48 protein-coding genes and 2 pseudogenes are annotated in these 56,046 nt (G+C 72.0%); 27 read left to right on the top strand and 23 right to left on the bottom strand.

Translation table 11 applies throughout. The features are described 5' to 3' along the window. Positions 1-261 precede the first annotated feature (261 nt). The 3 genes from ACIHAR_RS27645 to ACIHAR_RS27635 all read left to right on the top strand — a co-directional run bounded on the left by ACIHAR_RS27645 (position 262) and on the right by ACIHAR_RS27635 (position 6,891). The gene (locus ACIHAR_RS27645; RefSeq protein ID WP_400022408.1) at positions 262-2,043 is read left to right on the top strand and encodes an N-acetylglutaminylglutamine amidotransferase; all 1,782 of its coding nucleotides are present in this window, start codon (positions 262-264) and stop codon (positions 2,041-2,043) included. Then, positions 2,019-4,409 (top strand): S9 family peptidase, encoded by a 2,391-nt coding sequence (locus ACIHAR_RS27640; protein WP_400022407.1) that lies wholly within the window; start codon positions 2,019-2,021, stop codon positions 4,407-4,409. The genes ACIHAR_RS27645 and ACIHAR_RS27640 overlap by 25 nt, the downstream gene beginning before the upstream one ends. A gap of 769 nt (positions 4,410-5,178) precedes the next feature. Further along, on the top strand, positions 5,179-6,891 hold the full coding sequence (locus tag ACIHAR_RS27635) for a RecQ family ATP-dependent DNA helicase (RefSeq protein ID WP_400022406.1): 1,713 nt from the start codon (positions 5,179-5,181) through the stop codon (positions 6,889-6,891). Between the two features lie 30 nt (positions 6,892-6,921). Here the strand turns inward: ACIHAR_RS27635 and ACIHAR_RS27630 are convergent, their stop codons facing one another. Beyond that, positions 6,922-7,683, bottom strand: a complete 762-nt coding sequence (locus tag ACIHAR_RS27630; RefSeq protein ID WP_400022405.1) for a ZIP family metal transporter — start codon at positions 7,681-7,683, stop codon at positions 6,922-6,924. Positions 7,684-7,977: 294 nt separating this feature from the next. Between ACIHAR_RS27630 and ACIHAR_RS27625 the strand changes: the two genes are divergently transcribed. The 3 genes from ACIHAR_RS27625 (at position 7,978) to ACIHAR_RS27615 (ending at position 10,481) form a co-directional block, all read left to right on the top strand. Further along, positions 7,978-9,177 carry a hypothetical protein gene (locus ACIHAR_RS27625; protein ID WP_400022404.1) on the top strand — a complete coding sequence of 400 codons (1,200 nt, stop codon included), beginning with the start codon at positions 7,978-7,980 and terminating at the stop codon, positions 9,175-9,177. An 11-nt stretch (positions 9,178-9,188) separates the two neighbouring features. Continuing rightward, positions 9,189-9,779 carry a hemerythrin domain-containing protein gene (locus tag ACIHAR_RS27620; protein WP_400022403.1) on the top strand — a complete coding sequence of 197 codons (591 nt, stop codon included), beginning with the start codon at positions 9,189-9,191 and terminating at the stop codon, positions 9,777-9,779. Between the two features lie 222 nt (positions 9,780-10,001). Continuing rightward, positions 10,002-10,481 (top strand): flavin reductase family protein, encoded by a 480-nt coding sequence (locus ACIHAR_RS27615; RefSeq protein WP_400022402.1) that lies wholly within the window; start codon positions 10,002-10,004, stop codon positions 10,479-10,481. A gap of 9 nt (positions 10,482-10,490) precedes the next feature. On the opposite strand, the gene ACIHAR_RS27610 is transcribed toward ACIHAR_RS27615, so the two are convergent. Continuing rightward, positions 10,491-10,844 (bottom strand): cytochrome C oxidase subunit I, encoded by a 354-nt coding sequence (locus tag ACIHAR_RS27610; protein WP_400022401.1) that lies wholly within the window; start codon positions 10,842-10,844, stop codon positions 10,491-10,493. A gap of 19 nt (positions 10,845-10,863) precedes the next feature. Then, entirely contained in the window at positions 10,864-12,561 is a 1,698-nt protein-coding gene (ctaD, locus tag ACIHAR_RS27605) for a cytochrome c oxidase subunit I (protein WP_400022400.1), read from the bottom strand. A 544-nt stretch (positions 12,562-13,105) separates the two neighbouring features. Between ctaD and ACIHAR_RS27600 the strand changes: the two genes are divergently transcribed. The 4 genes from ACIHAR_RS27600 to ACIHAR_RS27585 all read left to right on the top strand — a co-directional run bounded on the left by ACIHAR_RS27600 (position 13,106) and on the right by ACIHAR_RS27585 (position 17,172). Further along, positions 13,106-13,597 (top strand): sortase, encoded by a 492-nt coding sequence (locus tag ACIHAR_RS27600; protein ID WP_400022399.1) that lies wholly within the window; start codon positions 13,106-13,108, stop codon positions 13,595-13,597. 97 nt (positions 13,598-13,694) lie between these two features. Further along, complete coding sequence (locus ACIHAR_RS27595) at positions 13,695-14,369, top strand: class F sortase (RefSeq protein ID WP_400022398.1); 675 nt, start codon at positions 13,695-13,697, stop codon at positions 14,367-14,369. A 254-nt stretch (positions 14,370-14,623) separates the two neighbouring features. After that, a complete protein-coding gene (locus tag ACIHAR_RS27590) occupies positions 14,624-16,330 on the top strand; it encodes a VanW family protein (RefSeq protein WP_400022397.1) in 1,707 nt (568 codons plus the stop codon). Between the two features lie 41 nt (positions 16,331-16,371). Beyond that, positions 16,372-17,172, top strand: coding sequence for a DUF427 domain-containing protein (locus ACIHAR_RS27585; RefSeq protein WP_400022396.1), 801 nt, complete (start codon positions 16,372-16,374; stop codon positions 17,170-17,172). Here ACIHAR_RS27585 and ACIHAR_RS27580 read toward each other — a convergent pair. Together ACIHAR_RS27580 and ACIHAR_RS27575 are read right to left on the bottom strand one after the other, a co-directional pair. Further along, complete coding sequence (locus ACIHAR_RS27580) at positions 17,153-17,584, bottom strand: alpha-L-rhamnosidase C-terminal domain-containing protein (protein WP_400022466.1); 432 nt, start codon at positions 17,582-17,584, stop codon at positions 17,153-17,155. The two genes, ACIHAR_RS27585 and ACIHAR_RS27580, sit on opposite strands and share 20 nt — an antisense overlap. After that, positions 17,509-17,691, bottom strand: a pseudogene (locus tag ACIHAR_RS27575) (hypothetical protein); the annotation flags it as partial. The gene ACIHAR_RS27580 and the pseudogene ACIHAR_RS27575, both read right to left, overlap by 76 nt. Here ACIHAR_RS27575 and ACIHAR_RS27570 point away from each other — a divergent pair. Next, positions 17,625-17,921, top strand: a pseudogene (locus ACIHAR_RS27570) (TetR family transcriptional regulator C-terminal domain-containing protein); the annotation flags it as partial. The pseudogenes ACIHAR_RS27575 and ACIHAR_RS27570 sit on opposite strands and share 67 nt — an antisense overlap. Before the next feature lie 323 nt (positions 17,922-18,244). On the opposite strand, the gene ACIHAR_RS27565 reads toward ACIHAR_RS27570, so the two are convergent. Beyond that, positions 18,245-19,573 carry a multidrug effflux MFS transporter gene (locus ACIHAR_RS27565; RefSeq protein ID WP_400022395.1) on the bottom strand — a complete coding sequence of 443 codons (1,329 nt, stop codon included), beginning with the start codon at positions 19,571-19,573 and terminating at the stop codon, positions 18,245-18,247. Between the two features lie 52 nt (positions 19,574-19,625). Between ACIHAR_RS27565 and ACIHAR_RS27560 the strand changes: the two genes are divergently transcribed. Next, a complete protein-coding gene (locus tag ACIHAR_RS27560; RefSeq protein ID WP_365453925.1) occupies positions 19,626-20,120 on the top strand; it encodes a MarR family transcriptional regulator in 495 nt (164 codons plus the stop codon). Positions 20,121-20,465: 345 nt separating this feature from the next. After that, positions 20,466-20,936 (top strand): iron chaperone, encoded by a 471-nt coding sequence (locus ACIHAR_RS27555; RefSeq protein WP_400022394.1) that lies wholly within the window; start codon positions 20,466-20,468, stop codon positions 20,934-20,936. Between the two features lie 189 nt (positions 20,937-21,125). Here ACIHAR_RS27555 and ACIHAR_RS27550 read toward each other — a convergent pair whose 3' ends face one another. The 4 genes from ACIHAR_RS27550 to ACIHAR_RS27535 form a co-directional block, all read right to left on the bottom strand. Then, entirely contained in the window at positions 21,126-21,929 is an 804-nt protein-coding gene (locus tag ACIHAR_RS27550) for a phosphatidate cytidylyltransferase (protein WP_365453931.1), read from the bottom strand. Further along, positions 21,926-23,704: a histidinol-phosphate transaminase gene (locus ACIHAR_RS27545; RefSeq protein WP_365453934.1), complete on the bottom strand. Its 1,779-nt coding sequence runs from the start codon at positions 23,702-23,704 to the stop codon at positions 21,926-21,928. Before ACIHAR_RS27545 ends, ACIHAR_RS27550 begins: the two co-directional genes overlap by 4 nt. Positions 23,705-24,021: 317 nt before the next feature. Then, a complete protein-coding gene (locus tag ACIHAR_RS27540; protein ID WP_400022393.1) occupies positions 24,022-26,682 on the bottom strand; it encodes an FAD/NAD(P)-binding protein in 2,661 nt (886 codons plus the stop codon). Between the two features lie 334 nt (positions 26,683-27,016). After that, positions 27,017-28,051: a helix-turn-helix domain-containing protein gene (locus ACIHAR_RS27535; protein WP_400022392.1), complete on the bottom strand. Its 1,035-nt coding sequence runs from the start codon at positions 28,049-28,051 to the stop codon at positions 27,017-27,019. A gap of 107 nt (positions 28,052-28,158) precedes the next feature. Between ACIHAR_RS27535 and ACIHAR_RS27530 the strand changes: the two genes are divergently transcribed. Beyond that, positions 28,159-29,058 (top strand): alpha/beta hydrolase, encoded by a 900-nt coding sequence (locus ACIHAR_RS27530; protein WP_400022391.1) that lies wholly within the window; start codon positions 28,159-28,161, stop codon positions 29,056-29,058. 84 nt (positions 29,059-29,142) lie between these two features. Then, positions 29,143-29,532, top strand: coding sequence for a cupin (locus tag ACIHAR_RS27525; RefSeq protein WP_400022390.1), 390 nt, complete (start codon positions 29,143-29,145; stop codon positions 29,530-29,532). A 206-nt stretch (positions 29,533-29,738) separates the two neighbouring features. On the opposite strand, the gene ACIHAR_RS27520 is transcribed toward ACIHAR_RS27525, so the two are convergent. Next, entirely contained in the window at positions 29,739-30,140 is a 402-nt protein-coding gene (locus tag ACIHAR_RS27520; protein WP_400022389.1) for a hypothetical protein, read from the bottom strand. A 237-nt stretch (positions 30,141-30,377) separates the two neighbouring features. Here ACIHAR_RS27520 and ACIHAR_RS27515 point away from each other — a divergent pair, with 237 nt between their 5' ends. Beyond that, entirely contained in the window at positions 30,378-30,791 is a 414-nt protein-coding gene (locus ACIHAR_RS27515; protein ID WP_400022388.1) for an SH3 domain-containing protein, read from the top strand. 370 nt (positions 30,792-31,161) lie between these two features. Here the strand turns inward: ACIHAR_RS27515 and ACIHAR_RS27510 are convergent, their stop codons facing one another. Beyond that, positions 31,162-32,028 (bottom strand): GyrI-like domain-containing protein, encoded by an 867-nt coding sequence (locus ACIHAR_RS27510; RefSeq protein ID WP_400022387.1) that lies wholly within the window; start codon positions 32,026-32,028, stop codon positions 31,162-31,164. Between the two features lie 207 nt (positions 32,029-32,235). Here ACIHAR_RS27510 and ACIHAR_RS27505 point away from each other — a divergent pair, with 207 nt between their 5' ends. Beyond that, positions 32,236-32,739 (top strand): DUF2254 family protein, encoded by a 504-nt coding sequence (locus tag ACIHAR_RS27505; RefSeq protein WP_400022386.1) that lies wholly within the window; start codon positions 32,236-32,238, stop codon positions 32,737-32,739. A gap of 146 nt (positions 32,740-32,885) precedes the next feature. Here the strand turns inward: ACIHAR_RS27505 and ACIHAR_RS27500 are convergent, their stop codons facing one another. Together ACIHAR_RS27500 and ACIHAR_RS27495 are read right to left on the bottom strand one after the other, a co-directional pair. Beyond that, positions 32,886-33,521, bottom strand: a complete 636-nt coding sequence (locus ACIHAR_RS27500; RefSeq protein WP_400022385.1) for a ribonuclease BN — start codon at positions 33,519-33,521, stop codon at positions 32,886-32,888. Positions 33,522-33,539: 18 nt separating this feature from the next. Beyond that, complete coding sequence (locus ACIHAR_RS27495) at positions 33,540-33,764, bottom strand: hypothetical protein (RefSeq protein WP_400022384.1); 225 nt, start codon at positions 33,762-33,764, stop codon at positions 33,540-33,542. A gap of 249 nt (positions 33,765-34,013) precedes the next feature. Between ACIHAR_RS27495 and ACIHAR_RS27490 the strand changes: the two genes are divergently transcribed. The 3 genes from ACIHAR_RS27490 to ACIHAR_RS27480 all read left to right on the top strand — a co-directional run bounded on the left by ACIHAR_RS27490 (position 34,014) and on the right by ACIHAR_RS27480 (position 37,146). Further along, positions 34,014-34,175, top strand: coding sequence for a hypothetical protein (locus ACIHAR_RS27490; protein WP_400022383.1), 162 nt, complete (start codon positions 34,014-34,016; stop codon positions 34,173-34,175). Positions 34,176-34,668: 493 nt separating this feature from the next. Next, positions 34,669-35,157: a gluconokinase gene (locus ACIHAR_RS27485; RefSeq protein ID WP_365454072.1), complete on the top strand. Its 489-nt coding sequence runs from the start codon at positions 34,669-34,671 to the stop codon at positions 35,155-35,157. Positions 35,158-35,307: 150 nt separating this feature from the next. After that, the gene (locus ACIHAR_RS27480; RefSeq protein WP_400022382.1) at positions 35,308-37,146 is read left to right on the top strand and encodes a glycoside hydrolase family 15 protein; all 1,839 of its coding nucleotides are present in this window, start codon (positions 35,308-35,310) and stop codon (positions 37,144-37,146) included. A gap of 585 nt (positions 37,147-37,731) precedes the next feature. Here ACIHAR_RS27480 and ACIHAR_RS27475 read toward each other — a convergent pair. The 4 genes from ACIHAR_RS27475 to ACIHAR_RS27460 all read right to left on the bottom strand — a co-directional run bounded on the left by ACIHAR_RS27475 (position 37,732) and on the right by ACIHAR_RS27460 (position 41,514). Beyond that, positions 37,732-38,550, bottom strand: coding sequence for a class I SAM-dependent methyltransferase (locus ACIHAR_RS27475; RefSeq protein WP_400022381.1), 819 nt, complete (start codon positions 38,548-38,550; stop codon positions 37,732-37,734). Beyond that, the gene (locus tag ACIHAR_RS27470; protein WP_400022380.1) at positions 38,547-39,749 is read right to left on the bottom strand and encodes an MFS transporter; all 1,203 of its coding nucleotides are present in this window, start codon (positions 39,747-39,749) and stop codon (positions 38,547-38,549) included. The genes ACIHAR_RS27475 and ACIHAR_RS27470 overlap by 4 nt, the downstream gene beginning before the upstream one ends. Before the next feature lie 134 nt (positions 39,750-39,883). Continuing rightward, complete coding sequence (locus tag ACIHAR_RS27465) at positions 39,884-40,990, bottom strand: AI-2E family transporter (protein ID WP_400022465.1); 1,107 nt, start codon at positions 40,988-40,990, stop codon at positions 39,884-39,886. A 215-nt stretch (positions 40,991-41,205) separates the two neighbouring features. After that, positions 41,206-41,514 carry a hypothetical protein gene (locus tag ACIHAR_RS27460; RefSeq protein WP_365453976.1) on the bottom strand — a complete coding sequence of 103 codons (309 nt, stop codon included), beginning with the start codon at positions 41,512-41,514 and terminating at the stop codon, positions 41,206-41,208. Positions 41,515-41,803: 289 nt separating this feature from the next. Between ACIHAR_RS27460 and ACIHAR_RS27455 the strand changes: the two genes are divergently transcribed. After that, positions 41,804-42,229, top strand: a complete 426-nt coding sequence (locus ACIHAR_RS27455; protein WP_400022379.1) for a VOC family protein — start codon at positions 41,804-41,806, stop codon at positions 42,227-42,229. A 202-nt stretch (positions 42,230-42,431) separates the two neighbouring features. Here ACIHAR_RS27455 and ACIHAR_RS27450 read toward each other — a convergent pair whose 3' ends face one another. Then, positions 42,432-43,634 (bottom strand): hypothetical protein, encoded by a 1,203-nt coding sequence (locus ACIHAR_RS27450; protein ID WP_400022378.1) that lies wholly within the window; start codon positions 43,632-43,634, stop codon positions 42,432-42,434. A 135-nt stretch (positions 43,635-43,769) separates the two neighbouring features. Then, positions 43,770-44,351 (bottom strand): TetR family transcriptional regulator, encoded by a 582-nt coding sequence (locus ACIHAR_RS27445; RefSeq protein WP_365453985.1) that lies wholly within the window; start codon positions 44,349-44,351, stop codon positions 43,770-43,772. A gap of 153 nt (positions 44,352-44,504) precedes the next feature. On the opposite strand from ACIHAR_RS27445, the gene ACIHAR_RS27440 reads away from it, so the two are divergent. After that, a complete protein-coding gene (locus tag ACIHAR_RS27440; RefSeq protein ID WP_400022377.1) occupies positions 44,505-45,635 on the top strand; it encodes an FAD-dependent oxidoreductase in 1,131 nt (376 codons plus the stop codon). Positions 45,636-45,743: 108 nt separating this feature from the next. On the opposite strand, the gene ACIHAR_RS27435 is transcribed toward ACIHAR_RS27440, so the two are convergent. Continuing rightward, entirely contained in the window at positions 45,744-46,850 is a 1,107-nt protein-coding gene (locus ACIHAR_RS27435) for a hypothetical protein (RefSeq protein WP_400022376.1), read from the bottom strand. A gap of 193 nt (positions 46,851-47,043) precedes the next feature. Here ACIHAR_RS27435 and ACIHAR_RS27430 point away from each other — a divergent pair, with 193 nt between their 5' ends. The 5 genes from ACIHAR_RS27430 to ACIHAR_RS27410 all read left to right on the top strand — a co-directional run bounded on the left by ACIHAR_RS27430 (position 47,044) and on the right by ACIHAR_RS27410 (position 52,887). Further along, complete coding sequence (locus tag ACIHAR_RS27430) at positions 47,044-47,529, top strand: DUF6083 domain-containing protein (protein WP_365453994.1); 486 nt, start codon at positions 47,044-47,046, stop codon at positions 47,527-47,529. A 343-nt stretch (positions 47,530-47,872) separates the two neighbouring features. Beyond that, complete coding sequence (locus ACIHAR_RS27425; protein ID WP_365453997.1) at positions 47,873-48,541, top strand: hypothetical protein; 669 nt, start codon at positions 47,873-47,875, stop codon at positions 48,539-48,541. A 194-nt stretch (positions 48,542-48,735) separates the two neighbouring features. After that, entirely contained in the window at positions 48,736-51,135 is a 2,400-nt protein-coding gene (locus ACIHAR_RS27420; protein WP_400022375.1) for a glycosyltransferase, read from the top strand. Between the two features lie 157 nt (positions 51,136-51,292). Next, entirely contained in the window at positions 51,293-51,778 is a 486-nt protein-coding gene (locus ACIHAR_RS27415) for a hypothetical protein (RefSeq protein WP_400022374.1), read from the top strand. A gap of 140 nt (positions 51,779-51,918) precedes the next feature. Further along, on the top strand, positions 51,919-52,887 hold the full coding sequence (locus tag ACIHAR_RS27410; RefSeq protein WP_400022373.1) for a glycosyltransferase family 2 protein: 969 nt from the start codon (positions 51,919-51,921) through the stop codon (positions 52,885-52,887). Positions 52,888-52,930: 43 nt separating this feature from the next. On the opposite strand, the gene ACIHAR_RS27405 is transcribed toward ACIHAR_RS27410, so the two are convergent. Next, entirely contained in the window at positions 52,931-53,779 is an 849-nt protein-coding gene (locus ACIHAR_RS27405; protein WP_400022372.1) for an endo alpha-1,4 polygalactosaminidase, read from the bottom strand. Positions 53,780-53,948: 169 nt separating this feature from the next. Continuing rightward, positions 53,949-55,505, bottom strand: coding sequence for a polysaccharide lyase family 1 protein (locus tag ACIHAR_RS27400; protein WP_400022371.1), 1,557 nt, complete (start codon positions 55,503-55,505; stop codon positions 53,949-53,951). Positions 55,506-56,046: the final 541 nt, after the last annotated feature.

Genomic DNA, 56,046 nt, shown 5'->3' with positions numbered 1-56,046 from the left:
TCCGTCCGGACGTCCCCGCCCCGCGTTCCCGCTCCCCGAGCGGGACCCGACCCCCACGCACCCCGCGGTCGGCAGCCCCCGGCGCCGCTCCCGACCCCTCGGCGCGCCGCTGTCCGACCCGACCTCGTCCTCGAAAGACGTCCTCGTTCCCGAAGGAGAAGTACCGACCATGTCAGCCAGCTCCACCCAGGCTCCGACGGGCAGGTCCGCGCCCACCTCGACGGTGCGGGCCGCCGACGCGCACCGGGGAGGTGGTGCGTGATGTGCGGCCTGAGCGGGGAGATGCGCTTCGACGGCGGCCGGCCCGACCTGGCGGCCGTACGGCGGATGAGTGACCGGCTCGCCGACCGGGGCCCCGACGGCCAGGGGCTGTGGTCGCAGGGTGCCGTGGCCCTGGCGCACCGACGACTGAAGATCATCGATCTTTCGGAGCAGGGCGCCCAACCGATGACCGATGCCCAGCACGAGATCACGGGCGTGTTCAACGGCTGCGTCTACAACTACAAGGAGCTGCGCGAGGAGCTCCGGGGCCTCGGCCACCACTTCGAGTCGACCTCCGACACCGAGGTCATCCTGAAGGCGTACCGCCAGTGGGGCACCGCGTGCGTCGAACACTTCTACGGCATGTTCGCCTTCGCCCTGGTCGAGCACCGGACCGGCCGTCTGGTGCTGGGGCGCGACCGGCTCGGCATCAAGCCGCTGTACCTGGCGCAGACCCCAGGCCGCCTGCGGTTCGCGTCCACGCTCCCGGCGCTGCTCGCGGGCGGCGACGTCGACACCTCGCTCGATCCGGTGGCCGTTCACCAGTACCTCAGCTGGCACGCGACCGTGGCGGCGCCGCGCACCGTGCTGACCGGGGTGCGCAAGCTCCCGCCGGCCACCGTGCGGGTCGTCGAACCGGACGGCACCTACCGCGAGCACTGCTACTGGCAGCCGTCGTACACGCGCCGCCCCGAACACGCGGACATGAGTCCGAGCGAGTGGCGGGACGCGGTGCTCGATGCGCTGCGCACCGCCGTACGCCGGCGGATGGTGGCCGACGTGCCGGTCGGCGTCCTGCTCTCGGGCGGTCTGGATTCCAGCCTGATCGTGGCGCTGCTGGCCGACGAGGGCCAGCGGGACCTGGCGACCTTCAGCGTGGGCTTCGAGTCGGAGGGCGGCGACGAGGGAGACGAGTTCGTCTACTCCGACCTGGTGGCGAAGGAGTTCGCCACCGACCACCACCAGCTGATGGTCCCCTCCGAGCGGGTGTCGACGGCGCTGGACGGTGCGGTCGCGGCGATGAGCGAGCCGATGATCAGCCACGACGTGGTCGCCTTCCACCTGCTGGCCGAGCAGGTGGCGAAGGAGGTGAAGGTCGTCCAGAGCGGGCAGGGCGCCGACGAGGTGTTCGCCGGCTACGGCTGGTACCCACGCCTGGCCTCGGTCGCCCGCGAGGAGGAACCCGACAGGTACGCCGAGACGTACTTCGACCGGCCGCACGCCGACCTCGCCAGGATGCTGCAGCCGCACATGCTGCCGCGGGACGACGTGTCCGGCCGCTTCGTGCGGGAGCACATGGCGGTGCCGGGGGCCGAGACCGCTCTCGACGCGGCTCTGCGGCTCGACACCCACGTCATGCTCGTGGACGATCCGGTGAAACGGGTCGACAACATGACCATGGACTGTGGCCTCGAAGCCCGTGTGCCCTTCCTGGACCATGAGCTGGTGGAGCTGGCGGCCGCCTGCCCGCCGCACCTGAAACTGGCCGACGGAGGCAAGGGAATCCTGAAGGAGGCGGGCCGCAAACTGCTGCCCGAGGCGGTGGTCGACCGTCCGAAGGGCTACTTCCCGGTCCCGGCGATCACCCATATGGCCGGGCCCGTCCTGGAACGGGTGCGCGAGGCGCTCAACGCCCCCGAGGCGAAGGGACGCGGGCTCTTCAAGGACGCGTACATCGCCGAGCTCCTGGCCGCCCCCGACCGACACCGCACCAAGCGCGGGGCCAACGCGCTGTGGCAAGTGGCTTTGCTGGAGATATGGCTTCAGACACACGGAATCTGACCGACGGACGCGCCGCGGACGGCGCGGAGGAGACGTACGGGCCGGGCGGCACGGAGGACACGCCCGGGCAAGGCGGCACGGTGAGCACGTACGGCCCGGACGGCGCGTACGCCCCGGGCGGTGCGGACGGCACGTTCGGCCCGGGCGGTGCGGACGGCACGTTCGGCCCGGGCGTGGCGCCCGTCGAGCGGCCCGCCGCCGCCCACCCGGCCCGGAACACGAGCGCGGCTCCGCCGGGCGCGGACGACCGTACCCCTGCCCTGGCCGCCCCCGCGCCGGTCCCGCTGCCGGACGCCTCCGGTCCGCGCGACCCCACGACCCGGCTCACCGCCCACGGGTGCTGGTATCCCTCGGCCGATCCCGCCGGAGCGCAGGTGGCCTTCATCTGCGACCGGGGCGGAGTCCCCCAGCTGTGGGCGGGGCCCGTGGACGGGGGCGAGGTGCGTCTGCTCGACTCCGGACCGGACCCCGTCCGCGAGGTGGCCTGGTCGCCCGACGGCCGCTGGATCGCCTACACGACGGCCCCGGGCGGCGGCGAGCACTTGCGGGTGCTGTGCGTACGTCCCGACGGCACCGACCGTCACATCCTGGCCGGAGTCGAGCCGGGCAGCTCGGCCTACCTGGGCTGCTGGGCGCACGACGGATCGGCCGTCGCGGTCACCGTCGCCGTCCCGACGGCCGTACCGACCCTCCAGGAAGCCCTGGCGGAACCCGGCACCACCGAACCCGGCGGCCACGTCGGCCGCGTGTCCGCCGGCTGGTCCGGCCGTGACCGTGACGCCGTCCTCCTCGGCGCGGCACCGCTCACCGGGACGGGGGCCGGGACGCCGTTCGCCTCCGTGACCGCCGACGCGACGATCTCCGGTGCCCCCCGGGACGGCCGGACCGCCCCGGCGTCGGGCTCCGGCGACGGGTTGTCCGCGTACCTGATCGACCCCGACGGTGTGGCGGCCCCGGTTCTGCTCGCCACCGAGACGGACGCGGCGACGCTGCGGGTGTGCGACATCAGCCGCGACGGCGGACTGGCGCTGCTGCGCCGGGGACCCCGGGGACGGCGTGAGGCGGTGGTGCTCCGCACGACCGACCTCACCACGACCTGCGTCATGCCGGTCGCCGACGGTGACCCGTGGATCGGCCGGTTCTCGCCCCGGGCCGACACCCTCTGGCTGCGCAGCAACGCCTACCGGGAGTTCGCGGTCCTGCTCGCCGCCGAGCTCGACTCCGAAGGCCGACCGCGCGGGTGGTCCGTCGCCTCCGAACGCGAGGGCAGCGACCTGGAACTGCTCGGATTCTCCCAGGGCGGCCGGGCCGCGGTCCTGGCCTGGAACGTCCGGGGTGCGAGCGAGGTGGAAGTCGTCGACACGTTCCCGCCCGGGACGGCCGACGCGGTCGTCGGGCCGCCACGGCCCGTGCCCCTCCCCCACGAAGTCGTCACCCGCGTCACGGCGGCGGGCTCGGGGCGGCTGGCGCTGGCCCTGTCCGGATCACAGCGCCGCCCCGGCGTGTGGTGGCTCTCCCAGGGTGTGTCCCTGCTGCGGACCCCTTGGTCGTCCCGGGACGAGGACGCCGTTCCCCCGGGCCGCCCTCCCGTTCGGCCGGTTCCGCTGCACGTGACCGCACGGGACGGCCTGAGCCTGCACGGCTGGTACTACCGCGCGCCGGGGCGCGGACCGGAGGAGCCGGCGCCCTGCGTCATCCATCTGCACGGTGGGCCCGAGGAGCAGGAACGTCCGGTGTTCAACCCGCTCTACCACGAGATCCTGGGGCGAGGACTGGACATCTTCGCCCCGGACGTGCGCGGATCCTCCGGCCACGGCCGGTCCTTCGTGGACGCGGACCTGGGCACGGGCCGGTTCGCCGCGATCGACGACGTGGCCGACTGCGCGGCCCAGGCGGTGCTGGCCGGCCCCGCCGATCCGGCACGGCTGGCCGTCATGGGCCGCTCGTACGGCGGCTATCTCACGTTCGCCTCGCTGGTCTGGCACCCGGATCTGTTCCGCACCGGGGTCGCGGTCTGCGGCATGTCGGACTTCGCGACGTTCTTCGAGGGCACCGAACCGTGGATCGCGCAGTCGGCGGCCCACAAGTACGGCCATCCGCAGCGCGACCGGGAGCTGCTGCACTCGCTGTCGCCGATGAGCCGTATCGACGCGCTGCGCGCGCCGGTGCTCGCCGTCCACGGGGAACACGACACCAATGTGCCGCCGCGGGAGTCGGAGCAGTTCCTCCGGGCGGCACGCGAGCGCGGTCATGCCGCCGAGCTGCTCACGCTGCACAACGAGGGTCACGACTTCCTGCGCGCGGACAACCGGCGCCTGTTCCGCAGGGCCGCCGCGGACTGGCTGGAGCGCCACCTGGCCGGCTGACGGCTCGTCGGCGCGGGCCTCACCCGAGACCGCGGCCGAGGACACATCCGGCGCGCAGCCGGGCTCGCCCCGGAACGGCGCCCACACCGGGCCTCGGGAGCCGGCCGACGTCAGCGCACGCGTCACCCGAGACCGCGGCCGAGGACACATCCGGCGCGCAGCCGGGCTCGCCCCGGAACGGCGCCCACACCGGGCCTCGGGAGCCGGCCGACGTCAGGGCAGGCGTCGCCCGAGACCGCGGCCGAGGACGCATTTCGGAACACGACCGGGCCCGCCCCGGAACGGCGCCCACACCCGGCCTCGGGAGCCGGCCGACGTCAGCGCAGGCGTCACCCGAGACCTCGGCCGAGGACACATCCGGCGCACAGCCGGGCTCGCCCCGGAACGGCGCCCACACCGGGCCTCGGGGGGCGGCGAGGCTCCCTTCCCCCACAGCGGCCGACTGCGGCCGGCCCCGCGACGATCACGGACAGGGCTTCCGGCGCACGATCAGGCGGGCAAACGGCCGTGCACCCTCGGCCAGGGGTCGACGCCCGTCCGACAGGGTTCGCACCCCAACAGGAAGGGGTGAGGCCCATCAGGCAGGGATCGGGATCGGCGCCCGTCGGGCAGGGTGCGGGCGGGCGGCCTTCGCCGCGACCCTGCGCCGTACCACGGGTGCCCCGACGGCCTCGGCCGACGGGTACGCGTCGGCCCGGCGGGTACCCAGGGGTGCACGCCGCGGACGCGGCTCTCCCGAGCGTCCGCACCGAGGAACGAGGAGCGGGCCATGGGTGGCAAGGAGCCGCGGACGGAGCGGGACCGGGCCGAGCACCTGCGCGAGATCGCCGCCGACGTGTTCGGCTGGGAGGCCCTGTTCCCCGAGCAGCTCACCGCCATGGAGTGGGTCCTCGAGGGCGAGGACACCCTCGTCGTGATGCCGACCGGGTCCGGCAAGTCCGCCGTCTACCAGGTCCCCGGGATGATGCTGTCCGGACCGGTCGTGGTCGTGTCGCCGCTGCTGGCCCTCCAGCGGGACCAGATCGCCGGCCTGCCGGACGGCGACCGCGCCCCCGGGGCCGTCGCGGTCAACTCCGACCTCGGCGCCGCGCAGACGGAGGCGGCGTGGGATGCGGTGCGCAGGGGAGAGGCCCGGTTCGTGTACCTGGCGCCGGAGCAGCTGGCCAAGGACGAGGTGCTGGAACGGCTGGCCGAGGTGGAACCCGCCCTGTTCGTGGTCGACGAGGCGCAGTGCGTGTCCTCCTGGGGGCACGACTTCCGACCCGACTACCTGCGCCTGGAGCAGGCCGTACGCCGCGTGGGCGGGCCACCGCTGCTCGCGCTGACCGCGACCGCCGCTCCACCGGTGCGCAGGGAGATCGCGCACCGGCTGGGCATGCGCCGGCCGCGGCTGATGGTGACCGGCTTCGACCGGCCGAACATCAGGCTGGAGGTCCGCCGCTTCCAGGACGAGGACGACCGGCGTCGGGCCGTCGTCGAGCGGGCCGCCGCCGAGCCGAAGCCGGGGATCGTCTACGCCGCGACCCGCAAGGACAGCGAGTACTACGCCCGCGAACTGGCCTCCCTGGGACTGGCGGCCGAGGCGTACCACGCCGGACTGCGTGCCGCCGAACGCGCCCGGATCCACGACGCCTTCCTCTCCGGCGCGGCGGATGTCGTGGTGGCGACCTCGGCGTTCGGCATGGGCATCGACAAGGACGACGTACGGTTCGTGCTGCACGCGTCGCTGCCGGGGTCCCTGGACGCCTACTACCAGGAGATCGGACGCTGTGGGAGGGACGGACGCCCGGCCCTCGCCGTCCTGCACCAGCGGCCGCAGGACACGGGGATGCAGACCTATTTCGCCGGCCGGGCCCCGAGCCGCGACACCGTGTCCGACGTGGTCGACGCCGTCCACGAGCGCGGCACGGACCCCGTCGGCATCGAGGAGCTGCGGCAGGACACGGGCCTGTCCAGGAACCGGGTCACCGCCGCGGTGAATCTGCTGGAGGAGGCCGATGCGGCCGCCACCGGGGAGGAGGGAGAAGTGCGTCCGGCTCCCGGGGTGTCGCCCGGCCGGGCGGTGGAGCAGGCCGTGGAGACGGCCGAGGCGCACCGCCGGACCGAGCGGTCACGGGTCGAGATGGCACGAGCCTATGCCGAGACGACCGGCTGCCGACGGCGCTTCCTGCTCGGCTACTTCGGTGAGGACTACGAGGCGCCGTGCGAGAACTGCGACACCTGCGACAGCCGTGAGGAGGACGGCGCCGTGGGCGGGCACGAGGAGCGGCCCTCCCACCCCGCGGCGGCCTCCTTTCCCGTCGGAACCGAGGTCCGGCACGAGCAGTGGGGCGAGGGCACGGTGCTGAGCGAGGACGGGGACCGGATCACCGTGCTGTTCGACCGGTCGGGGTACCGCACGCTGGCGCTGGAGGCGGTGGCCGGGCGGGACGATCTCCTCACGGTGCTGCGCAGACCGGGCGACGAGCGGTCGGCCACCTGACGCGGCGGCGGTCGGCGGGCCGGACCGCTGTCAGGTGTGGGAGAGGGCGAAGGAGACCAGGAAACCGCAGACGGTGATCAGGCCGATGGTCAGCTGGGCGTCGTGGAAGGCCTCGGGGATCATCGTGTCGGCGATCATGGCGAGGATCGCACCGGCGGCCACCGCCGTGACCGCCGCGATCACGGCCGGGGAGAACGCCCCGATGACGGTGTAGCCGAGGACGGCGGAGACGGTGCTCGCCGCCGCGATCGACGTCCACACCCCGAAGACGTACGCCTTGCCGCGCCCGGCCCGTTTCATCCCCGCCGAACTGGACAGCCCCTCGGGGACGTTGCTGATGAACACCGCTGCCACGGTCACCAGGCTGACCGTCCCGCCGTCGAGCAGGCTGACCCCGATGACCGCCGACTCCGGGATGCCGTCCAGCAGGGCTCCGAGCGCCAGCGCCATCCCGGATCCGCCCTGCTGGACCTCCGACGGCTGGGACTGCGCCGGCTGGTGGCCGGAGCGCTTGCGGTGCCGGGCGCCGCGGCCGGCCAGCCAGACGTTGCCCGCGGTGTAGGCGAGCGCGCCGACGAGCGTGCCGATCGCCGCAGGGGCCAGCCCGGCCTGGTCGTACGCCTCACCGACCAGTTCGAAGGAGACCGCCGACAGCAGCACCCCGGCGCCGAAGGCCATCACCGTGGCGATCGCCTTCTGCGGCACGCGCAGCCCGTAGCCGAGCGCGGCACCGACGAGCAGCGCGGAGCCCGCCAGTGACCCCCAGAGTCCCGCCTGCACCACTTCGGCCATGCCGCTACCGGTACCCGTGGCCTTCCCGGCATCACTCACGTCGGCGATCGGTGAGCCCATCGGGTCTCCCGCTCGTCGGCGGTCGGCCCCCTGTGCACCGATCCGGTCATGTCATATGTCGGTCGGAATGTCATCTCGGCTGACCCGGCAGGGGGAACCATGCCGCCTCCAGCCACCAGCGGTGGCCGGAACGCGCCGATGGTGGACAGACTCGATGCGAGATCTGTGCGCGTAGGCCGCGGCGGGGAACCCGTCGGCCCACGAGCTGCCCCCTGCACCGAGGAGAAGCCCCCCATGACCTTCAACCCACTGGAGCAGCGGGGCATCCCGCTGGACCGCCAGCTGCGCAGCTGGCGTGAGCTGAACGTGCAGCCCATCGACCCCGACCGCTGCGACCCGTACACCCGGTGCCGGATCATCACGATGAACGGCATCGAGGTCGAGGCGATCTTCTTCAGCCACCAGCTCGCCCGCAACACCATGGACCCGGAGGTGAAGCGGCAGCTCGCGCGGACCCGCTACATCGAGGCGCAGCAGCAGAAGGTCGTGAACTGGCTGCTGCCCGGGGTGTCTTCCGTGCTGGAGACGACGATCGCCTATGAGCAGGTGGCGGTGGACCTGACGGCGTGGGTGGCGCGGATGGAGCCCGACCCGTACCTGAAGCAGGCGTACCAGTTCGGTGTGCTGGAGGACTTCGACCATCTGTACCGGTACGCGAACCTGTACGAGATGATCGAGCACCGCAAGGCGGAGTCGATCGTCGACAACCTCACCGAGGTCATGCCGGGCCGGCCCACGAAGTTCCACCACCGCGACCCGGCCGACAACGTCCGCGATCCGTACGCCAAGGACGAGACGAACCCGCTGTCCAAGCTGCACGCGCTGACGATCATGTCGGCGGAGCAGCAGACGATGAACTTCTACATGAACACCGGTCCCACCTACATGGAGCCGATCGCCCGTCAGCTCTACCAGGAGATCGGGCTCATCGAGGAGGAGCACGTCACCCACTACGAGTCGCTCGTCGACCCGGGTGAGACGTGGTGGGAGCAGCTGGTCAACCACGAGTACAACGAGTGTTACCTGTACTACTCCTTCATGGAGCAGGAGAGCGACCCGAAGGTCAAGGCGATCTGGGAGCTGCACCTGAACATGGAGCTGGAGCACCTGCACAGCGCGTGCGACCTGATGCGCCGTCACGATGGCCGCGAGCCGCAGGAGGTCCTGGCGCCGGAGCTGCCGAACGTGCTCACCTTCGAGCCGAACAAGCAGTACGTGCGCGAGCTGCTGGACACGCAGATGGACTTGACCACGCTGGGCGCGGGATACGTGCGCGAGGCCCACGAGCGGTTCGAGAAGATGCAGGAGCAGATCCACGGCGGCGAGCAGCCGCCGAGCGAGCGGGTCATCGCCGAGCACGACGACATGTTCGGCCGCGAGTACCGGGTGCAGTCCGAGGGCGAGCACCCCGACCCCGCGATGCGCGAGAAGTGAGGCGGCACGTCATGTCGGAACTGCACACTCCCCAGGCCGGGGACGACCGGGCGGCGGACATCGACGTCGTCGCGCTGCTGATGCGTCAGCACGGCGACATCCGCAACCTCTTCGACGAGGTCGAGCAGAGCGAGGGCGAGGAACGCCGCGACGCCTTCCACCGCCTGGTCCGGCTGCTCGCCGTGCACGAGACGGCCGAGGAGGAGGTCGTCCACCCCTTCGCCCGGCGGGCGCTGCCGGGCGGTGAGCAGGTCGTCGAGGACCGCCTCGCCGAGGAACGGGCGGCCAAGGAGACCCTCGCCGCCCTGGACGAGATGGACACCGACGACCCAGAGTTCCTGCCGCGGCTGCGGGCCCTGCGCACGGACGTGCAGGAGCACGCCCGCGCCGAGGAACGCTACGAGTTCACCCACATCCGCCGCAGCACCGACGTCACCGACCTCGCCTCCATGGCGAAGGCGGTCAAGGCCGCCGAGGCCATCGCCCCCACCCGTCCCCACCCCGGAGTCGAGTCCGGCGCGGCCAACGTGGCCCTCGGCCCGGTCGCCGCTCTCATGGACCGGACCAAGGACGCCGTCCGCAAGGCCATGGGCAACGGCTGACGGGACGGGGTACGAAGCACGTCGAACCACGGCGGTCCATGCTCGTGTGCACCCTCCTGGGCGCCGCGGTCATGGACCGCCGTGCATCACTTCCACGAACCGCTCCACCTCCGTTGCCGGGCTGGCGTCGGACGGCCTCGCGGCCTGCTGCACTGGTGAGGCCGTGGGAAAGAGGGGCACTCGAGCGGGGATCCGGTGCGGTGCGGTGGGAGAGTGAGGGACGTGACCGACGTCGACGCGTTCATGGACCGGCTGAATCCCGAGATGTGCGTGGTCACCGCCGTGGCGGGCGCCGAACGGTCGGGGTGTCTGGTCGGGTTCTCCTCGCAGTGCTCCATCCGGCCCGTGCGGTTCGCGGTGTGGCTCTCCAAGGCCAACCACACCTACCGGGTGGCCCAAGCCGCGACCTGCCTGACCGTCCATCTGCTGGACCGTGACCAGCACGGGCTGGCGGCCCTGTTCGGCGGGCAGACCGGCGACCGGGTCGACAAGTTCGCGCAGGTGCGGTGGACGCGGGGGCACGGCGGCTCGGTCGTGCTGGAGGACGCGGCGGCCTGGTTCGTCGGCACCGTCGAACAGCGCGTCGACGCGGGCGACCACGTCGGCTTCGTCCTCGCGCCCGTGCAGTGGGGCGGCCGGGCCGACGGCTCCCCGCTACGGCTCGACGACGCGCTCGACATCAGCCCCGGCCACCCGGCGTGACGCCGGCCCTCATCGCCACAGGAGGACGAAGGATGCGGCGACGGCGACGAAACCGGCGTTCGTGGCCAGTGTCCAGGCCACGCAGCGCAGCCGCAGTGTCCGGTAGCGGCGCTCGTACTCACCGCGCAGGGACACACAACGGGCCGCCACCTTCTCCAGGTCGCCGCGAGCCCGGGTGAGGCTGTCCGCCACATAGCGCTGTTCGATCTCTTCGCGCTGGGCGGTGGTGGTCCATTCCATGGGTGCGACGAACTCACGCGCGCGTCTCTCCGCCTCCATGATCTTGGCCTGCCACAGCAGGTACCCCTCCACCTCGTTGCCGAGGTCGACGTTCGTGGCTTCTCGGTGCGACGGATCACTCATCAGCATCCCCTGTCACTCGCTAGCGGACGCCGTGCGCTGCGGCCTCGGCCATCGCCACGTCGGGGTGGTGCAGGTCGAACGCCGGGGATTCGCTGCGGATCCGCGGCAGGGTGATGAAGTTGTGCCGCGGCGGCGGGCAGGAGGTCGCCCACTCCATGGAGCGGCCGTAGCCCCACGGGTCGTCGACGCCGACCGGCTTGCCGTACTTGGCCGTCCACCACACGTTGTACAGGAACGGGAGCATCGACAGGCCCAGCAGGAAGGAGGCGATCGTCGAGACCACGTTGAGGGCGGTGAAGCCGTCGGCGGCCAGGTAGTCCACGTAGCGGCGCGGCATGCCCTCGGCGCCCAGCCAGTGCTGGACCAGGAAGGTGCCGTGGAAGCCGACGAACAGCGTCCAGAAGGTGATCTTGCCGAGGCGCTCGTCGAGCATCTTGCCGGTCCACTTCGGCCACCAGAAGTGGAAGCCGGAGAACATCGCGAAGACGACGGTGCCGAAGACGACGTAGTGGAAGTGCGCCACCACGAAGTACGAGTCGGACACGTGGAAGTCCATCGGCGGCGAGGCCAGGATGACACCGGTCAGGCCACCGAAGAGGAACGTCACGAGGAATCCCGCGGCCCACAGCATCGGCGTCTCGAAGGAGACTGATCCCTTCCACATGGTGCCGATCCAGTTGAAGAACTTCACGCCGGTCGGGACGGCGATGAGGAACGTCATGAAGGAGAAGAACGGCAGCAGGACACCGCCGGTGACATACATGTGGTGCGCCCACACGGTCAGGGAGAGACCCGCGATCGAGATCGTCGCCGCGACCAGGCCCATGTAGCCGAAGATGGGCTTGCGGGAGAAGACGGGGATGACTTCGGTGATGATCCCGAAGAACGGCAGGGCGATGATGTACACCTCCGGGTGCCCGAAGAACCAGAAGAGGTGCTGCCACAGCAGCGGACCGCCGTTGGCCGCGTCGTAGACGTGGGCGCCGAACTTGCGGTCCGCCTCCAGGGCGAACAGCGCGGCCGCCAGGACCGGGAAGGCCAGCAGGACCAGGACGCTGGTCAGCAGGACGTTCCAGGTGAAGATCGGCATGCGGAACATCGTCATGCCCGGTGCGCGCATGCAGATGATCGTGGTGATGAAGTTGACCGCTCCGAGGATGGTGCCGAAGCCGGAGAACGCCAGGCCCATGACCCACAGGTCACCGCCGAGGCCGGGAGTACGGGTGGCGTCCGAGAGCGGGGTGTAGGCGAACCAGCCGAAGTCGGCCGCCCCGTTCGGGGTGAGGAAGCCGCTGACGGCGATGAGCGAGCCGAACAGGTACAGCCAGTAGGCGAACATGTTCAGCCGCGGGAAGGCCACGTCGGGCGCGCCGATCTGGAGCGGCATGATCCAGTTCGTGAAGCCGGCGAACAGCGGCGTCGCGAACATCAGCAGCATGATCGTGCCGTGCATCGTGAACGCCTGGTTGTACTGCTCGTTGGAGATCAGCTGCAGGCCGGGACGGCCCAGCTCGGCGCGCATGACGAGCGCCAACGCGCCTCCGATGAGGAAGAACGCGAAGGACGTCGTCAGGTACAGCGTGCCGATCGTCTTGTGGTCCGTGGTGGTCAGCCACTTGATGACGATCTCCCCGCGGCGCTGGCGCCGGATCGGCAGCTCGTCCTCGTAGTGGGTTCCTGCTTCCGCGGCACCCTGCGGTTCGTCGACGATGCTCAAAGCGTGCTTCTCCCCATACTCGTGGCGCACCCGTGCGATCGCGTGCGTCAGCCGACATCCTGGCCGTCGCGGCATGCGAGGGGGCCATGGGAAGGAGCGGCACGCCGCCACTCGCGTGATTGCTGCACCCGGTTGGAGCAGTGGAGTCCGCGCGGCGGCGGCCGAACCTCATGCCGCACCGGGCCGGACACGCCGTCGCAGCGTTCCTGTACGCGGGCACCGGCCGGGCCGCCACGCCCCCGTCGCGGCGACGGCGCCTCGCGGCGGGCGCCCGGTCAGGGCAGGTGCGCCGCTCCGGGCGTGCCACCACCGATCGGGCGCGCTCGTTAGCCTGTTCGCCGACTCTGACGAATCGTCAACCGTCTTGGTTCGCGCTCCAGCGACCTGCGCGTTCGCTCCCCTCGCGGTGATCAGTGCGCCTACCCGGGTGACGCATGTGCCCAACCGTCGTATTGCGGCGGTGACTGCGGGCCGATTGCCTCGTCAGTGGCGTACAAAAGAGGCGCCGCACAGACCCCGTACGCTGCTTCACCGGAGGCTTGTCTTGCGAAACACACGTGTTGGCGTTGGCATCGGCCTGGTCGTCGGTGCCCTGTTCCTGCAGATTCCGGCCGCTGCCGCCGCCGATGAGTCAGGTCTCGACATCCGCTCGGGGAACGGTTCCCCCGGTTCCACCGTCACCGTCAGCACCGAGGCCTGCGGCGCGGACGTCACGTACGGGAAGGGCGAGTCGGAGGTGGCGGGGTCCTTCCACCTCTTCGAGGGCGAGAGCAAGGGTGTGCTCACCGGCCGGTTCACGGTGCCGGAAGGGGCCTCGCCCGGCACCGACACCGTCACCGTCAAGTGCCCGCCGCGGACCCGGGTCACGGACACCTACGAGCTCACCGCCGCCCGGCCCGACGGCGCCGTCGAGGCGGGCTTCGGAGACAGCAAGGACACCACTCCGCAGCTCGCCCTCGGCGGCGCTCTGATCGCCGCGGCTGCCGCCGGGTGGATGGTGAGACTGCGTCAGCGCGCGCAGCGAGACCGCACCTGACCACCCACGTCCGCCGCGCCGGCCCCCGGCGCCCACCTCGCGCCGGGGGCCGAAAGGCACGCATCCCACGCCACTGCAAGCACGAGGCACGATCGCGATGGCACCCGGGCCCGACAGCAGCTCCTCCCCGCCCCCCTTCACCCCGTCGGTCAAACTGCTGACCTGGACGCTGGTGGCCGGCGCCGTGCTGGTGACCGGCGCGATGAACGGCGTGGAGCCACCGCAGCCCTCGGTGGGCCAGGCCTTCTCCGCCACGGCGGTCCCCACGCCCGGCCGCACTGCGCCGGAAGCACACTCGGCCGTCGAGCCGCTGCCGCCCGCGGAGCCGCTCCGGCTCCGGATTCCCGCCATCGGCGTGCACGCCCCGCTGACGGCGCTGGGCCTCGACGCATCGGGGGCGCTACGGCCCCCGCCCGCCGACGACCCCAACCTCGCCGGCTGGTACGCCGAGGGCACGGCGCCCGGCTCCGTCGGGACGGCCATCACCGCCGGACACGTGGACCTGCGCACCGGCGCCCCCGGCGTCTTCTACGGCCTCGGCGCCCTGGCCAGGGGCAACACGATCGAGATCGACAGGGTGGACCGGCGCACGGCCGTGTTCACCGTCGACGCCGTCGAGGTCTACGACAAGGATCACTTCCCGAGCGAGAAGGTGTACGGCAGCTCCGACCAGCCCGAACTGCGAGTGATCACCTGCGGCGGCGGTTACGCCGAGTCCACCGGGTACCAGGGCAACGTCGTGGTCTACGCCACACTTACCGCCGTGAGATAGGGACGCTCACCGCCCTGCCCGGTGGAGGGGCGCCGGCGAGCGCACCCTCTCCGATGGCCGGTATTCCGGGCCGAGGCCGACCGGCATGCCTCGGTTCGCGCGACGGCGACAGGCGCACGGCACTCAGTGACGTGGAACATACGTGTTTTCGGACATACGCGTTTGCCGACCGATTGTGGATAGTTTTATGGGCTTGTCCCGCACTCGGTGCCGCATCACCGGGTGCACTGTCCTGTCGATCGTCCCGGAGATCCATGCGCCCCCGAATACCTTCCGTTCCGCCCCTCGCCCTGGCGGGCGGTGCGCTGACCGTCGGCATAGGTGGTGTCTATCTCGCCGGGCTGCTGCTCACGGGCGGTGAGATCCACGCGGGTACGATCGTGCGGGGTGTGGACATCGGGGGGCTGAGCCGTGCGGAGGCCACCCGCGAGCTGGAGCAGCACCTGGGCGCGGCCGCCGCGCGGCCGCTGGCGGTGAAGGTGGGCGACCGCACGGGAACGGTCGATCCGCGGCAGGCCGGTCTCGGCTTCGACGTCCGGCGGACCGTCGACCGGGCGGCGGTCACCGGGGCCGATCCGTTCAGCGTGATCGGCGGGTTCTTCCGCACGGGCGGGGACATCGAGCCGACGGTACGCGTCGACCGGGAGCAGGCCCGTGCCGCTCTCGGGAAGGCCGCGACGGCGCTCGGCCAGACCGTCCGTGAGGGAGCCGTCACCTTCGAAGGCGGGCGCGTCGAGGACGTCGCCCCGCGCAGCGGGTACGCGCTGGACGTGGACGCGGCGGTCGACACCCTGCGTGCCGCCTTCCTGCGCGGCGAAGCCAGGTCGGTCACGCCCCTGCCCGCGCGCGAGACCAAGCCGAAGGTCACCGCGGAAGAGGTGCGGCGGTCGGTGCGCGAGTTCGCGCGGCCCGCCATGTCGGCGCCCGTCACGCTGACCGTGGCCGGCAAGCGGATCACGATAGACCAGGCCACCCTGGGCGAACACCTGACGCTGCGGCCGGACAAGGCGGGACGGCTGATACCGGAACTGGACGTCAAGGGCTTGCGCGCCGCGCCCGCGGTGGCGCGCCCCCTGGCCGGCATACCCGCCAGGCCCGAGAACGCCAGGCTGCGGCTCAACGGCGACAAGGTCGTGGTGGCCGCTGACGGCAGGGTCGGCACGGAGGTCACCGACAAGGCACTGGGCAAGGCCGTGCTGCCCCTGCTCACCCGGTCCGGCGCCGCCCGTACCGGCGAGGTGGCCGCGCGCCGGATCCAGCCGGAGGTGACCCGCGACAACGCCGCGCGGCTCGGGCTGACGGAGAAGATGTCCTCCTTCACGGTCAACTTCGAACCGGCGCCGTACCGCACGAAGAACATCGGCCGGGCCGTCGAACTCATCAACGGCTCCGTCGTCATGCCGAACGAGACCTGGAGCTTCAACCGGACCGTCGGCGCGCGCACCGAGGCCAACGGCTTCGTGGACGGCGTCATGATCTACGACGACCAGTTCACGAAGGCGCCCGGCGGCGGTGTCTCCGCCGTGGCCACCACGGTCTTCAACGCGATGTTCTTCGCCGGAGTCCGCCCCGTGGAGCACGGCGCCCACTCCTTCTACATCGAGCGCTACCCGGAAGGCCGTGAGGCGACGGTCGCCTGGGGCAGCCTCGACCTCAGGTTCACCAACGACTCCGGCAAGGCCCTCTACATTCAGGCCGAGTCCACGGACACCTCGCTGACCGTCAGCTTCCTCGGCACCCGGAAGTACGACGAGGTCGAGTCGGTCACCGGACCGCGCACCCACGTGGTGCAACCCGCGCACAAGGTGAACACTGACAAGGAGTGCGTGCCGCAGACCCCGCTGGAGGGCTTCGACGTCACCGTGGAGCGCGTCTTCCTCGACGACGGCAGGGAAGTGAGGCGGGAACCGTTCCGCACGCACTACACCCCGCGCGACGAGATCACCTGCCGACGCCCCTGATCACGCCTGGGCACGGTGGTCGGGCGGAAGGAGAACCCGACATGACCGAACTCAACACCGCCGAGTCCGTGCGGACCACCCCCGAAGGCCTCCTGTGGGAGCCGAGCCCGCGCTGGGTCCGCGGCCGCACGGGCGACGTCACCGTCGTCGACAGCCGTCACCCTGTGCTGGTGTGGGAGCCGGGAGTGCCCGTGCCGTTGTACGCCTTCCCGCGCGAGGAGGTGCGCGAGGACCTGCTCCGCCCGGCGAAGAACCCGCCGGCCGGCGCACACACCGGCTCCCAGGTCTTCTACGACCTGGAAGTGGACGGCGAGCTGAGGGAGAACGCGGCCTGGTCGTTCCCCGCCGACGAACTGGCCGGCCACATCGCCTTCGAGTGGTTCCAGCGAACCGGCAAGGGTCTCGACCACTGGTACGAGGAAGAGGAGGAGATCTTCGTCCACCCCCGCGACCCGCACAAGCGCGTCGACGCCCTGCCCAGCAGCCGGCACGTCCGGGTGGAGATCGACGGCACGGTCGTCGCCGACACCCGTCGCCCGGTCCTCCTCTTCGAGACCGGCCTGCCCACCCGCTACTACATCCCCCGCGAGGACGTCCGCCTGGACCTGCTGGTCCCCACGGATCACCGCACCGGCTGCCCCTACAAGGGCACCGCCGAGTACTGGTCCTGGCGCGGCCGGGCGGACGTCCCGTCCGACGTGGTGTGGAGTTACCCCGACCCGCTGCCCGCCGTGGCCGCCGTCCGGGGGATGCTCGCCTTCTACAACGAGGCGGTCGACATCACCGTGGACGGCGAACGATCGGAACGTCCGGTCACCCCTTTCACAAAAGCTCTGTTCTGACGCCCGGCGCGGGCCGGGCCGTCCCCACGTCCCCTCCGAACGCCCGGTCATCCTCGGCCCACGTGTACACGTGGGTGCCGGGCAGCGCGCGTACCGGCTCCTCGGCTCCGGGAAGGTGGACCTGCGCCTCGGTACCGGGCGGGACCCGCACATGCAGCGTGTATCCGCCGTCGTGGCGCTCCCACCGGCTCTCGATGGTGCCGCGCGGCGAGTCGTGGCGGGCCGCGACCGAGGTGAGGCCGCCGCCCGGCCGGGGGCGATGACGAAGCGCCGGTGACCGGCGCTCGTCGCGTCCGGTGTCCTCGGCAGCCGTATGCCGACGGCGTACTGGTGCAGGAAGGAGATCACCGCGCCCTTGCTGTAGTGGTGGTACGACATGGTGGGGCGGCCCTGTTCGTCGACGCCGTGCCAGTCTTCCCAGATGGTCGTCGCGCCCCTGTCGATCGTGGCGAGCCAGGAGTGCGCGGTGGGCTGCCGCAGCAGGGCGCAGGCGAGGTCGAGGTGGCCGTGGTCGGCCAGGAGAGGTCGCAGTCGAACAGCTCGCGGGACAGCTGCGCAGGGCGCGGGACAACGGTTCACTGCGCGAGGACACCGACTGCCACGCGGTCGCCCTAGAGTGCATCGCCGTCAGCGACGGCCTCCAGCTGCAGTGGGTGATCTCCGGTGGGGCGACGGACCTCTCCGACGCCGTCCGCACCCACGCCGACCGGATCGCACGCACTGTGACTCCGGAGGGGGGCGGGCTGTAGCAGGGGTGCGGTCGTCGATGGGGAGCAGGTGATCCCCCGGAGATCGATACGCGCGTCCTCGCCGTCCTGGCCGTCTTCCCCGTCCTCGCCGTCCTCGCCGTCCTTGCCGCCTCGGCAGGCTGACCTTCGCGCCCCTGCGCTCCGCCGCCCGGGGGTCGCCGGCGAGGGGCCGGCACCCCCCGGGCAGCCGCGGCTGACGCGTACGCGGGTGTCGGTGCGGCGGCCGGGACGGCGCGCACATCGCCGCGGGCGGGCACGTCAGGACGTCGGCCGCGTGGTTCGGGCGCCGCCGGCCGGGGCGGACGGGTATGCGGGATGCGCCGTCAGCCGGCGTCCGCGTCACGCCCGCCGCGGAACGCGGGGCGCCGAGTGGTCACCTCCGGTTCGCCGTTCCCCTGCCAGGGCCGCGCGAGTGCGAACAGGGCGACCGCCGCCGCCGTCACGGCGACGAGCATGATCAGGGCCATCGGCAGGGAGCTGTCCTCCCCGAAGAGACCGACCAGCGGCGAGGTCAGTGCCCCGAAGAGGAACTGCAGTCCGCCCAGGAGGGCCGAGGCCGCACCCGGGGCCGACCGGCCCACCGCCTGTCCGACGCTCATCCCCGCCGGAAAGACCAGGCCGATGCCCGCGGCCGTCACGAACAGACTGATCCAGGTGCCGGCAAGGGTCTCCCCGACCGTCACCACCAGCACCACCTGGGCCAGCGCGCCCAGCAGGCAGACCCCGACACCGGCCGTGAGAAGCGTGTTGAGCCTCCGCCTTCCGGCCAGGCGGGAGAAGACGGCTCCGGCGAGCAGCATGCCGACCGCGTTGGTGGCGAAGATGAGGGAGTACATCGTCGCCGACACCCCGTGGAGGCTCTCGAAGACGAAACTGGAGCCGCTGATGTAGGCGAACAGCGCCGCCGACACGAGGGCGACGACCAGGACGTATCCCATGAAGGCGCGGCGGCCCAGCAGCGAGCCCATGGCGCGGAAGGTGCTCGTGAAACCGCCGCCGTGGCGACGCTCCGGCGGCAGGGACTCCGGCACGGCGCGTACCACGGCGAACACCAGCAGTCCGCCCAGCACGGCCAGTACGGCGAACACCGCGCGCCAGCCGGAGACGCTGAGGACGACCCCGCCGAGGACCGGCGCGGCGATCGGGGCCACGCCCGTCACCTGGGAGAGCACGGCGAAGTAGCGAGGCAGGTCGGCGCCGTGGAAGCGGTCGGTGAGGACGGCGCGGGCCAGCACCATGCCGGCCGCCCCGGCCACACCCTGCAGGAAGCGCGCGCCGGTGAGCACGGCGACGTTCGGCGCGACGGCGCAGGCGAGGGAGAAGAGAACGAATCCGGCCGAGCCGGTCAGGAGCAGTCGGCGCCGCCCGAGGCCGTCGCTCAACGGCCCGATCACCAGCTGGCCGACGACCAGGCCGGCCAGGAAGGCGGTCATGGTCAGCTGCACCGCCGACGTGCTCGTCCCGAGCGCCTCTCCCATGGCGGGGAAGCCCGGGACGTACATGTCGGTCGCGAGCGGAGCGACCGCGGTCAGGGCTCCCAGAACGGCGACCAGGGCGACGGCGGTGCGCCGGGGAGGAGAGACACGGGCGGTCGGCGGGGCCTCACCGGTGCGAAGCGGGGCCGCGGGGCAGGAGGGGGACGGCGATATCATGACCATAACGGTAACCGATAGTTCACCGGTTTACAGTTAGTAGGATGGCCGTATGCCCTCCTCCCCCGCCGACGTCCGCGCCCAGTGGACCCGGAGCAACCCCGGCCTGGACACCTCCCCGATGGAGCTGGTCGCCCTCCTCAAGCGCGCCACGGGCCTGCTCGACCGCGCCGTCGAACCGCTCTACGAGGGTGCTCCGCTCACCGCACCCGAGGTAGACATGCTCATTCCGCTCCGCCACGCCACCGATCCGGTCATCGCCCGTCGCCTCGCCGCGAACCTGGGCCTGTCCCGGGCAGGCGTCAGCAAGACGCTCGCCAAGCTGGAGAAGCGCGGCTTCATCGCCCGCACCCCGAACCCCGCCGACCGCCGCGCCGCCCTGATCACCATCACGGAGGCCGGCGCCCGGGCCGTCGACGACCTCTTCCCCCGTCAACTGGCCGCGGAGGTGGCCCTGCTGGCCGGGCTCGGGGACGACCGGGAGTGGGTCCTCAAGGCGCTGGCGCGCCTGGTCGAGTCGATGGAGGGCGGACAGTACCGCGACTGACGCCTCCGCCGGAGCCCGACGGGGTGTGGGGGTGAGCACCCGGCTGGCCGTTCGGCTGTCGGTGCGCGCCCGGCACTGAGTGGCTCGCGCGGTACGCCTCCTCCCCCGCTGTCGCTCTCCGCGCCCTCCGCGCTCGTACGAGGTTCGAGCGGCGGGCGTCCGGCGCACAGCCGCCGGCGGCGCCCCCCGGGTGCGCCGACGTGGAGGCGTCGCGTGATCGGTGGTCGGCCCCGCCTCGTCGCCGCTCCCGGCCCGGCGACAACCGATCAGTTTTGAAGAAGCCGCCGTCGTGGCGGATCCCTAGCATGAGATGCGTCCGATCAAGCCTCGGGAAGGGGACCTGCCATGAAGACCACTCAGACGTCCGCCAAGAACACCGGCGCGGCCGAGGAGAAGCACGACGGATTCACGGACGAGGAACGCGGTGCGATGAAGGAGCGCGCGAAGGAGCTGAAGGCCGCGCGCCGCCCGCGCGCAGCCAAGGCCGACGCCGAGAGCGACGTGCTCGCGAAGATCGCCGAGATGCCGGAAGCGGACCGGGTCCTCGCCGAGCGGCTCCACGACATCGTCAAGTCCAGCGCGCCGGACCTCTCGCCGAAGCTCTGGTACGGGATGCCCGCGTATGCCAGGAACGGCAAGGTCGTGTGCTTCTTCCAGAGCGCGCAGAAGTTCAAGACGCGGTACGCCACGCTGGGCTTCAGCGACCAGGCGGCCCTCGACGAGGGCACCATGTGGCCGACCACCTACGCCCTGACGAAGCTGACCGCCGAGGACGAGGCGCGCATCGCTGCGCTCATCAAGAAGGCGGTGGGCTGAGGCCTCCGCGCACCGGCACGGTGCTCGCCGGCCTGACCCGCGGCCGGGCACGACGGACGACCGGCCGGCGACCGGCGTGCCTCTCCCGTGGCGGGGCGCAGCGAACCGGGAACGCGTCGGTCCCGGACGGGCAGCGGGCCTCCCTCGACCGGCGTCGTCCCGGATCACCGTGTCCATGGCTGACGGTCGTCAACGCAGCACCAGCAGGACCGCCAGCGCGATGAGCAGCGAATCGATGCGGTCCAGCAGGCCGCCGGAGCCCGCCAGCCAGCGGCCGGAGTCCTTGGCCCCGGCGCCTCTCTTGATCATGGATTCGAGAAGGTCGCCGACCGGTCCGCCCACCGCCACGGCCATCGCCATCGGCCAGCTCGGTGCCGACAGCACGGCGAGCACGCCGAGGCCGGCCGCGGCCCCGGCCACGGTTCCGCTCCACCGTTTGGCCGGCGACAGGGGTGACAGCCGCGGCCCGCCCAGGCCCTGACCGGCGAAGTACGCCACGATGTCGGCGACCGAGACCGCCACGAACACCACCAGCGCGCTCGCCCCGAGCGGCACCAACGCGGCCAGAACGCTCAGCCAGGCCAGCCCGAGCAGGCCTGCGCCGAGCCGGCGCAGTCCGTGTTCGGCGTCGCCGGACAGCAGCGGCACGGCAGCCACCGCGAGCGCTCCGACGGCAACCACCCGGAGCACCTCTCCGGGCGCCAGCCAGGCGGCCAGCACCACGCCCACCACGGCCGCGGCCAGCACCCCCCGGTCCGCCCACGGCAACTGCATCAGGCCGCCGAACTCCAGCACCGCCACCACTCCGACCGTGACGGCGAGGGCCGCGGCGCCCGGGCGGCCCCACCAGAACGCACCGGTGACCAGCGGCACCCCGACCGCCCAGGCGCACCACCGCATCAGCAGCTCGCGGCGGCGGGACGCCGCCGCCGCGATGCCGCCGAGCAGCAGCGCCCCACCGAGACAGGGCGCCAAGGAGGCGACGGTCGTCATCGGGCGCATCCGGCGGCGGGAACGCCCCCGTGCGCCGGAGCGGGCGGGGCCGCACCCGGACGCAGCACGTCCAGGGCGGCCCGGCACGCCGCCACGATCCGCGCGTTCTCGGCGGTGTCCTTGACCGCGATGCGCACGGTGCGTCCCTGGTACTGCGACGACAGCGGCGACAGGTCGCGCAGGTACACGTCCTGGCGGCGGCACTCCTGGACCAGTTGTGCGGCGCTCGGCCCGCCGGACGGCAGGGTCACCGTGAGGAAGTTGGCCACGGCCTCCTCGACCACCAGGGTCTCGTCCAGCGCGGCCAGATCCGCGGCCAGCCGCCGTCGCAGCGCGTGCGTGCGCTGCCAGTGGTCGCTGTAGTACGCCGGGTCGCGCAGGGCCGCCACCGCGGCCAACTGCGCCGGGAGGCTGACCGGCCACGGCGGTGTCCGTCGGCGTAGCTGCGCCGCGGTGGCCGGCTCGGCCACCAGGTACGCGGCCCGCATGCCGGACAGCGCGTACATCTTGGACAGCGAGGCGCAGACCACGACCCGCGGGTCCGTCGCGGCGAGACCGGCGAGCGACTCGTGCAGTCCCGCATAGCCCAGGTACGCCTCGTCGATCCACCAGCGGGTGCGGGCCGGCGCGGCGGTGATCACCGAGCGCAGTTCCGCGGCCGGCGCGTGGCGTCCGGTCGGGTTGTTCGGGTTGACCACCACCACGAGGTCGTACCGACCGGAGCTGACGGCGGCGGACAGCCGGGCCGGGTCGATGCGCCAGCCGTCCTCGCGGCGCAGCCGGAACCGGTCCACCCGGCAACCGATCACCCTCTCCGTGACGTGGTTGTACTCGCCGTAGACCGGGTCGGTCACGAGCACTGTGCTGTCCGGGGTCAGCCAGTGGCCGAACGCCCTGAAGATCAGGTCGGACGAACCGGCGCCTGCCGCGAGCGTCTCCGCCGGCAGCCCCCGCGCCGTGGCGACCTCCGCCAGCAGGCCCTCGGCTCCGGACGGCGGCGAGGTCCGGGCGGTCCAGCCCGGATCCTCCGCGAGCACCGCCCGCACTCCGGGGGCCGGCGGGAACCAGGCGTCCAGCACGTCGGCGGCGACCACCTGGTGGCGCCGGTGGAGGTTCCGGAAGTCCGTGCCGATGGCGGTGAACGAGGCGCCGCCGTGCTCGCAGCCGTCCGGCCGGGGTGCGAACGCGGCGTCCAGCCGCCAGTCCACCGCGGATTCCAGTCGCTCCAGCGTGGCGCGGTGACGGCCCGTCGTGAGCTTCGTCAGCTCACTCACGCTGCCGGTCAGCACCTCGAACGTCACCGCGCCGCTGCGGACGGTACGGCCGACCGGGCGCAGGCCGACGGCCAGGTACATGGTGAGCAGCTCGGTGCGCCCCATCGCGACCACCCGGCGACCGCCCCGGGCGGCGATCCAGCGCAGCGCCGCGTACATCAGCAGCGGTGCCGCCGCGGTGGTCCGCCAGCGCGGTTCCACGGTGAGGATGCGCACTTCGAACAGATCGTTCTCGGCGAGCAGCGGCAGCTCGTCGCGTGTCAGGTACTTGTCCAGTGCGTACCGCCCCGACCAGGGCGGGGTCAGGCTGACGAAGCCCACGCGGTCCGCTCCCCGCGCGGCGACCAGGTAGACGTTGTCGCCGTCCAGTCCGTCGCGCAACCGCCCGGAGGGATCCGGCGGGTGCTGGCCCAGCTCCTGTGCGTACACCCGGTGGCGCAAGGCGTGGATCCACTCGAAGTCCTCCGGAGTAGCGGCACGCAGTTGCAGTTGACGGCTCATCAGCACCTCTCTCGACGCGGTCGCACCCCATCGTGGGGAACGCGGACCGGCCGCGTGAGAGCCTGGCGACGCAGTCGACGTGAGTACGCGTACTCAGGCGCGGAAGTACGCGGTCGCCTCCGAGGTCCGTCCACGGAGGCGGGTGGCGGTGGGCATCAGCGGCGGTCTCGGCCTGCGGGTCGTCGTCGTTCGGTCCTTTCCCCCCGTCGTCGCTTTCCCCCGTCGTCGCCTTCCTCCGTCGTCGCCTTCCTCCGTCGTCGCTCTCCCCCGTCGTCGCCTTCCCCCGTCGCGCCGGACCCGGAGGGCGGGATGGCGGCTCAGCCGGGCAGCCCCGCCCTCATCCGGCGGTCCCTGGGGGCGTGCGTGCGTTCCAGGCGGGCGTCCAGCAGGCGCCGCGCGGCGTCGCACCGCCCGTCCGCCGTCAGGGCGTACAGCAGGGTCTCCTCGACGACCTCCCGCTGGGCCGCGCTGCCGCCCACCCGGCGCAGCACGGGCAGGAGGGCGTCGAGGCCGCGGGCCGCCTCGCGGAAGCGTTCCTCGACGAGCGCGGCGAACGCCTCGCACAGGGGTGCGATGACCTCGCGCTGGACCTCGTCGGCGCCGGCGGCGTGGTCGCGCAGCCGGCGCAGCGCGGCCACGTCGCCGGCCGCGGTGAGGGCGACGGCGCAGTGCAGGGCGGTGAAGGCGGTCGTGGGCCGTTCCAGGACGTCGGCTTCCACCTGTTCCAGGACGTCCGCGGCGGGCAGGTCGCCCTGCCAGCTGTCGCTGAGCCGGGCCCGCCACAGCAGCGACCCAGAGTCGACCAGGGCCCGTACGCCGGTCACCCGGCCGGGGGCGAGCTGGGTGAACCACCGCTTGCGTACCGCGGCCAGGTCGTCCAGGGCCAGTTCGTGCAGGGCGATGTGCCAGGAGAAGTGTGCCCGGTGCACCGCGCCCCGGCCCCGCCCGGCGACCCACCGCTCCAGCCAGTCCCGGCCCGCCCGGTGGGCGCCCGTCTCGTAGTGGACGTGGGCGAGGGCGTGTACGGCGTGACCGGATCCGGGCTCGGCGGCCAGGGCTCGGTGGGCGAGTTCGCCGGCCTCGTGCAGGCGCCCCTGCTCCTGGCGGAGGAAGGCCAGCAGGGAGGTGTGGAACCAGTGGCCGTCGTAGGCCGGTGAGGTGCGCTCGACCAGCCGCAGGGCGTAGTCGTCGTCCAGGTCGTCGACCCCGGAGAAGGCGATGGTCGGCACGGCCGCGGCGAGCGCGAGCGCGTCGGCGGGGTGGACGTCGAGGTGCCGTACGAGGGCGCTGTCGCCGTTCTCGCCGCGGACGCGGCGGGTGACGACGTCGACGAAGGAGCGCTCGCGCTCGTCGGCCCGTTCCCGGGCGCAGCGCTGTGCCTCCGCCAGAGCGCGTGGTACGTCGACCGCGGCACCGCACTCGTGGCCGAGCAGCGCGAGGGCCGCGTGCCCGAGGGCGAAGCCGGGGTCGAGGGCGATCGCGCGGGCGAGGGCGTCCTCGGCCCCCGAGCGGACCTTCAGAATCCGGTCGAGGCCGGTGCGGTAGGCGGCGGCCGCCTCGGCGTGGGTGGACAGGGCGAGGCCGTGTCCGTCGAGCGGGCGGCGCGTGGTGCGGGGCCCGGGGGCGAGCGGCGCGAGCAACTCCTGGGCGAGGGCGGCCGCCTGGACCCGGATCTCGGGGATCGCGGTGGTCTCCCACAGTTCGCCGCGGCGCGGAGCGCCCAGCGTGTACAGCGGGAGGCCGGTGCGCCCCTCGGCGTCGAGCAGACGTCCGTCGAGGGTGGCGACGCCCATGCCGAGCGGGCCGGGCACCGCCGCGCCGACCGTGAACAGCGAACGCCACAGGGAGTCGTCGGGCCGCCGTCCCGGACCCGTGCAGTCGATGACCCAGCCCACGGGGAGCTCCTGCTCGTCGGAGAGGGCGACGAGCAGCGAGCCGTCGTCGCGGACCACGGCTCCGGTGACCGTGCCGACGTGGACGGTCAGCCGTCGTGCCGTGCGGGCGCGCACGACGGACTCGGCGGTGGCGGGCGCCATGCGGTGGCGGTGGGTGTTCCACAGCGCGCCCTCGCGGGCGAGGAACCGGGCGCGCTCCTCGGGGGTGAGGCTGCGCCACAGGTGCGCGGTGTGGGGGCGCAGACTGTCCAGGGCGGGACGCCAGTCGCCGTGCAGGCGTACGGAGCGGGCGACGTGGCGGTAGACGGTGCGGCGCAGCCGGTCGAGGGAGGTGTCGTACAGCCCTTCCGGCGGGGGCACGGGGCCGGCCGGGGTGAGGGCGTGCGGCTGGGGCAGCAGGCCGCCGCGGGACAGGGCGTGCACCGTGCGGCCGGGGCGCTCGAGGGAGAGGGCGAGGTCGACGGCGGTCAGGCCCGTGCCGACGAGGAGGACGTCGCCGTCGTCGGCCAGCGGTCCGTCCAGCGCGCCGCTCGCCCAGGGTGCGGCGATGAAGCCGGGCGCGGTGCGCAGTTCCTCTGGCGCCCAGGCGGCGTTCGGGCCGGCGGGTCCGGTCGCCAGGACCGCTCCGTCGGCGCAGAGGCCCGTCCCGTCGGCGAGTCGGAGCATCACCCGGCCGTCCGGGGCGCCGGTGCAGTGCTCGGCCCGGGTGCGCAGCCGTCGTACGGACACCACCCCGCGGGCGCGGACGATGGCCTGGGCGAGGGTGTCGGCGAGGTAGGCGCCGTAGCGGTAGCGGGTGGCGAAGTCGGCCGCGGTGACGGTGGGTTCGCCGTGCCGGCACAGCCAGCGGGTGAAGTGACCGGGATCGTCGGGGTAGCAACTCATGCCGCCCGCGGGCACGTTGAGGCGGTGCCGGGGATCACGTGTGGCATAGGCGGTGCCCCGGCCCGCCTCCGGGGCCGGGTCGATCAGGACGAGGTCGAGGGGGGTCCGACGGCGCGCGGCCGTCTCGCAGAGGTGGAGGGCGGTCAGCGTGCCGGCCGCCCCCGCTCCGACGACGGCCACGGTGTACCGCTCACCCATGGGACGCACGTGATCCTCCGGCAGTGCTCGGCGGCGGAGGCGACGGAACGCGACTCCACCTGCGGGTCATTCCACACTTTTCCGACCGGGTCGGTGGGAAAGTCGTGCCGTGACTAGGGATCCCACCGGTCGCTCGAGCATTGCTCGAGCGCCGGTCGTCCCACTCTGATGACGAACCGGCGGGCCGGACAACCGTAGTTTCACGCCTTCTGTCCACGCGCCATCGTAAGAATTCCGGGCATGAGCCCTGGGCTTCGAAGAATCGACACGGGAGGTGGGGCGGGTCACCCGGGCAAGGGGCGGGTGTCGGCCGGGCTGCCGGAGGCTGTTCCTCTCAGTCCTCGAGCAGCCGCCACGTGGTGAGGGCGAGCCTGGCCCGTATCAGTCCGGTGGGATCGGTGAGGTCGATGCCCAGGGTCGAGCCGATGTGGTCGAGCCGCCGGGACACGCTGCTGTGGTGCAGGTGGAGGAGGTCGGCGGCCCGGCGCAGGGAGCCGGTGGCGCAGTAGGCGTCCAGGGTCTCCAGGTCCGCCTGGCAGCCGGCGATGCGGGCGATCGCGGTCACGTCGGCGTTCTCCCGCGCGGCCTCCCGGGGCACCTGGGCGAGCAGTGCCAGCGCCCCCAGAGCGTCGTAGTGGACGACCGGCCGGCGCGGGGTGGTGAAGCGGAGGGCGGTGCGGGCTTCCCGCCAGGCCCGGGCGGGGTGGGCGGCCGCGCCGATGCCCGCGCGCACCCCTGCCGGGAACCGGGCGGGATCGACGGTGATGGCCAGGATGACGCCCACGTCGGCGAGCGATGCCGCCTTCACCGGGCGGGCCGGGCTGAGCAGGCCGCCGAGCTGGTCGAGCGGCAGCTCCGAGCGTACGGCGACGACGCGGAGAGGCAGGTCGGCGGCGAAACCCAGGAGCCGTAACGCCCGGGCTCTGGCCGCCTCGTCGCAGTCGGCGCTGACCACCAGTTCGACGAGGGCGGGGTCGGCCATGGTGGTGCGGGCGGGGCCGTACCGCTCGACGACGGATGCGGCGGCGATGGCGAGCCGGTCCAGGAGCACCTCGTCGAGCGGGCCGGGCGGGCCGGGGCGTTCCAGCCAGACCGTGCCGATCTCCTCCTCGTCGAGAGTGATCGGCACGGTGCTGGACGCGGGTGCCGGCGGGACGGACGTCTCCCTGCCGTCGGGCGAGAAGCGGATCACCCGCTCCGTGCCGTGGAGCCGTATCCCGGCCACGCACTCGGCCAGACCCGCCGAGGCCCGGGCGAGCGCCGGGAGGTCCACCCGCCGGCGCATCAACGTGTCGTAGAACATCACGACGCGGATCGTGCCCTCGACGTGGGAATCCAGGTGAGACAGTCGTTCGACCAGGGCCTCCATGGCACAAGGATAGGCGCCGAGTGGTGCGCCGATCGGTGCGCGATCGGGGTGGGTTGCCCGACGGACGGCGGACGACCTCCGGCGGCGGGGCGGCGAGGATGGTCGGCATGGATCCCGAACTCGAAGCGTTCGTACCGTTGTTGCCCCGCCTCGACCTCTCCGACCCGGTCACCGCGCGCAAGGGTTACGCCGATTTGGCCACCTCCCGGGCTGCGCCGGCCACCACGGACACGGAGATCGAGGACCGCACGGTGCCCGCAGATCCGGACGTACCGGTGCGGGTCTACCGACCGCGCCAGGGGCACGGCGGCGCCGTCGTCTGGATGCACGGGGGCGGATGGGTCGTCGGCGACCTGGACACCGAGCACGCCTGGGCCGCCCGGGTCGCGGCGGCCTCCGGCGCGGCCGTGGTCTCCGTGGGCTACCGCCTGGCCCCCGAACACCGGTTCCCGGCCGCCTTGGACGACGCCTACGCCGTACTGGGCTGGACGGCCGAGCACGCGGCCGAACTCGGCATCGACCCGCAGCGGATCGCGGTGGCGGGTCACAGCGCCGGCGCGAACCTCGCGGCCGCGCTGGCCCTGCGGGCGCGTGACGAGCGGGGACCGTCGATCCGCTTCCAGGTGCTCAACGAGCCCTCGCTCGACGACCGGCAGGAGACCTGGTCGGCGCGGCACTTCACCGACACACCCTGGTCGAACCGCGACCACGTCACGGCGGCGTGGCGGCACTACCTGGGTTCCGCACCCGCTACGCCCTACGCCGCCCCGGCCCGCGCCACCGACCTGTCCGGCCTGCCACCCGCCTACATCGCCACAGCGGAGTTCGACCCGAACCGCGACGAGGACATCGCCTACGCCGTGCGCCTGCTCCAGGCGGGCGTCTCGGTCGACCTGCACCAGTGGCCCGGCACGTTCCACGGGTCGCAGGCGATCCTGTCCGCCGCGGTGTCGCAGCGGCAGATCACCGAACTCGGCGCCGCGCTGCGCCGTGCCCTGGCCGAGTGAGGCAGCCGTGGCCGACCAGGCCCCACGGCCGCCTCATGCCCCAATCCGCCCGATGACAGACCACCACCGGAAGGACATCACCCCATGACCGTCACTGCGATCGACCTCTTCGCGTCCTTCCTCCACCTCCGCCAAGGCGGCGAAGTGCACGCCAAACAGCCGGTGTTCGACCACGAGGGGGACGGCTGGCAGGTGATGACCTTCCACTGCGAGACCGACGCCGACGTCCACGCCGACCACTGGGAGGTCCACCCCGAGGCGGACGAGGTCGTGTCCTGCCTCAACGGCTCGATACGCCTCTGCCTCCGCCCCGAACAGCCGGGGCAGGAGGAGGAGCAGATCGGGCTGGCGGCCGGGAACGCGGTCATCGTGCCGCGCGGGCGCTGGCACCGCATCGCACTGGACGCCCCCAGCGACATCATGTCCGTCACCCTGCCCCGCGGCAGCCGTCTGGAGAAGCGAACGGAAGCCTAGGCCGGTCTCGCCCCCTCTCCCCGTCCGGCACGGCGCGTCACCACGGAGGAGGCCCGTGCATCGCGGCGAGATCTTCCTCGTCGGCGGTGGCGACGACGCGCGCGACTCAGGTCTGCCGAACCGCTGAACAACCGCTGCGCCTAAGGCACTTCGCCCCCGGGACCGTTGGACACGGCACTGAGGGCGAAGTGCGTGACGGGATGAGGTCAGGAGGGGCAGACCTCGATGCCGGGGGCGGGGTCGGCTCCGACGTTGACGTTGCCGCCCCAGGCCCACACGAAGTAGTACGTATGCCCGGGGAGGTGGACAGTGACCCGGTACCAGACGTCCGTGGTGTAACCGCCGGCCGTGACGCGCTCACCGCGCCCGTAGCACTTCACCACTCCGGGGGCCCCCTCCGGCCCGCTGGTGTTGAGGATCCTGTACGACGTACCCGGTCCGGTCCTGATGTTGCTGTTCGGTTGCAGGATCGGGGAGGACCGGACGGTGCTGGGAGCCGGCTGGGAGGTGCTGGGGGCTGCCTGGGAGGCACCGGCCCCGCCGAACAGGGTGAAGGCGGTACCGACCGCGAGACCGGCGGCGGTGAGACGGGCACTGCGCTTGAACATGGTGGACTCCTCGTCAGGCCGGAACCGGGCTCGTCGCTCGCGGCCCGGTGGCATCCGTTTCCGCCTCCCAGACGGAACTGGCGCCTCGGCGTATGACCGTCCCGGCAGCACATGTCTCTTCACCCCGTCCTCATACGGCGCGGCGTGCGCGTACGTCCCCCCGGTGGTGCGGGCAACGCATCTGACCGACCACGAGCCCGACACGGGCACGCGTCCGAACGGTCCGAAGGGGACGACATGTTGAACACGTCAGCGAGGCGCGGCGCCCGACTGGGCGGCGCGGCGGCGGTGCTGTGCGCGCTCGCCATGACGGTGGGCGCTGCGCCCGCCCAGGCGACTGCCGAACATCGGTCCGCGGCCCCGGTGTTCACCACCTGGGCGACGGATGTGAACGTCCGCAAGGACTCGGCCCCGGGCTTCCGATGCCCCGAGTTCCCCTCGCCCGGCAACTGCCCGCAGGTGATCGGCAGGGCGCAGCCGGGCGACCAGCTCGAAGTGACGTGCCAGACGCGGGGTGAGACGGTCGGCGGCAACCCGTACTGGGTCTTCGTGGAGAACCGGACCCGGGGCTTCGACGGGTGGATGGCGAGCTACTACATCTCGCACCCGGACAACTGGCTGCCCGGCGTCCCGCAGTGCTACGGGCCGTAACACGCGGTACGACGCGGGCCGGCTCCGCCGCTCGGGCGGGGTCCAGCGGCAGTACTCCGGCATCGCGGGGCGGACGGAGAACGGCCAGGTCGGGTTTTCCCGGCCTAGGTCCCCACCCGCGGCCGCACGCTCACCGACCGGCGCCTCTCCGGAAGTCTGAGTGATCTCCTCGAAGAGCCGGCTGCCGGCCCGGTCGTAGAGCCACTTCGGCGAGAGGCGCAGGTCGCCGGCCGGCGGCCGGCTGCCGAGCAGCGCCTTGGCGACTCGCTGCTGCCGCCGCCACCTCCGGCGCCCGACTGGGCGCTCCAGCCGGCCCTCCGGCCGGCCGAAGCGCTCACACGGTCCGCCGCCTGTCGGCCCGGCGTCCCGTTCAGTCCTGCTCGCGCTCCACCGGAAGCCACAGCTCGGCATCGGCTTCGGTCCCGTCGGGCGACAGACGGGTCTGGAGTATCTCCGGGCCGGGGCGGCTGCGGTACGGATTCGACGGGAACCACTGGGTGAAGACGTCCCGCCACAGGTACTGGATGGCCTCCGGCGCCGGCCCGGAAGTGGTGAAGACCGCCCAGGTGCCGGCCGGGACGGGGAGGACAGCCACGTCCTCCGGCGCAGCCGTGGACGTGATCACCCCGTGGTAGTAGTCGAGTTCGGTGCCCTCGGCGCGGCTCGGGTCCAGATCGTCGCAGACCGAGACGATGCCCTGGGGTTCCTGGTCGGACAGTTTCTCCAGACTCTCGAGGGTCCGCGGTTCGATACCGCGGACGAAGTCGATGATGGCCTGGTTCGGCCCCGCGTGCACCAAGGGCACCCGTGCCTTGAGGCCGGCGACGGTGAACGCGGGCCGGTCCACTACGCGATAACGCATGCTGCTGCTCCCTTCGACGGTGAGACGGAAGGACAGCCGGGGCTGGGAGACGAGGGCGGCGCCCGTGCGCCGGGCCTCGCCCGGCCCGACACCGTGCATCGCGCGGAACGCCCGAGCGAACGCCTCACCCGAGCCGTAGCCGTAGCGCACCGCGATCTCCAGCAGTGACTCGTTCCCCGCGAGCACCTCGGCGCCGGCGACGGTCAGCCGCCTGCGCCGGACGTACTCCGACAACGGCATGCCCGCCAAGGCGGAGAACATCCGCCGCAGGTGGTACTCCGAGGTGGCCGCGGTGCGCGCCAGCCTCGCCACATCGATGGACTGGTCCAGGTGGTCCTCGATGTCCTCCATGGTCTGGTTGAGCCGCTCCAGCACGCCCGGTCCCCTTCCTCTTGTGCGATCACCACGCTAGGCAGCGCACACTCTGCCGGACCCGACATCCTGTGCCCGATCGGGTCGGGTCCACGTCGTCTGCGCGGCCGGTGACCCACCACGACACCCGGACGTGCCGCGGGGCCGGCGCAGCCTTCCCCTGGCGGGGAGACACACCACGGCTGACGCCGCGCCGGAACCGGCAGCTCCGTGATCAGACAGACCGGGACACAGCGGCAGGCGGCCGCCCTGCGCGTACGGGCGGACCGGGCCGGAGCCATCCGGGCGGTCCATGTCGAGGGACTGCGCTCCCTGGCGCGCGCTCACGACCGCCTCCTCGTGCTCCGCCACGCGGTGGGCGACTCCGTGACCGAGGGCGCCGTACCGGCCGAAGCGTTCGGCGACTCGGTTACGCCGGCCCGTGCCGAACGGGAGCTCGTCGCCCGGGGGCAGGAACGCACGATCGACCAGGACCCTGCCTTCGCCATCAGGGTCCTGGTCGATATCGCCATCAAAGCGCTCTCTCCGGCGGTCAACGACCCGACCACCGCCGTCCAGGTGTCGAACTACCTCGAGCAGCACCTCCAGGTCGCCGCCGCGGCCGACCTGTCGTACCGGTACGGCCTGGACGCCACGGGCACCCTTCGGGCGCTCGTCCCCGGGCGTGGGCGGGACGAGTACCTCGCCCTGGCCGTCACCGAGATCCGCGAGTGAGGCGCCGACTCCTACAGGTGTGCTGACGGGACTGCGGGCCACCGTGCCGACCGATCTGCGCCCGGCCGTGGTCGCCCAGCTCGCCGAGCTGGACGCGGCGGTGGACCGCGCGTACCAGGACGAGACCCGTCGCGGCTGCTCCTCAGCTATCCGGTGCGGTTCTGAGGTGCCCGGCTGCCGAGGCGGCCCGCCAGGAAGCGTTCCCCGGAGAGGACGGCACCCGTGCTGATGCCGACGGCGATGGCCACGCACACGACGATCAGCCAGGAGAGCAGGACGAAGACCGGGCCCGCGGAGCCGTATTCGTCCAGCGCCCGGTCGAGGGCCCGGGGCATGTAGAAGTGCGCGGTCACCGACAGGCCGGTGACCGCGACCGCCGTGATGACGGCACCCGGCAGGAGGGGAGGCCAGAGGACGAGTCCGCCCAGCAGGAGGTGCTGCGTCCACCACCACAGAACCGTCTGGGTCAGCAGGACGATCGGTACGCCCAGCCACACCCCCAGGCCGAACCCGTCGCGCAGCGGCCCCTGGACGAACAGCAGCGCGAGCCAGAGGACGATCCAGGCCAGCCACCGCCAGGGAGCGATACGCGTCCCGGCTCGGGGTATCGCCCAGGCCCGTCTGCACAGCCGCTGCATCGCGCGGCTCACGGCGGTCGCCGAGAGCAGCACCATCAGTCCGCCGACCACGCCGGTGGCCTGTTGGAGATCGTCGTTCGGGGGCTGGAAGGCCTGCTCCAACTCGGCCTTGGTGTCCCCGGTCAGGCCGAAGACGGCACTCACGGAGGAGACGAACTGCTCCTACACCGCCGTCGGAGCGTACGCGCCGATGACGAAGAGCAACGGCACCGCGGTCAGGAAGCACTGGGCCGCGAGGCGGGTGGCGGAATCGAAGATGCTCACCGACACCATGCGTTCCACGAGCCGCGTGACCACCGGGAGCCGGGTCTCGAGACGGGTGTGGAGGGTCCTGGCCCAGGCCGCCAGGTCACGGGCGCGGCCGCGCCACCGGGACGGGCGTGTCACGGCGCGCGTCCGGCGGCGCGCGCAGGGACGGCGGCGCCTCGTCCCGCCGGGACTCCCCTGCGGTCGGCCTCGGCCCTTGCCGGCGTTCTCGGGCGGCATCAGCCGCCCGTCCCTTTCCGTCGGCGACCGCATGGATCGCGGCTCCCTCGGCACGGCGGCAGGACTGGCCGTACCGCTTCAGCCGTGGGGGCTCGTGGCCGCGGGCGCCCTGACGGTCGTGGAAGCCGACCCACTTCTCGAACGTGGCTGGTGCTCTTCGCCTTCTGCGTGCTCGCCACGGCGACTCTGCTCGCCGCCGAGCTGTACATGGTCTGCGCCCGCGCTCAGGCCCAGCGCCGGCTGCTGGACATGCGCACGTGGATGGAATGGAGAAGCACGAAGAGCAGGCGATCGTGGTCGGCAGCCTGGTGATCGGTCTCTGGCTGACGGGGAAGAGCATCTACGAACTGACCGGTCGACGTGCCCGGTCCCGTCCACGCCGACACCGGAGAATGTGCGGGCCCATCCCCGCGGTGCTGCCACGACTGTGGGGCTTTCCGCGTCCGTTCGCACGCTCGGAAGCGGGCGCCGGCCGACCTCGAGGGAACGAGCTGTCACCCGGTCGGCCGCGGTCAGTGGACGGTGATCCGTGATCCGTGGTCAGTGGTCAGTGGTCAGTGGTCAGTGGTCAGTGGTCAGTGGTCAGTGGTCAGTGGATGATGCTGAACTGCGCCACGGGCCCTCGGAGGAGGGCCGCGACATCCGCCAACCGGGCCCCACACGGGTGTGCTGACCGTCCGGCGATTCCGCAACACCCGAGTCCGCCCGGCCCGCAGTCCCCCCGGGACAGCGGCACGAGACTCGGCCCGAGACTCAGGGAGGCCGCTTGGCCGGCGAAGTCCGCGATGCGCGGGTGGTGGTCGTGATGGGCCCGTCCGCGTCCGGGAAGTCCACGGTCGGGACACGACTGGCACGACAGCTCGGTCTGCCGTTCCTGGAGGGGGACGACCTCCATCCCGCCTCCAACCGGGCCAAGATGGCGTCCGGGCACCCGCTCGACGACGACGATCGTCGCCCCTGGCTCGCGGCTGTCACGGAGTGGATCCGGTCGACAGCGGACGACGGACGCGGGGGTGTCGTGGCGTGTTCCGCACTCAAGCGCGCGTACCGCGATCAGTTCCGGCGCACGGGAGCCGACGTCTGGTTCGTCTTCCTGATGCTCGACCGTGAGGTGGCCGCGGAACGGATCGCCCGCAGAAAGGGCCACTTCATGCCGCCGGAGCTGCTCGATTCCCAGTACGCGACTCTGGAACCGCTGCGCGCCGACGAACCGGGCGTCACGATCGACGCGTCCGACGGTACGGCGCAGGTGCTGGCCGCGGTGCTGCGGGCCGTGGCCGAGCCGGGCCTCTGAGGGCGCGCACAGCGCCACCGGGGTACCGGGGCACCGGGGCACCGGGGCACCGGGGCACCGGCCGGGCCGACGCGCCGAACACAGATCACCGACTTACGCTGAATGGGTGCTTTCGGGCGGACGGCGGAGAGCGGAGAAAGGGGTGCCTCCATGGAGGACTACCCGCTCATCGAGAATCACGGCCTCCTCGGCGATCTGCAGACCGCGGCACTGGTGACGACGGACGGAACCGTCGACTGGCTGTGCCTGCCGCGCTTCGACTCACCCAGCGTGTTCGGCGCCCTGCTCGACAAGGACAAGGGCGGGCACTGCACGGTCCGCCCGATGAGCGCGACCTATGCGACCAAGCAGTTGTACCTGCCGGACACGGCAATCCTGGTCACCCGGTTCATGACCGAGGCGGGCGCAGGAGAGGTGCTCGACTTCATGCCCGTGACGGGCAGGACGGTCACGGGCAGGCACCAACTGGTGCGGATGGTCCGCTGTGTGCGCGGAAGCATGACCTTCGACATCGAGATAGCCCCGCGCTTCGACTACGGACGTCGGTCCCATCGACTGCACCTCTCCGAGCACGGGGCGGTGTTCGAGGCGGACGACGGCACGCGACTCACTGTCCACGGCATACGCGAGCCGGAGGACGAACGGCTGCTGAACGTCCTCATGGACCGGCAGGACGACCTGCACTTCACGCTGACGCTCCAGGCGGGCGAGCAGCGCGGGCTGGTCCTCGAATCGGAGGCCGAGGGCCCGCCCCGGCAGATCCGACTCGCCGAGTACGAGCAACTCCTCGACCGCAGCCGCGCGTTCTGGCGCTCCTGGCTGGGGCAGTCCCAGTACTCGGGCCGGTGGCGGGAGACGGTGGAACGCTCCGCGATCACCCTGAAACTCATGACGTACGCGCCCAGCGGTGCCCTGGTGGCCGCCCCGACGGCGGCGCTTCCCGAACAACTGGGCGGCGAGCGCAACTGGGACTACCGCTTCACCTGGATCCGCGACGCGTCCTTCTCCGTGTACGCCCTGCTGGGGCTGGGCTTCACCGAGGAGGCCCAGGCGTTCATCGAATGGCTGAGCAGCCGGGTCAAGGAGCAGGCGGGCAGCGACGGCGACAACGGTCCGCTCAACATCATGTACAAGGTCGACGGCTCCTCCGACCTGGACGAGCAGGTTCTCGACCACTGGGAGGGCTATGCGCGTTCCGCGCCGGTCCGCATCGGCAACGGCGCCGCCACACAGCTCCAGTTGGACATCTACGGCGAGGCACTGGACAGCATCTACTTCGCGCACCAGCACGGGATCCAGGTGGGGCACCACGGATGGGCCTCGCTCCTGACGAACCTCGACTGGCTGGTGGACCACTGGGACCGGGCCGGAGAGGGCCTGTGGGAGACACGCGGCGGCCGCAAGCACTTCACCTACGGCCGGGTGATGTCCTGGGTGGCGTTCGACCGTGCCCTGCGGCTCGCCGAGGCGAACGGCCGGCCGGCCTCGACCGTGCGCTGGCACCGCGCGCGGGACGGCATCTACGGCCAGATCATGACCAAGGGGTGGAGCGAGGGGCGTCAGTCCTTCGTCCAGCACTACGGCAGTGACGTGCTGGACTCCTCGCTGCTGCGCATGGCGACGGTCGGCTTCCTCACGCCCCAGGATCCGATGTGGACGACGACCCTGGACGCCATGGAGCAGGAACTGGTCAGCGACAGCCTGGTCTACCGGTACGACCCCGAGGCTTCGCCGGACGGCCTGCGCGGCTCGGAGGGGACCTTCTCGCTGTGCACGTTCATGTACGTCGACGCCCTGGCACGCGCGGGTCGTCTCGACAGGGCCAGGCTGGTGTTCGAGAAGATGATGGGGTACGCCAACCATCTGGGCCTGTACTCGGAGGAGATCGACCCCACGGGCCGGCAACTGGGCAACTTCCCGCAGGCGTTCACTCATCTCGCCCTCATCGACGCGGCCATCACCCTCGACGCGGCTCTCGACCGGCGGTGAGCCGGCGCCGGTTCACAGGGCCGGACGCGTGCCCGTCGCCGACGCGGGCCGCACGTGGCACCGGGCGCCCTGCTCGTAGTCGGCGGCCAGGGCGTGGCGGGCGAGTCCCGAACCGAAGACGGTGGAACTCACGATGACTCCGTCCTCCCCTGGCGGCACGGTCGCCCCGGCCCTGGCCCGTGGTCGCACGGTCACACAATCACCGTGGACGAGGGATCCCGCGCCGGGAGCGCCCGGGTCGCGCAGAGCAGTGAAGGATTTGCGCCCGGTCGGGCCCGGTCTCGGCTGCCCGGTCGCCTGCCGGTGCTCGGCACGGGACGTCGTCTTCCGGGGAGTGGGGCCGTGGGAGTCCGGGCAGTCGGCCGGGGAGTGGGGGCCGTGGGAGTCCGGGCAGTCGGCGAGGCCGCAGCCCTCGGTCCCGGCGACGCCCCTTCACGGCGGCCCGGCCGACCCGTCCCCCGGCGGCGCGGTGCGGCCGGGGCCGGGCAGCAGCGCCTCGACCGATCGGGCGGGCGGCCGGGCGGCCCGCGCCCGGCTCGCCCGCAAGCCATTGCAGCACTCGAACGGCCCGCACTTCGCGTGGCCTCAGCGCCGCTGCCCCCAGGTCATCGCCATGCCCGGCCCGAGCTCGGCGAGGCGCGGCGAGGCCAGGTACGCCAAGGCCTCCTCGACGACGCCGGCGTCGACCCGGCCGGTCGCCTCCAGCGCGGGCCGCATCCGGCTCCAGGTCTCCGACCAGAAACGGGCCAGGGGACCGCCCGCGACCAGTGGCGGGCAGAACAGGTCCGCGGCGACGCTCCGCAGGCCCTCCTCCCGCAGGAAGTGCGGGTACGCCGGCACGGAGGAGGTGTCGGTGCCGATCGTCGCCCTCAGCGCCTGCCACATGGCGTCCATGGTCCGCCGGTAGGCGGAGGAGGTGTCGAGGACGTCGGGCAGCTCCACGGCATCGCCGAGCACCAGCCAGCCGCCGGGGTTCAGCCAGCCGGCGAGCCGTGAGATCAGCCGGCGCCGTTCGGGCAGGTGCATCAGGACGAAGCGGGCGTGGACCAGGTCGAAGCCGCCCGGTCGCAGGCTCTCGTCGGTGAGGTCGGCTTCGACCACCCGCAGCCGCGGACCCGCGAGGCCGGCCAGCGGCCCGGTGTCCCTGTCCAGGGCGACCACTTCGTCGACACCCGCCTCCTCCAGCAGCCAGCGCGCCACCGTTCCGGTCCCGGCGCCGACCTCCAGGCAGCGCCGGCCCGGGCCCGCGCCCAGCGCCTTGAGGCGGCGTGTCGTGACCGGGTCGTACACCAGGGCAGCGGCGTCGATCCGCTCGGCCTCGTGCGGATGCTCCGGTTCGAACAGGTCCTTCCCGTACCGGCCGCCGCCGGCCTGCTCCCCGTCCTGGGAGTGCGTACCGGTCATGCCCGGGCCTCCTGTCCGTGCCGGCGAACCGGCCGTCCGCGGGCCATCAGGCACGCCGGCACGGCCGCGGCGGCCCCGATGTACAGCAGCTCCGGATAGCCGAGGGCGTGCACGATCCGGCCTCCGACGGCGCCCGCCAGGGACAGTCCGACGAACAGCGCGCTGTTGTTCCACGACAGCATCGCGGTCGCCCGCTCGGGGAACATGTCGGCCAGATGTCGCTGCTGGGCGGGGAAGAACGCGTATCCGGCGAACGCGAAGAGCCCCAGGGCACAGGCCAGGGCCCAGGTGACCGGGTAGACCAGCGCCACCGTGGCCTCCAGTGCGGCCGTCAGGGCCAGTGCCGTCCTGGTGACCCGTACCGCGCCCGCCCGGTCGGCGAACCTGCCGCCCACCTGGCCGCCGGCGACGGCCCCGACCCCGTACACCACGAGCAGCCACGCCACGGCGGTCGCCCTGCCGTCGGCGTGCAGCGCCACGCTGAGGAAGGTGTACAGGCTGTAGACGGAGAAGGCCCACAGGCCGGTGACCGCCACCGCGGACACCACGGCGCCGGCTCCCGTGCGACCGCCACGCACCGGCGCCTTCGGCACGTGCTTCGCGGCCCGCGGCCCGGACCGCCAGACGCGCGCATGCGGCAGGGCCAGCAGCAACGTGCCCGCGGCGAGGATGACGAAGGCGGCCTGCCAGCCCACGTGCCGGCCCAAGAGGGCCCCCGCCGGAGCACCCACCCACAGGGCGGTCAGCAGGCCCGACCCCACCACGGCCAGCACCTGGGCCCGTGCCTGCGGGCGGGCACGGGAACTGACCAGCGCGTACACGGTGGGCCCGGTGGCGGCGGCCGCGACACCCGCCACCACACGGGCCAGCAGCAGCGAGAGGAAGTCCGGCGCCAGCGCGGTGGCGGCATTGGCCACCGAGAACAGCACCAGGGCCCACACCAGCACCGTCGCACGGTCCCGACGGTCGGAGAGCCGGCCGGCGAACGGTGACGCCACCACGTAGGCGACGGAGAAGGCCGTGACGAGCAGGCCGGTACTGGCAGCGGAGACGCCGAACGACGCGGCGACGGCCGGAAGCAAGGGCGCCACCACGAACAGGTCCGTCCCTACGAGGAACTGAGTCAGCCACGCCAGGGCGACCAGCCGGGCCGACAGGCCGGCCGCCCCCGCAGCCGGCCCGCCACTCGTCGCATCCATGATCCGAAGCTAGAACCGTCACGGGGAGGCCGCCACCGACGCCCGCCCCGCACCGCCTGCGGGAAAGGGACGCCGTCACCGCCGGCCGGACAAGGACGCCGCTGTCCGCCCGTCGTCCGCGGTGAGCGGGCGGCTCAGGTCTCTGCCGCGTCACCCGAACGGCGCCGCAGCGCCTGGTGCACGGCCCACATCACGGCCACCAAGGGCACGGCCACCACCGCACCGACCACCCCGGCCGCGACCGCTCCGCCGACGACCGACAGGGCGACCACCACCGGATGCAGCCGGACGGCCCAGCTCATCACGATCGGGTGCAGGAGATGCCCCTCGATCTGCCCGATGACCACGATCAGCAGCACGACGACCGCGGCGGTCAGCGCTCCCTTGGACGCCAGCGCGACGACGGCTGCGACCGCGAGGGCGATCGGCGAGCCGATCAACGGGATGAAGGCGGCGAAGAACTCCAGGAGCGCCAGCGGCACGGCGAGCGGCACGCCGAGCAGGATCAGGGCGATGCCCACGAGGACCGCGTTGGTCGCGGCCACCAGCAGGATGCCGTGCGTGTAGCCGGTGAAGGTCCGCCAGGCGGCCCCGCCCCCCACGGTGACCCGGTCGCGCGCCGCCGCGGGCAGCTGCTCGCAGAACCAGCGCCACTGCCGGTCGCCGGAGTGGGTGAAGAAGACCGAGCAGAACAGCGCGAGGGCGAGCACGGTCAGTACTTCGAGGAGCCGGCCGGCGCCGCTGAGGGCCGTACTGATGACGGTGGAACGGTGGCTCGACAGGAGCCGGCCGATGCGGGACTGGATGTCGTCCAGCGCTCCCGGGTCGAGCCGGAACGGGGGCTCCTCCAGCTGACGCTCGATCCGGTCGACCCCCGACACGAACTCCCGCTCCAGCCCGGTGCGCTGTTCGGCGACGGTCTCGCCCACCAGGGCCAGCCCGCCGAGCACGACGACGATGCCGGCGACGAACGCGACGACGACGGCGAGCGACCTGGGCATGACCCGTGCCAGGAGACCGGCCACGGGCCGGAGCACAGCGGTGACGACCAGGCCGAGGAAGACGGCGACGGCGATGCGGTGGAACTGCCCCAGCACGGCGAAGGCCGCCTGGACGACCACGCCGACGACGAGGATCCGCCAGGCGTATGCCGCGGCGGTCCGCAGCATGCCCGGCACACGCGTCTCCCCACCGCTCGTGCGTCCGAGCGACGACGGGGGCGGATCGGGCTGGGTGGACATTGCCATGCTCGTACCACCCGCCGCCCGACACACCCCCCGGTCGGCCCCCGATTCCCCTGAAGGCACGGCCGGAGACACCGATCGGGCGTAGCGGGCGTCGCGGGCCAGCGGTGGCAGCCGCCACCGTCGGAGGCCCTGCGGCCCCGCCTACGGCATCCGGATCCGTTCAGCGCCGGTGACGAGCCCGCAGCCCTCCGCCTCCCGCGGTGTACGCGTCATGGGTAGCGGGCCGCCAGCGCCACCGCGTGCCGTGCGTACTGGGCCTGCGTGAGGCGGCGCCGGTCGATGTGCGACTGGACCTTGGCGACGATCGTCGGGACGCTCGGAAACAGCTCCACCACGTCGTCGAGTTGCACCAGGCGGCGGCTGACGAGGAAGGACACGAGTTCCAGCTTCTGCAGCAGGTCGTCAAGGCACTCTCTGTCATCCGCCGGCAGCACCTCCCCGTCGGCGATCTCCCCGTTGAGGATGCGTCGCCGTAGTCGGCGCAGGGCCGGCGCCTGGTACTCCTGGTGCAGAGCCATGAGCGTCTGCAACGCTCGGGCCTGCCGGGCCTCTCGCACCTGCGCTGCCGCGTAACCGCAGGCCACTGTGACAACTACCGCACTGACCACACCACTTGTGGCAGCGATCGCATCCCAGACTGCCATGCCCCTCCCCCAGATCAACTTTCGACGGAGTGACTACCCAGGGATCCCGGCGGATCCACGGATTCTCCCGAGAGCGGGACGCCGGTGGGCCGAGTGCGTATCCCACGCCGTGACACGCGCCCGTACGGCGTCCCTTCCGCCCGGCGCGCGGCACAGTGGGGGCATGAGCGCGCAGGAGAGGAACATGCTGGCCCGGGGACGCGTGGCGACCAGACTTCCGGCGCAGGACCTGGAGCGGGCGCGGCGTTTCTACGCGGAGCAGCTCGGTCTGGAGCCCGTCGACGAACGGCCCGGTGGGCTGCTGTACCGGTGCGGGGGCACGGAGTTCGCCGTCTACACGTCGACGGGAGCCTCGTCCGGCACCTTCACCCAGATGGGGTGGGAGGTCGAGGACGTCGAGACGGCCGTGTCGGAACTGAGGCGGCGCGGTGTGGTGTTCGAAGAGGTGGACGTGCCCGGGTTCCGGACGAGGGACGGGATCGCCGAGATCGACGGGAACTACCCGAGCAAGGGCGCGCGCGGGGAACGCGCCGCCTGGTTCCGTGACAGCGAGGGAAACCTGCTGGGCATCGGCGAGCCGGTCGTCTGAGCATCGCGGCGCGACGCCGGTGCGGTGAGCCGGGTGGCTGCCCGCTGGTGGGACGGGCGCTGCGTCGGCCGGCACGCCGAAACGGCCCGGTCGGACGGGGACCGAAGAGCGGCTGCCGGTTCCTCACCGGGGCCGGGCCGGTGAGGAACCGGGAGCAGCGTCCCGCGGGCGGCGACGAAGCCGGCGTCCTTCCCGCGATCGGTCAGACGGTCACCCGGTAGACGCTCCGGCGCCTGACGTGCTCGCCGAGCGACCACAGGGAGCCGCCGGAGTGCACGTCGTAGCTGAGATCCTCCGGACCCAGCGACAGCCGGGCGGCCGGTGTGTCGCCCATCGGGTGGCCGAGCGGTGCCTGGCGCCACAGATCGCCCTGCCGGCGGGGGCCGCCTTCCTCTCCGCGGTTGGCCGAGTAGTAGGCCGTGGTGTTTCCGACGGTGACCGCTCCCTGGACCCGGGCCCTCTGCAGGGTCCAGTGCAGCTTGGTCCGGACGTCGGCGATCTCTCCCGCCCCGTCGAGGTTCCAGCGCACCGCCCTGCCGTTCGGGTCGGCGCCCCGGTACTCGCTGACCACGAGCGACGGGACGAACCCCGGCGACCGGTCCAGAGCCACCTGCGAGAACGTCAGCCGGTCCCCGGCGTTGTCGTAGATGTGGTGCATCGGCAGCACGTACCGGTGGTTGAAGGCGGCGTAGGTCCTCCTCGCGGAGTTGTAGCCGCACCAGTCGCCCGCGGAGACCTGGAACATCCTGGTGGTGTCGAAGACGCTGAGGCCGTAGCGCGTGTTGGCGACGTAGAGCCACTTGCCGTACCAGGCGATGCCTCCGGCGTGGAACTTCACCGGCTCGAAGTCGGCCCGCCTGCCCTGCGCCTTGACCGGCTCGACGAGCAAGACGTGCCGGTACTTCGGCCGCCGAGGGTCGTCGGTGACGTCGACGAAGGTGATCCGGGCACCCTTGTGGGCCTGGTTGCCCTTGGCGTACCAGGACACGGCGGCGACCTTCTCATCGCTGGCCGGCAGCCTGCCGCCGTAGGCGTCGTAGCTGGTCGTCATGCCCTGCGGGTACCACGCCGCCGTCGTACCGTCCTGGGTCGCCGGGTCCCACGCGAAGCCGTAGTCCAGGTTGCTCGGTCTCGCTCCGTGCCAGTCGGTGACCCGTACGCCCCTGCTCCTCGCCCCTGCGAGCACGTGCCTGGCCAGCTCCACGTCGCGCAGCCTGCGCGAGAGGCTGTCGATCGCGTCGGGCCAGCTGCTGAGCAGGGGCGGTCCCACGCGGTCGACCCGCTGCAGGACGAACTCGGTCTCCGGCGCCGCGTGGGCGCCGGCGGGCGTCAGCAGCCCGCCCGCCGTGGCCAGGAGGGGGGCCGCGGCCATGCCCTTGAGTAACGCTCTCCGTGTGGTGTCCATGGCCAGGGAACGGTAGGAGCGGAGGCGACGGTTCGGCACCCTCCCGCCTGTCCGGGACACTCTTCCCCTCCCCCACCAGGCACGATCACCTTGTCCCGGACAGAGTCGGCCCGGCGCCCGTGGAGAGGCCTCGCCCTACTCGGCAGCGAGAACGGCCTCCACGGCCGGGGCCAGGGCGTCTTCGATCTCCTCCGTCGGCAGGGCGGTCACGGCCGGGAGACGCAGCAGGTAGCGGGTGAGCCCGAGGCCCAGGAGCTGGGCGGAGACCAGGCCGGCCCGGCGTGCGGCGAGCTCGGGACCCAGGGCGGCGGCCAGCGCCGGGGCCACCTGCGCCGCGAAGATCTCGTGCATCCGCGCGGCGGCGCGTTCGTTGGTGACCGCCGAGCGCAGGAGGACCAGCAGCGCGTCGTCGGCGGGGTCGCCCTCCCAGCGTGCGAGGAAGTGCCGTACCAGCGTCCGTGCCAGTTCCTCGGCGGGAACGGTGGTGAGGTCGGGCAGTCGCAGGTCGATGGCCAGGGCGGCGTCGAAGAGCTGCTCCTTGTTGCCGAAGTAGCGCATGACCATCGACGCGTCGATGCCTGCGTCCGAGGCCACGGCGCGGATGGTGGTGCGTTCGTAGCCCTGGGCGGCGAAGCGTTCACGCGCGGCGCGCAGGATCGCGGCCTTGGTCCGGTCGGAACGCCTGTCCGTGGGGGTGATCTCCGATTCCGAGCTCATGCCAACGACTGTAGGCCAACACCTGTTGACTTTCCAGTTCCGATCCGGGCATCCTGTCAACGGGTGTTGGCCAACATTTGTTGGCAAACAGGTGTTGGCCTGCTTCCGTCGCAAGAGTCGACCTGCTTCCCGCCGAGAAAGGAAGGCTCCGCCATGAACGCCAGCGCCCTGCCCGCCCGCACCGAGGTCGCCATCGTCGGCGGCGGCCCGACCGGTCTCGCGCTCGCCGTCACGCTCGCCTCGTCCGGGATCGACTTCATCCTCCTGGACCGGCTGGCGGAGGGCGCCAACACCTCGCGCGCCGCCGTCGTGCACGCCCGCACCCTGGAGGTCCTGGACGAGCTGGGCGCCTCCGCCGAACTGATCGCGCGCGGTGTCAAGATCACCCGGTTCGCCGTCCGCGACGGCTCGCGCCGACTGCTCACCGTGCCGTTCGACACGTTGCCCACGCCTCACCCGTACACGTTGATGGTCCCCCAGTACGAGACCGAGAGCGTGCTCCTGGCCCGGCTGCGGGCGCTCGGCGGCGATGTCCACCGCGCCTACGAGGTCGCCTCCGCCGTGCAGGACGAGGACGGCGTGACTCTCACGATGAGCACCGGTGAAACGCTGCGCGCCGGGTACGCCGTCGGCGCCGACGGGATGCACAGCACCGTGCGGGAAGCGGCGGGCATCGGCTTCAGCGGCGGTGCCTACGGCGAGTCCTTCGTGCTCGCGGACGTCGCGATGGAGTGGACTCCCGGCCCCGGCGAGGTCTCGCTGACCTTCGGTACGGCGGGCCTCACCGTCGTCGCCCCGCTTCCCGGCGGCCACTACCGAGTCGTCGCCACCGTGGACGACGCGCCCGCCGCTCCCGATCTCGCCTTCGTCCAGCAGATCCTCGACGCGCGCGCCCCGGGCCAGGCCAAGGTCACCGAGTGCGCCTGGTCCTCACGGTTCCGGGTGCACCACCGGGTCGCCGACCACTACCGGGCGGGCCGCCTGCTGCTGGCCGGCGATGCCGCACACGTCCACAGCCCCGCAGGCGGCCAGGGGATGAACACCGGCATCCAGGACGGCTACGCCCTCGGGCGGGCCCTGGCCGCCGGGGCACTCGACGGCTACGAGGCGCAGCCCCGACCCGTCGCCCAGCGGGTGGTCGCCTTCACCGACCGGATGACCCGCGTGGCCACCGCCCGCCATCCTCTGGTCCGCGGAGCCCGCAACCTGGCACTCCCCCTGCTGAGCCACACCGGCATGCCCAGGAAGCTCGCCACCGAGCTCGCGGAGCTCAACTACCGCTGAACCCACGCCTGGACCCACACCCGCACCGATGCAGGGCCTGAGCTGCCACGCGGACAGCTCGGGCGGGGAGTCGCCGCCGGCCCGCCCCGCACACCCGGTCCGCGCGGGCTAACCCGCCCGCCAGGACAGCGACTTCACCCGCGCCTCTTCACTCGTGAAGGACACCGCTGCCGGACGGTCGCCCTCGGGCAGCAGGTGGATCGTGCACAGGGTCAGCGTCGAGCCGGGCTGCAAGCGGGTGTTGGGGACGCTGCCGCGGCACTGGTCGATGCCCTCCCCCTCACCGGCGGAGAGAGACCAGTCGAGCAAGGACAGCGGCTGCACATCGCGCCCCGCGGCGCTGCGCAGGCCCACGCCGTCGTCCATGGCCGGGAGGAGCTTCTGCGTGCCGTCGTTGCGGTATTCCATGGTCACGTACCAGGGCACCAGATTCTTCCGGTCGGTGCTCAGGTCGTAGTCGCCGAGGTCGGCGAGGGCCCCGGCCCGCACCTGCTTCGGGGTGACGCGGATCGGTACGGCGTCGCCCTTGGTGGTGACGTCCTTCCACGACGAGTTGGCGGTCGTTCCCGCGGCCAGCAGGCCTGTGGCATCGCCCTTTCCGTCACCGACCTTCCACAGCAGGGTGTCCCCGGCCTCGTCGGTGTAGGCGACCGTGGCGGGCGTGCGTCCCTCGGGCATCAGCACCAGTCGGCACACGGTGGCCGTGCCGCCCGCGGCGACGGAGGCGGGCCCGCCCTCGTCGCAGTGGTCCGGCAGGCCCGGCCCGGAGGCGGTGGCCAGGGGGTTCATGTTCCACAGGGAGACGGCCTTGCCCGGTGTGCCGTCGGCGAGGGTGACGGTGAAGCCGGCCTCGGGACCGGGCCGCTTCAGCGCGACCGAACCGGTGTTGGTGTAGCCGACGGTGAGGTAGTAGGGGACCATGCCCTCGAGGTCCTCGTCCAGGCGGACGTTGTCGAGGTCGGCGGCCGTACCGCGCGCGAGCCGCTTGGGGGCGATCTTCAGCTGGTGTGTCGTGCTCTGGCTGGTCCACGCCGCCGGCCGGACGGTCGTCTCGACCGGCAGTGCCTCCGGCGCCGCGGATGTGCCGTTTCCCTTGCCGGAACCCGTGCCCGCGCCGCTGCCGCCCGACCCCGCACCTTCCGCCCCGCACGCCGTCACGACCAGCGCGAGTACTCCGGCCCCGGCCATGCCGACCAGCCCGCTGCGCCTCCGCATGTGCACCCCCGTGCTTTCCGATGTTCAGTTCGCGACGCGATCACCCTACTTCGCGTTCAGGGCCCCGCCGTACGGCGACTTCCCTGCCGCAGGGCGCGAACCGCTCCCCTGCTCGCGTGCGCGACCCCTCTGCTTCCGTTGCGCCCGGATCGCGCCCTGTCCAGCCGCCGGGCACCGCCCGCACCCTCGCACCATGGGGGAGTCAGAGGAGTCGAGCATCATCCCGCTGCCCGGCCCGGACAGTGACCGACAGCCGCCGGCCCACACGCCGCAGCCGTGGCAGCACACCGACCGCGCACAGGCCGTTGCCGAAGGCGCCACCGGCCCGGAGCCGCCGGCGCCGCCGATCTGCCCGCACTGCGGCCTCACCGCGGACCGGCACGCCACCTACTACGGTGCCCATGTCCTCCTCGAGCCCGGCCTCTCCGTGCCCGCACACAGGGTGCCGACGTGGCACCGCTGGTACGTCGACTCCGGCAACACGGCATGGAACGCCGGCGAGGACGAACCCCGGCCGGGCGCTGAGTGCCGGATCCCGCATCGGATCACCTGCCCGGGGCTCACACGCGAGGAGTTGGCGCTGTGGCGGTGGCTGGACGCCCTCCGCGCCGACAACGCCCGCCGGGCACGACGCCAGGCCGACGCGTCGCCTCGTCGGCAGTGGCCGGACGCAGGCTGATCGGACCTTACGACGATGACGTGATGACACCTGCGGCTGGTGCAGGGATCAGGTGGTGGCCCGGGGCGGCGTGTCCGGCAAGCATCCTCAACAGCCGCTGCCGGCGCGGTGCAGAGGCCGACGCCGCAGTCCCGGCATACGGCGGCGAGCGCGCCGACTGCGGCTTCGCGGGCCTTGCAGAAGAGAACAACTCACCTCAGATCCGTGGTATCACTACGACACAGCGGCACAGCGGCAACGGCTGTCGTTCGCAGCAGGGTTCGAGACTGCACACCGCTTCCCGCTACGTCACGGGTTCCCGACCCCACAACCCCGTGGGGTCTCATGAAGGAGCGTGAAAGTCATGTCCGAGACCACGACCCAGACAAGCGGGGTAACCACCCAGTACGCGGCGCAGGTGGCCGGTGACCTGGAGCGCAACCTCAAGGAGCAGGAGCGTATCGCCGGTGAAATCGCGGCTTTGCAGGGGCAGTTGGCGTCACTGGAGCAGGACCGTTCCGTGCTGCTGAACGTCCAGCAGGCCCTCGGTGTCGAGCTCTCGCCCCCGTCCACCGCGGCCGAACCCGTGGCAACGCTGCCCGCTCCGCGGAACCGGAAGAAGGCCGCGGCCGCACAACCCACCTCGCGGCGGACGAAGTCCAAGGAGTCCAGCCCGGCGACCCCCAAGCCCGCCGGCAAGAAGAAGCCGACCCGCAAGGCAGCCGCCGAGCCGGCCCAGTCCTCGCTCGTCTCCCTGGTGCGCGCGCACCTGGCCGAGCAGAGCGAACCGCGCTCCGCGGCCGAGATCGCCCAGTCACTGGGGCAGCAGCATCCCGAGCGCGGCGTCAAGACGACCGTCGTGCGCACCACTCTTGAGGGACTGGTCGCCAAGAACCACGCCCAGCGCACCAAGCAGGGCACGTCCGTCTTCTACACGACGGCCGACGCACCCGCCGCGACCGCGGGCCAGGAGGTCAGGGACCCGGAAGCAACGGGCCAGGAAGCAACGGGTCAGGAACAGGACGCTCGGTAAGCAGCCCCGGCCTGCCTGACGAAGGGTTCCGGGCAGGCCCGCGGCACCTCACGGCCGTTGCCGCACACGCGCGGGGCTGACGCTGTGAGGTTGCAGGCACCGCCAGAACTCGTACCGGGGCTGCCCGGGTGAATGTTCCATCGATGACTCCTTCCGGAAATCCCCGCCGTCGAACGGATCGACATACTGGGCGAATGCGGACGCAGCAGAAGATTCCGGCCCTGATCCACCAGACCTGGAAAGACGCCGACGTACCCGCCCACTGGAAGGACTGGGCCGACTCATGGCGCCGGCATCACCCGGGCTGGGGATACCGCCTGTGGACCGACGCGGACAATCGCGCATTCCTCCAAGAGCACTATCCGTGGTTCCTGCCGGTCTACGACGGCTACCCGGACTCCATCATGCGGGCCGACGCGATCCGCTATTTCCTGCTGGACCATTTCGGCGGGCTTTACGTCGATCTGGACTTCGAGTGCCTGCGTCCGGTCGACGAAATCCTCGACGGCCGGGAACTCGTCCTGGGATGCGAGCCCCAGGCGCACACAGGGCTGCTGCTGGCCCGCCGACGCGGACTCAGCCGTATCGTCGGCAACGCGTTCATCGCGTCACGGCCGGGCCACCCCTTCTGGGCCCATGTGCACCGACAGCTGGTCGGCGCCCACAAGATGCCCGGCGCTCTGGACGTCACAGGCCCCTTCTTCCTCACCAGGGCGATCGACAGCGCCCCGGACCCCGCCACGATCACGGTCCTCGGTCCGGAGGTCCTGTACCCGGAGGTGAGCCCGTACGCGACCGAGTTGTTCGGTCCTCAGGAAGTCGACTACGACCATGCGTACGCCGTGCACCACTGGTCCGGCAGCTGGGTGCGCGACGTCCCCGCGGCTCCGCGGACGTCGGCCGGCAAACGCTACCCGTTCTGGGCGAGCCAGGAGCTGCACCCGCTCGCCGACGGCCTGCTCAACCTGGACGCGCAACGGCGCCGCTGGGCGTCGGGCGCGCCCGCGCCGACGGTGTCGTGCCTGATGGTGACGAAGGACCGCTCGTCGACGGCCCGCCGCGCGATCACGTGTTTCCGCGCGCAGACCTACCCGAACCTGGAACTGGTCGTCGTGGAGGACGGCACGGACGACGCCGTAGAGCGGCACCTTCGTGAGCTGGGCGATCCGAGGATCCGCCATCACCGGCTCCCTGCCGAGGGGCGGCCGTTGGGCGAGCTGCGCAACGAGGCGGTGGCGCGGGCCACCGGGTCCTACGTGTGCCAGTGGGACGACGACGACCTGTACGACCCGGAGCGCGTCGAGACGCAGATGGCGGCGATTCTCGCGCTCGGCGCCGACGCCTGCTTCCTGGCCCGTGAACGGCTGTGGTGGCCGGCCCGCCACCGGCTCGCGTACTCCTGCGCACGCCTGTGGGAGGGGTCGATGGTGTGCGCCAAGGACCGGCTCCCGGAGTACCCGGCACTGCGCCGGGGCGAGGACACCCCGGTGGCGGAAGAGGTGGCCCGCACCTGCCGGGTCGTGTCGGTCGACGCACCCGAGCTGTACACATACGTGTGTCACGGCGGCAACACGTTCGACGAGGGTCATTTCGCGGAGCACTTCGAGGTGGCGACCGAGGTCTGGTCCGAACCCGGCGCGTACGCCGAGCGGTTGCTCGCCATGGCGACCCGGCTGCCGGTCGGGCCGGAGGACATCGCCCACGCCGAGCGGGGTTCCGCCGCCCGCGCCTCCGAGCGCAGACCCCGGACGGGCCTCGAGCCGGTTCCGGGACCGGCGAGCGAGCGGCCCCCGGTGCTGGTGCTCACTCCTCTCAAGGACGCGGCGGCGTTCCTGCCGGGTTATCTGGAGAACCTCTCCGCCCTCGACTACCCGCGCGGGGCGATCTCACTGGGACTTCTGGAGGGCGACAGCCAGGACGGCACACCCGACCTGCTCCGGCAGGTCCTGCCCGGTCTCGAGGCGGAGTACCGGCGGGTCACCCTCGTGCACCGCGACTTCGGACTCCAGCCGGCGGGGCCCCGCTGGGAGCCCGGCATCCAGCGTCGGCGCCGATCGGTGCTGGCCAAGGTGCGGAACCATCTGCTCTCCCGGGCCCTCGTCGACGAGGAGTGGGTGCTGTGGCTCGACGTGGACGTCACCGCCTACCCGGCCGACCTCGTGCAGCGCCTGCTCGGAGCGCGCAAGGACATCGTCGTCCCGCACTGCGCCACGACGCCCGGTGGGCCCACCTATGACCTCAACACCTTCGTCCTGCACCCCGGCGCCGGCACGCTGAACTGGTCGCGGTGGCTGCGCGACGGCATTCTGCAACCGCCCAAGGGGTTCGGCCGCACGTACCTCGACGAGCTGCGCGGGCAGGGCCTCATCCGTGTCGACTCCGTCGGCGGCACCGCACTGCTGGTGCGCGCCGACCTCCACCGGGACGGCCTGGTCTTCCCCTCCTTCCCGTACCAGCACCTCATCGAGACCGAAGGGCTGGCCGCGATGGCCCGGGACATGGGAACGGCCTGCTGGGCGCTGCCCGACCTGGAGGTGCTCCACCCCCACCACACGACGGAGCCGGGGAGGGTCGGGGCCGTGTCGTCGTCCTGACCGTAGGGGCCGGGGCGGGAGCGGAGGCCGAGGTCACCACATGGCGTAATCATTTGGCCACCGTCAGCGACATGAATCTACGGTGGGGCTGCTGCCCCCGCCTCGGCGTTCACCGGCCGCGGAGGGCGGTCCCCGTCACCGAAAGAAAGGCCCCACCGTGAAAGCCCGTGTCATGTCGTCCCTGGCCCTCCCCGCCGCGCTGGCAACCGCCGGACTGCTCAACACCGCGGAGGCGGCCTACGCGGCCTCCCTCGGTTCGGAGACGCCGACGGCGTCCGCACCCTACGGACACCAGGGACAGTCGATAGGCGGCGACGTCACCCTCACCCCGAGCGACGGGCACCCCTGCACGCCCATAGGCAACGTCACCGTGACCGACTACGGGCACTGCTGCACGCCCATCGGCAACGTCACCATCACCGACTACGGGTACTGCTGCACCCCCATCGGCAACGTCACCATCACCGACTACGGGCACTGCTGCACGCCCATCGGCAACGTCACCATCACCGACTACCACCACTGCTGTGCGCCGGTGGGCAACATCACCATCTGTGACTACGGGCACCATCAGGGGCAGGGCAACCACGACCACGACGACCACCATGAGCACGGCCCCGGGCGTCAACTGCGCCTGGTCTAGCACCTGATCCGATCGGTCCGCGACGGCGTGGTCCTCCAGCAGGGCCGGGGGGGGCGTCGGCGCCCGACGTCGCGGAATCCCGCCGGACGCACCCAGAACCCTCCTCCCACCCCGTTCCGTTGCGAAGCGAAGGGCGGCGCATGCCTCACAGATCCGACCCGCTGGTCTCGGTGGTCATCCCCTGCCACAACTACGCCCGTTATCTGCCCGAGGCGGTGTCCAGCGTCCTCGCCCAGACGTTCCACGACTGGGAACTCGTCATCGTCGACGACGGCAGCACCGACAACACCGTCGAGGTGACCGAGGACCTGATCGCGCGCCACCCCGACCGGTCCATCAGGCTGCTCCGACAGGACAACGCCGGGGTCTCCGCCGCACGCAACACGGGCATCGAGGCCTGCGCCGGCCGTTACGTCCTTCCGCTGGACGCGGACGACGTGATCGCGCCGACGATGCTGGAGAAGACCGTCGCTGTCCTCGACGGCGACCCGGGCATCGCCATCGCCTCGACGGACGTGTTCACCTTCACCGACGACGATCTGCCCCCGCAGGCGATGCCCCTCCCCGCCTACAGCAGAGAACTGCTGCTCCAGCGCCTCATCATGTTCTACTGCTCGCTGTACCGCCGCGAGGCGTGGCAGACCGTGGGCGGGTACGACGAGACCATGCGGGCCGGGGAGGACTGGGACTTCTGGATCGGCTGCGTGGAACACGGCTACGACGCCCACCACATCCACGAGCCGCTCTTCGGGGCGCGCAACAAGGACACCGGACTGCACCTGGAAGCCGCCGAGAACGACCTGGCCATCCGGGCCCGCATCGTGGCCAACCACCCGGACTCGTTCAAGCCGATCACGCGTGGCTGGGCACACGCCGTGCTCGCCCAGGACGCGGACGCCTGTCTGCGGGACGAGCACGTGCCCGACGACATCCTCACCCGGGCCGCCGAGATGGACCAGTTCCTCGCCGCGGTCATGGCCCTGCAGCGCACGACGCGCGTGCAGTACTACCACATCCGCCGGCTGGAGAAGGCGCTGGCCGCTCGCGGCGGAATCGCCGGCCCGTCCGTTCCCGGGGAAGAGCACGCCCCGGCGGCTGCCCCGGTCTGACCGGAGGCGGGAGGCCGCCGGCCGCGGGCCGCTTGACAAGGGGTCACACGCTGTCGCAGGTCTCCCGCACGTGACCCGCATCGCCGGCGGGAACCACGTCCAGGTCGCGCAGGACGATGCTGATCCTTCCGTCCCAGCCGGCGCAGGCCTTGGTCAGCCCGCGCCGGTCGTACTCGATGTCGACGACGTGCGGGCCGAAGGCGGCCGTATACGTGTCGCACTCGTCGTACATGCCGCACTCCTCCACGACGGCGAAGTCGAGGCCCACCTCCTCGCGGTCGGGGGCCAGGTCGGGGGTGTTCTTCTGCGCGATGGCCAGGCCCCTGTCATGGGCGTGGTCCGCCAGGAGGGTCAGGAAGGCCTTGGCGTCGGCGGCGGTCAACAGGCCCGCGGGGGCGCGGGTGTAGCTGTCGTAGTTGTCCGGCTCGACGGCCTGGAAACCCTTGGCCGCACACGTGTCGATCCAGGTGTTCACCTTCGCGGCGACGCGTCGGCGCTTGGAGTCGGTGCGGATGTCCAGCAGTGCCTCGTCCCAGTCCTCGTCCACGACCACCTCGTCGTCCGCGTCGCGCAGCAGCAGGTCGTCGTCCCACTCCCCTTCCGCGTCCGGCTGGGCCTGGAAGGCGTTGACGTAGCAGATGCCGTAGGTGCCGGGTGCGGGGGACGCCGTGTGGTCACGGACGACGATGGAGGTTCCGGCGGGCGGGGTGTAGGAACCGCCGAGTTGGTAGTCGAAGTCCGCGGGTGCGGGGGGAAGCGTCACCTTCGACGGGGCCGGAAGGCGTTCGGGGGCCGTGGAACCCGAGCAGGCCGTGGTGAGCAGCGAGACGGCGGCGGCCGACGCCAGCAGCGCCGCCCTGGTCCGGCGTGATGGGGCACCGGCGATGTTCATGGGCAGTACGGACTCCCGGCAGAGTGGGCGGAGGGCACGGCGGTCCAGGGGCCGGGTTCACCACCCGCCCGTGGGGCCGGGTCGGCCGTCCGACCGATGCTACCGGCGGCCCTCGTGGTCGGGGCCGCCGGCCGCGCATGGCATGCCGCTCACCCTGCGGATCGGACCGTCACTGGTCGTAGGTCTCGTACTCGGCGACCTTCGGAGTGCCGGTCGAGCTGGTGATCTCGAAGGTGATCTTGCTCAGGGAGGTGCGCGGGAAGGTGATGGTTCCGGCCCCGCTTCCGGAGGCCAGGACGGCGCCGTTGTCGGCGTTGAGGATCCTCCAGGAGCCAATGCTGCCCACCGCCCCGGACGCCTCCCGGATCGCGATCCGGGACACGGCGGTCGCGGAGCCCCACTTGATCGAGACGGAACCGGTCGAGCCGACCGGCGACCAGTAGGTGCTCATGTCACCGTCCCGCACACTGCCGTAGCTCGTACCACTGGCCTTGCCGGATCCGTCGGCCCCGGCTCCGGACACCAGGCTGAGGTTGGTTCCGCTGGGCTGGGTCGGACTCGAGGAGGGAGTGGGCGACGCCGACGTGGGGGTGGTGCTCGGGGTCGATGTCGGGGTCTGTGCCGTGCAGTTGCCGTTCGACACCTGCAGGCCCTTGCCGGCGCCCGCGGTCCGGCTCACCACGTCCGGTACGCAACGGGCGTCGTCGAGCACGTAGGAGTACGGGACGGAGACGGTGGTGTTGGACTGCGGATCGGGGCCGGCGGGGTTGTTCTCGCTGCCGGGGCTGGACCAGGTCACGTTGTCGAAGACGTTGCCGCTCACCTGCCAGTAGCCGGCCGCGTCGGTGTAGAAGGTGCCCAGGACGTCCTTGGAGTCCTCGAAGTAGTTGTTGTCCACCTTGGCGCGGGCTCCGGCACGGGAGTTGATGCCCGACTCGTTGAGGCTCACGTAGTGGTTGTTGTACATGTGGGCGATTCCGCCGCGCAGCAGGGGTGCCCGGGAGTCGATGTTCTCGTAGCGGTTGTGATGGTAGGTGATGAAGCCGTTGGAGAGGTCGCTCTCACTGGACCCGACGAGACCGCCCCGTCCGGAGTTGCGCAGGATGCTGTACGACAGCGTCACGTACTGGGTGTTGTCCTTCATGTCGAAGAGGCCGTCGAATCCTTCCGCCTCCCCGCCCGAAGCCTCCAGGGTCACGTGATCGACCCAGACGTTGCGGACGTCGCTCTCCATGCCTATGGCGTCGCCGCCGTTGGACGTGGGCGAGCCCGACTTCTTGACGTTCCGGACCGTCACGTTCTGGATGATGATGTTGCTGGCCTCGCGGATGTGGATGCCCAGCTGGTCGAAGACGGCTCCGCTGCCGACGCCGACGATGGTCACGTTGCTGATCTGCTTGAGTTCGATCACTCCGGCGGCGGTGTTGCAACTGCCGCCCGACACCTTGCCGGTGTTGCCGTGGTTGATGGTCCCCTCGACCTCGATGGTGATCGGGGTGCTGCTGCTGGCCCGTCCGCACAGCGCCGCGTGGATCGCGGTTCCCGTGGTGGCCCGCACGGTCTGCCCGCCGGCGCCGCCGGTGGTCCCACCGTTCTGGGTCGCGTAGCCGGTCACGCCGCCGGTCGCCGCCGACGCGGAGGGCATCGACAGCGCCACGCCGACCGCGGCCGCGACAGCCATCACGGCCGACGCGGCGGAAAGCCGTAAGGCAACTGGTCGTCTCATCTCGCTTCTCCTGATTCGTCATGACGTCGGAACGCCTGGAGTCGCCACGGCTCCGCCGACGGTGGTGTCGGCGGTTCGTGGCAGCCGCCGGGCAGGCCGGCAGGTCGCGGTGTGTTGCGGTGCGCGTGCTGTTCTCTTCGCGAGCGGGAGGCCGCCGCGGTGCGGTGCGTCGACTCCCCGGCTCCGGCGGAACGCTGTCGGGTGGGCGTCCGCCTCGTCGGCATGCCGGATCACCGGCGGCTCGTGCGCACGTCGCGTCGAACGCCGCGACGTCCGCCTTTCCCGGAACGGTCCCAGCCCCGGGGAAAGCGCTTTCTTCCCGGGAAGATAGGGTGACTCCCCGTGGCCTGGCAAGAGGTCTGTCGCCACACGAATCGTCTTCCGCGACAGGAGGGCACCGCTCCGCTCCTGGCCGGGAACGGTCGCCAGAGGCCAGGGCGGGCGGGCCCTAGATGATCTATTCCAAGGGGTCAGTGATCGTAGGCGGTCAGTGAGCGGGGGGTCGGTTGTCCGGTCTGGTCGTTGTGCCAGATGGCGGCGG

Origin of the sequence: Streptomyces sp. NPDC052016 (assembly GCF_044548445.1) — a bacterium.
Lineage (GTDB): Bacteria > Actinomycetota > Actinomycetes > Streptomycetales > Streptomycetaceae > Streptomyces.
The sequence above is the reverse complement of the archived record's forward strand: the minus strand, read 5'-3'. Positions and strand labels throughout refer to the sequence as shown.

What these genes read in the sequence shown, in the direction of transcription:
- ACIHAR_RS27645 (WP_400022408.1), top strand. Translation starts at nt 262, where the DNA reads ATGTGCGGCCTGAGCGGGGAGATGCGCTTCGACGGCGGCCGGCCCGAC.
- ACIHAR_RS27640 (WP_400022407.1), top strand. Translation starts at nt 2,019, where the DNA reads ATGGCTTCAGACACACGGAATCTGACCGACGGACGCGCCGCGGACGGC.
- ACIHAR_RS27635 (WP_400022406.1), top strand. Translation starts at nt 5,179, where the DNA reads ATGGGTGGCAAGGAGCCGCGGACGGAGCGGGACCGGGCCGAGCACCTG.
- ACIHAR_RS27630 (WP_400022405.1), bottom strand. Translation starts at nt 7,683, where the DNA reads ATGGCCGAAGTGGTGCAGGCGGGACTCTGGGGGTCACTGGCGGGCTCC.
- ACIHAR_RS27625 (WP_400022404.1), top strand. Translation starts at nt 7,978, where the DNA reads ATGACCTTCAACCCACTGGAGCAGCGGGGCATCCCGCTGGACCGCCAG.
- ACIHAR_RS27620 (WP_400022403.1), top strand. Translation starts at nt 9,189, where the DNA reads ATGTCGGAACTGCACACTCCCCAGGCCGGGGACGACCGGGCGGCGGAC.
- ACIHAR_RS27610 (WP_400022401.1), bottom strand. Translation starts at nt 10,844, where the DNA reads ATGAGTGATCCGTCGCACCGAGAAGCCACGAACGTCGACCTCGGCAAC.
- ACIHAR_RS27595 (WP_400022398.1), top strand. Translation starts at nt 13,695, where the DNA reads ATGGCACCCGGGCCCGACAGCAGCTCCTCCCCGCCCCCCTTCACCCCG.
- ACIHAR_RS27590 (WP_400022397.1), top strand. Translation starts at nt 14,624, where the DNA reads ATGCGCCCCCGAATACCTTCCGTTCCGCCCCTCGCCCTGGCGGGCGGT.
- ACIHAR_RS27585 (WP_400022396.1), top strand. Translation starts at nt 16,372, where the DNA reads ATGACCGAACTCAACACCGCCGAGTCCGTGCGGACCACCCCCGAAGGC.
- ACIHAR_RS27565 (WP_400022395.1), bottom strand. Translation starts at nt 19,573, where the DNA reads ATGATATCGCCGTCCCCCTCCTGCCCCGCGGCCCCGCTTCGCACCGGT.
- ACIHAR_RS27560 (WP_365453925.1), top strand. Translation starts at nt 19,626, where the DNA reads ATGCCCTCCTCCCCCGCCGACGTCCGCGCCCAGTGGACCCGGAGCAAC.
- ACIHAR_RS27555 (WP_400022394.1), top strand. Translation starts at nt 20,466, where the DNA reads ATGAAGACCACTCAGACGTCCGCCAAGAACACCGGCGCGGCCGAGGAG.
- ACIHAR_RS27550 (WP_365453931.1), bottom strand. Translation starts at nt 21,929, where the DNA reads ATGACGACCGTCGCCTCCTTGGCGCCCTGTCTCGGTGGGGCGCTGCTG.
- ACIHAR_RS27545 (WP_365453934.1), bottom strand. Translation starts at nt 23,704, where the DNA reads ATGAGCCGTCAACTGCAACTGCGTGCCGCTACTCCGGAGGACTTCGAG.
- ACIHAR_RS27540 (WP_400022393.1), bottom strand. Translation starts at nt 26,682, where the DNA reads ATGGGTGAGCGGTACACCGTGGCCGTCGTCGGAGCGGGGGCGGCCGGC.
- ACIHAR_RS27535 (WP_400022392.1), bottom strand. Translation starts at nt 28,051, where the DNA reads ATGGAGGCCCTGGTCGAACGACTGTCTCACCTGGATTCCCACGTCGAG.
- ACIHAR_RS27530 (WP_400022391.1), top strand. Translation starts at nt 28,159, where the DNA reads ATGGATCCCGAACTCGAAGCGTTCGTACCGTTGTTGCCCCGCCTCGAC.
- ACIHAR_RS27525 (WP_400022390.1), top strand. Translation starts at nt 29,143, where the DNA reads ATGACCGTCACTGCGATCGACCTCTTCGCGTCCTTCCTCCACCTCCGC.
- ACIHAR_RS27520 (WP_400022389.1), bottom strand. Translation starts at nt 30,140, where the DNA reads ATGTTCAAGCGCAGTGCCCGTCTCACCGCCGCCGGTCTCGCGGTCGGT.
- ACIHAR_RS27515 (WP_400022388.1), top strand. Translation starts at nt 30,378, where the DNA reads ATGTTGAACACGTCAGCGAGGCGCGGCGCCCGACTGGGCGGCGCGGCG.
- ACIHAR_RS27485 (WP_365454072.1), top strand. Translation starts at nt 34,669, where the DNA reads ATGGGCCCGTCCGCGTCCGGGAAGTCCACGGTCGGGACACGACTGGCA.
- ACIHAR_RS27480 (WP_400022382.1), top strand. Translation starts at nt 35,308, where the DNA reads ATGGAGGACTACCCGCTCATCGAGAATCACGGCCTCCTCGGCGATCTG.
- ACIHAR_RS27475 (WP_400022381.1), bottom strand. Translation starts at nt 38,550, where the DNA reads ATGACCGGTACGCACTCCCAGGACGGGGAGCAGGCCGGCGGCGGCCGG.
- ACIHAR_RS27470 (WP_400022380.1), bottom strand. Translation starts at nt 39,749, where the DNA reads ATGGATGCGACGAGTGGCGGGCCGGCTGCGGGGGCGGCCGGCCTGTCG.
- ACIHAR_RS27465 (WP_400022465.1), bottom strand. Translation starts at nt 40,990, where the DNA reads ATGTCCACCCAGCCCGATCCGCCCCCGTCGTCGCTCGGACGCACGAGC.
- ACIHAR_RS27460 (WP_365453976.1), bottom strand. Translation starts at nt 41,514, where the DNA reads ATGGCTCTGCACCAGGAGTACCAGGCGCCGGCCCTGCGCCGACTACGG.
- ACIHAR_RS27455 (WP_400022379.1), top strand. Translation starts at nt 41,804, where the DNA reads ATGAGCGCGCAGGAGAGGAACATGCTGGCCCGGGGACGCGTGGCGACC.
- ACIHAR_RS27450 (WP_400022378.1), bottom strand. Translation starts at nt 43,634, where the DNA reads ATGGACACCACACGGAGAGCGTTACTCAAGGGCATGGCCGCGGCCCCC.
- ACIHAR_RS27445 (WP_365453985.1), bottom strand. Translation starts at nt 44,351, where the DNA reads ATGAGCTCGGAATCGGAGATCACCCCCACGGACAGGCGTTCCGACCGG.
- ACIHAR_RS27440 (WP_400022377.1), top strand. Translation starts at nt 44,505, where the DNA reads ATGAACGCCAGCGCCCTGCCCGCCCGCACCGAGGTCGCCATCGTCGGC.
- ACIHAR_RS27435 (WP_400022376.1), bottom strand. Translation starts at nt 46,850, where the DNA reads ATGCGGAGGCGCAGCGGGCTGGTCGGCATGGCCGGGGCCGGAGTACTC.
- ACIHAR_RS27430 (WP_365453994.1), top strand. Translation starts at nt 47,044, where the DNA reads ATGGGGGAGTCAGAGGAGTCGAGCATCATCCCGCTGCCCGGCCCGGAC.
- ACIHAR_RS27425 (WP_365453997.1), top strand. Translation starts at nt 47,873, where the DNA reads ATGTCCGAGACCACGACCCAGACAAGCGGGGTAACCACCCAGTACGCG.
- ACIHAR_RS27420 (WP_400022375.1), top strand. Translation starts at nt 48,736, where the DNA reads ATGCGGACGCAGCAGAAGATTCCGGCCCTGATCCACCAGACCTGGAAA.
- ACIHAR_RS27410 (WP_400022373.1), top strand. Translation starts at nt 51,919, where the DNA reads ATGCCTCACAGATCCGACCCGCTGGTCTCGGTGGTCATCCCCTGCCAC.
- ACIHAR_RS27405 (WP_400022372.1), bottom strand. Translation starts at nt 53,779, where the DNA reads ATGAACATCGCCGGTGCCCCATCACGCCGGACCAGGGCGGCGCTGCTG.
- ACIHAR_RS27400 (WP_400022371.1), bottom strand. Translation starts at nt 55,505, where the DNA reads ATGAGACGACCAGTTGCCTTACGGCTTTCCGCCGCGTCGGCCGTGATG.